A 55,575-nucleotide genomic window follows, 5' to 3' on the forward strand; every position below is an offset into this window, starting at 1 on the left:
GAAGACCTGAATTATAGGGCGTAAAAAAGCCCTCTCAGGAAGTTCATCACAATTTCATCAAATTCTCTGCTTCTGAAGTCTCTTCAGGCCACAGAGTTCACGTGGAATTGCTGCAAAGCTATGCTCATGAATGATTGAACAGTGGGCCGCCAAGTGGTTGCTGCACGCTACATTGATGTATGACTGTACGTACTATTTTGAAGATGGGCGATCCCCGGTTGCTGAGGGTAGCCAAACAGGTGACTGAGTTTGATACGGATGTGCTGCATCTGCTGCTCAAGGATTTGTTGGACACCATGCATGTGGCCAACGGCGCTGGACTGGCTGCTCCGCAGATTGGCGAAGATTTGCAGGTGGTAGTGTTTGGCTCGGGTGAGCCCAATCCTCGATATCCGGATGCACCGATAGTGCCCCGCACTGTGCTGATCAACCCTGTTATCACTCCTATCGGTGAAGAAGAGCAGCTGGATTGGGAGGGGTGTCTGTCTGTTCCTGGGCTACGAGCCATGGTGCCGCGCTGGAGCAAGGTGCGCTATACCGGCTTTGATATCTACGGTGATCCAATAGATCGAACAGTCGAGGGCTTTCATGCGCGAGTGGTGCAGCATGAGTGCGATCACCTCTGGGGTAAGTTGTATCCAATGAGGGTACGTGATTTCAGTCGTTTTGGATTTACCGATGTGCTGTTTCCCGGGATTGCGCAGACTGAGGAAGACTAAACGTCAAGGGGGCACACTCCAGGCCTCTTTCTTTAATGAATAAAAGATACGAGCGAAAGGCGTGCGTCTGCACGCCTTTCGCATTTGTGCCGAGCAAGACTACTTTGATGCGTGTATGCCTCGCTCAGTACTTGATCCTCGTTTGTGAGTGTGTTTGAGTACTTTTGAAAGGTTCTGGTCAGCACTTTGTATACAAAACTGTAGACAATTTTAGTGTCCCGGCAACTTACAGTCTGATTTCATGCCCTGTCGGGTATGGCCTTGATCGCGTAATGGAGCAGGCCACTTGGCTGATGAAAAGCAGTTCAAGGATGTTGTGCAGGCTGTAGCACAAGACAGTGCAATAGCAGTGTTCGGGAACAACCCAACCTAAGAGCGACAGTGAGTCGACCGGACAGAGCAAAAGGCCTCTAGAGCCTTGGCGAGTAGGTAATTTAGGAGACAAAGATGAACGATCAGACTGGAGCATCCAGGGATGCGGCCGTCACGCGCCCCGAAGATGAAAATCTTGGCGTTACAGCCAACCTTATGTATGGCTTGCAGCATGTATTGACCATGTATGGCGGCATCGTCGCGGTGCCTCTGATCGTCGCTGAGGCGGCAGGAATGTCGGCCGCCGATGCGGGACTGTTGGTGACAGCCTGTCTGTTCATGGGAGGTGTTGCCACGCTGTTGCAGACACTGGGCATTCCCTTCTTTGGCTGTCGTTTGCCTTTGGTGCAGGGTGTCTCTTTTGCAGGTGTTGCCACCATGGTCAGCATTTTGCATACCGGAGGCGGTATGTCAGGGGTGCTGGGAGCGGTGATGTACTCATCCATCCTGGGGCTGATCATTGCGCCAGTTTTCTCGCGCATCACCAAGTTTTTCCCCCCATTAGTCAATGGCTGTGTGATTACGGTGATTGGCATGTCGCTGATGCCCGTGGCTGCGCATTGGGCCATGGGCGGTAACGCCAAGGCTGCGGACTATGGCAGCGTGGGAAATATCGGTCTGGCGGGCTTGTCGCTGTTTATGGTGTTGCTGTTCAGCAAGCTGGGCAACGCCATGCTGTCGCGCCTGTCGATTCTGGTGGCCATTGTGGTGGGTACCGTGACCGCTGTGTTCATTGGCAAGGCCGACTTTTCGCAAGTATTCAGCGGGCCCATTTTTGCTGTGCCAACGCCGCTGCATTTTGGCTGGCCTACCTTTGACATCGCCGCCACGATCTCCATGTTCATCGTGATTCTGGTGATCCTGGTGGAAACCTCGGCTGACGTTCTGGCCGTGGGTGAAATCGTGGACAGTCCGGTGGATGGTCGTCGTCTGGGCGATGGCTTGCGTGCCGACATGCTCTCCAGCATCGTGGCTCCCATCTTCGGTGGCTTCACGCAGAGTGCTTTTGCGCAGAATGTGGGCCTGGTGGCCGTGACGGGTATCAAGAGCCGCTATGTCGTGGCTTTTTCGGGCCTGATCCTGATCATATTTGGCGTGCTGCCTGTGATGGGCCGTATTGTTGCCTGCGTGCCTCCCTCCGTGCTGGGCGGGGCGGGTCTGGTGTTGTTTGGTACTGTGGCTGCCAGCGGCATTCGTACGCTGGCCAAGGTGGAATACAACAACAATATGAACCTGATCATCGTGGCGACTTCGGTGAGCGCGGGCCTGCTGCCTGTGGTTGCTCCCAAGTTCTACGATCAGTTCCCCGAATGGTTTGCCACCATCTTCCACTCTGGTATCAGCGCTACAGCCTTGGTCGCTGTGACTTTGAACCTGCTCTACAACCACTTCAAGCAAGGCAATTCCGACCAGCCTTCCGTCTTTGAGGCGGGCTACGGCCGAGCCTTGAGCCAGCATGTGCTGGAGTCCCTGGCTGACGGTGACCGCGTTGAAGGTGGCAAGGTCTATGACAAGGAGGGCAAGGAAGTGCCCATTATTCCGGTCAAGGCTGCACACGGACATTGAGCTGAGCAAGGTGCGCGCGGCGGGGTACAAAGCCCTGTCGTGATTGATGCCGCTATGCCTGATGAAAGGCGTAGCGGCTTTTTTATATTTGCGTGCCTTGTCTTGACGAGGAAGAGACGGACAAAAGGAACCCGCTCTCGGAAGCTATTGTCAGTGCGACACACCCAGAATGGCGTGCAGGCGAGCACTGGTGGTCGTGTACTCCAGCAGTGGCTTGCTGCCTTGCAGGTATTCGGCTGCGGCGAATGCTGCCATGGTGGCTTCGTGGAAGGCGCAGAGAATCAGCCGCTTCTTACCTGCATAGCTGACGATGTCACCAATCGCATAAATGCCAGCGGAGCTGGTGGCGAGAGTGGCTGGATCGACGAGCAGTTGCTTGCGCTCCAGTGCCAGGCCCCAATCGGTCAGCGGCCCCAGTTTTGGGGAAATGCCCTGATAGACCAGCAATTGCTCAACGGGCTGCATATGCTCGCTGCCTTCGCTGTCCATCCATTGCACGCTTTGCAGCCGACCTTGATGGTGCTGGGCCTCGGTGATCTGGCCAATCAAGACTTTGATAGCGCCGGATTCACGCAATTGTTGCAGTTGTTCCAGCTGAGCAGGCTCGGCATTGAAGCTGTCGCGGCGGTACATGAGAACAGTTTGGGCTGCGGTGGATGCGCAGGCAATGGCTGCGGCCACGGCCTCTTCATCACCGCCATAGATCAGTGTCTGCTGGCCTGCCGCCATATCCGGCTGCTGTGGGTGGTAGTGCAACTGGGCGCTGCTGAGCGCATCCACGCCTGGCGCCTTGAGGGCTTTGGGCACAAAGGCCCCGACACCGGCGGCGATGAAGATGGTACGGGTGTGAAAGACTTGGCCTGCGGTGGTGCTGACTTGCCAGCGGCCATCGCTCATGGCAGCCACGGTTTCCACTTGCTGACCCAGGTGGCGGGACACCTTCATGGGGGCGAGCTGCTTGTCCAGCAGCTGAACCAGCTCCTGGCCCGTGCAGACAGGAATGCCGGGGATGTCGTAGATGGGTTTGTGTGCGTAGAGCTGGCTGCACTGGCCGCCGATATGGGGCAGGGCATCAATCAACTGGGCGTGAATGCCCTGAAGGCCTAGCTGGAAGGCCTGAAACAAACCCGCCGGACCGGCACCAATGATGATGGCGTCGGTCTCCACGGCGGGTTGTTGAGAGAGGGAGGCGTTGGGCGTTGCGTTGGACAGGCTCATGCAGCCAAGCGTAGCGCAGTCCGCGCCCGTGCTGGCTTAGCGCTCTAGCAAATCCACTTTGTTTGGCTTGCCATTCCACTCGTCGGCGTCGGGCAGCGATGCCTTGCGCTTGGTGATGCTCTTCCAGCTCTTGAGCTGGGACAGATCGACGTTGAGCTTGATGAAAGCCAGTTGATCGGCGGGCACATCCTCTTCGGCAAAGATGGCGTTGGCGGGGCATTCGGGGATGCAGACGGCGCAGTCAATGCACTCGTCGGGATCGATCACCAGGAAGTTCGGGCCCTCACGGAAGCAGTCCACGGGGCAAACATCCACGCAATCGGTGTATTTGCACTTGATGCAATTTTCGGTAACGACGTGAGTCATTGGGATTCTTCTTGTACGGTGGGATTGGTAAACCCGGTGATTTTAGGTTTTTTCCCGAGCAGCGCCAGCGCGCTGCCGGATAAGGCCGCACGGCGATCTGGTTTGGCGGCCTAGATCGCGGCTACGGCCTTGGCTTTACGGGGGCTAGTTCACCAGGGCTGCGCCGGCGGTGGCATGGCTTGCTGTGTCCACCAGAATGAGCGAGCCCAACTGGCGTGCACGCCCAAAGGGGGCAGCAGGAATGGCTTCCTGCAGTTGCAGGTTGACCAGGCCAATAGCATTGGCTTCCAGTTGCTCTACCTCTTCCTTGGCCAGGGTGTGGATGTTCAGGCGGTGCGCCACGCGGCGTACCTTGGCCTTGACCCAGCGGTGGCCGTGCAGCGCCCAGTACACGCGGCCGGGCACCAGGGGCTCGTTGTCCATCCAGGCCACGGTGGCTGTGATCTCGCGGGTGCTGGGCCAGGGGCTCATAGCGGCGGGGGCGTCAAAGTCGTCCTCTGCCGTGATGCCCGCCACAGGGGCAGCCACCATCCAGTCGCCGCGCGAGACATCGACCTCGCGGTCCAGGGTGATGCCGGCGGACAGACCCGCCTCTACCTGTTTGGGCGTGCGGGCATGGTCGATGACCTGTGCCACGCTCGCCAGCTGGCCGCTGGGCAGAATCTGCACTTGCGCGCCTACTTTGGCTACGCCAGCGGCCACACGGCCCCAGAACACGCGGCGCCCCTGGCTGGTGTCTGCAGATGAAGAGAATTTCTCGACCCATTGCACGGGGAAGGCCAGCTCCAGATGGCTGTCTGCAGGCGTGTTGGGTAACCGTTCCAGCAGCTGCAGCAGGCTGGGGCCTTGGTAGCCGGCCCAGCCGTCAGTGCTGCTGACCACGTTGTAGCCCTTGAGCGCGGACACGGGCACAGTGGCTGTGACCTTGATGCCGGCAGTGGCTGTGAACTTCTGCAGCGCAGCGCTGATATGGGCGAAGGCTAGGGCCGGGTCTTGCACGGCATCGAGCTTGTTGACCGCAAAAATCAGCGAATTCACGCGCAGCAGATGCACCAGCAGACTGTGGCGGCGCGTCTGGGGCAGCAGCTCCAGGTCGACGTTCTGCCAATCGAGCTTGGTGGCGTCGACCAGCACCACGGCGGCATCGGCACTGGATGCCGCCGTCACCATATTGCGGGTGTACTGCTCGTGCCCAGGGGCATCGCCAATGATGAATTTGCGTGCCTCGGTGTTGAAGTAGCGGTACGCCACGTCGATGGTGATGCCTTGCTCGCGCTCGGCAGCCAGGCCGTCGGTCAGCTGGGCCAGGTCGACGGTGTCCCCGTTTTGGCCTGACTTGGTCACGCCCGCCAGCTGATCCTGCAGCACGGCACGGGTGTCCACCAGCAAACGACCGATCAGCGTGCTCTTGCCATCATCGACCGAGCCGCAGGTGATAAAGCGCAGCGCGCTGCTGTATTGAGCATCAAATTGGCCTGTAGCGCTTGCTGGAATTGTGCTAGCAGCTACGGAATTAATAGTTTTAGTCATCGCATTTGTCTCAGTGATTCAGGCACGCACACCGCGCCAATCAAACACATCCCAACCTAACCCAGAGACGCCAAGCAAGAGCCGCCTCGCGGCGATGGCGTCGTCCCCTTCCCGCAAGCGCAGCGAAGCGAGAGAGGGGGAAGCGGCGTAGCCGCTCAGGGGGAGCCTTCAGAAATACCCGTCTTTTTTGCGTTTTTCCATGGACGCTTCACTGGTCTTGTCATCCATGCGCGTCGCGCCGCGTTCGCTGACATCGGCGGCCAGGGTTTCGAGCACGATGTCGGCAGCGGTGGCGGCGGTACTTTCCACGGGGCAAGTGCAGGTGATGTCGCCCAGGGTGCGAAAGCGCACATCGCGCTCGACGACTTGCTCGCCATCTCTGGGCGGCGTCAGCTCGGTAACAGGCACTAGCAGGCCCTTGCGCTCAACGATGTTGCGCTTGTGGCTGTAGTAGAGGCTGGGCAGGGCAATTTGCTCACGCTCTATGTACTGCCACACATCCAGCTCGGTCCAGTTACTGATGGGGAAGACGCGGAAATGCTCGCCCGGGGCGATGCGGGTGTTGAACAGCGTCCACAGCTCGGGCCGCTGGGCCTTGGGCTGCCATTGGCCAAAGCTGTCGCGATGGCTGAAGATGCGCTCCTTGGCACGGGCTTTTTCCTCATCGCGGCGGGCACCGCCAATCAGCGCGTCAAAGCGGAATTCTTCAATCGCTTCCAGCAGCGTGACCGACTGGTGCGCATTGCGGGGCTCTTCGGCGTGGGCTAGGCGCACCGTGCCGCGGGCCATGGAGTCCTCGACGCTGCGCACAATCAGCTCGGCGCCCAGCTCCTGGGCGCGCAGGTCGCGGAAATCGGTCACCTCGGGGAAGTTGTGACCGGTGTCAATCATCAGCAGCGGATAGGGAATGCGGCCCACGCCAAAAGCCTTCTCGGCGCAGCGCAGCATGACCAGCGAATCCTTGCCGCCAGAAAACAGCAGGGCGGGGCGCTCAAACGCGGCAGCCACTTCACGCAGGATGAAGATGGTTTCTTCTTCCAGCGCGTCCAGATGGCGGTTGCTGAGCTGGCTCAGCACGGAGGTATCCACACGGGCGTTCATTGCTTTTCCAATCAAATCGGGCTGTAGCGCTTATTGGTATTGCGCAAGCAGCTATCTTTTTTATAAATTCGCAACCTATAAAACTGACCAACCCCATCTCAGGGGCACCGCGCAAGGGCCGCCCCGCCGCGCTGGTGCCGTCCCCCTCCCGTAGTGCGAAGCACGTAGAGAGAGGGGGAAGATGCGAAGCGGCTCAGGGGGTGTCCCACTTTCAGTGGGACAAGTGAAGTCCGCACTCGCGGTTGTCTTCACCCTTGGTCGGGTCCACGTAGTCAAAGTTGTTGGGCAGGCCGTGCTTTTCGCAGTACTCGTACAAGTCCTTGGACGACCAGTGCAGCAGCGGCGCGACTTTGATCAGCCCATCCGGGTTGATGCTCACAGGCTCCATCGCCGCACGCACGGCGGTGTCGGTGGCGCGCAGGGCGGTGAACCAGACCTTGGGCGCGGTCTCGCGCAGGGCGCGGGCAAAAGGCTCCAGCTTCACCTCTTCGGTGAATGCCGCGTGGCGAGGGTCATCCAGAGCAGGTGTGGCACCTTCCACGGCTTCGCGGTGGGCGCGGCTGCGCAGAGGCAGGTAAATCTTCAGGTTCAGGCCCAACTGCTTGGTGACGGCATCGGCAAACTGGTAGGTGGCTGGCGTGTTGTAGCCGTTATCCATCCAGACCACGGGCACGTTGGGGTTCGCGCGGGTGACCATGTGCAGTATCACGGCCTCAAAGGGACGAAAGTTGGTGGTGACGATGGTGGGCTGACCCAGGCTCACGGCCCAGTTCACCAGCGCCTGAGCGTCGCGACCCAGTTCGGCGTTGACGGCAGACAGGTTCAGCTCGCTCATGCTGCCTCCTGCGCAAAGTGGGGATGGTGCTCCACGGCATCGGCCTGGTAGTAGCCACTAAAGCGCTCGAATTGACGCTGCGCATCGGTGGCGTCCACGCCTTCGCGCAGCACGGCAGAGGTAAAGCCGGTGCGCTGCATCTGCACCAGTTGGTCGATCAGTACATCGCCGGTCGCGCGGATATCGCCCTTGTAGCCACGGCGGCGGCGTAGCAGATAGGCCTGAGTGAAGGCCCGGCCATCGGTGAAGTTGGGAAAGTGCAGATCGACTTGCGTGATGCCGTCGAGATTGGCTTCGAGGGCGTTTACATCATTGGCCAAGACCAGCACGGTGGCTGTGCTCTCGGCCGGTGCCTGGTATTCGTGGTTTGCCAGAATTTTCATGACTCGGTCCTTGTTCCTGTCTTGTTCTTGTATTTCAGGCCAGCGCTTCTTCTTCAGCTTCTTCGGCTTCGACGGGGTGACGTGCCGCCTTACCAGCTTCCTTGAACGGGTCCAGGCCGATGCGGCGCACGGCATCGATGAAGTGCTCGCCAGGCTGACGCAGGTCGCGGTAGGTGGTCAGCACAGCTTCGATCACATCAGGCACTTCAGCGGCGCTGAAAGATGGGCCAATGACCTTGCCGGCTACGGCGTTGCCCGACAGCGTGGAGCCGTCTGAGCCGCCCAGCGTGACCTGGTACCACTCCTTGCCGTCCTTATCCACGCCCAGAATGCCGATATGGCCGCTGTGGTGATGGCCGCAGGAGTTGATGCAGCCGCTGATGTGCAGATCGATCTCCCCGATATCGTCCAGTTCGTCCAGATCCTGGTAGCGGGCGGTGATGGCGTCGGCAATCGGCAGGCTGCGGGCATTGGCCAGCGCGCAGAAGTCGCCGCCAGGGCAGGCAATCATGTCGGTGAGCAGCGCCACATTGGTGCTGGCCAGGCCCAACTCCTTCGCCTTTTGCCACAGGGCATACAGCTCGCTGGCATGCACCCAGGGCAGCATCACGTTCTGGTCATGGGTCACGCGGGCTTCGCCGGCGGAGAACACATCGACCAGATCGGCCAGGGCATCGAGCTGCTCGCCCGTTGCATCACCAGGGGCCTGGCCCACGCGCTTGAATGACAGAGTCACGGCCCGCAGGGCGGGGTTGGCATGGGCGTGTACATTGCGCTGGACCCAGCGGGCAAAGGCGGGCGATGCTGCCACGCGCTCTTGCAGCTCGGCATTGGCTTGCTCGGCAGAAATCTGGGGATGCGCGCTCAGCTCGGGCTGCTGGAACATGGCGGCCACGCGGTCAAACTCGGCCTGAGGCACGGTGTGGGGGCCGCCGTCCACTTCGACGATCTGGCGGAATTCTTCTTCCACAGCATCGATATAGGCCTGGCCTTCGGCCTTGACCAAGATCTTGATGCGGGCCTTGTACTTGTTGTCGCGGCGGCCCAGCTCGTTGTAGACGCGGACGATGGCCTCGATGTAATTCATGATCTGGTTCCAGGGAAGGAACTCACGGATCACGGTGCCGATCACGGGCGTGCGGCCCATGCCGCCGCCCACAAAGACCTTGAAGCCGATCTCGCCGGCCTCGTTCTTGAGCAGGTGCAGGCCTACGTCATGCCAGCCCGTGGCAGCGCGGTCTTCGCTGGCGCCGGTGATGGCGATCTTGAACTTGCGAGGCAGAAAGGCGAACTCGGGGTGCAGCGTCGTCCACTGGCGCAGGATTTCCGCGTAGGGGCGAGGGTCAACGATTTCATCGGGGGCAATACCGGCCAGCGCATCGGTGGTGGTGTTGCGAATGCAGTTGCCGCTGGTCTGAATGCCGTGCAGGTTCACGGTGGCCAGCAAGTCCATTACATCGGCAGCCTTGGCCAGCGGAATCCAGTTGAACTGCACGTTGGTGCGGGTGGTGAAGTGGGCGCAGTTCTTGGGCAGGTAAGTGGTGCCCATCTTGCCCTGGCCGTCCAGCGCAGCCTGGAAGACATCAGCCTCGGGCTCGTCGTACTCGCGCGCTATTTGGGCCAGCACGCGGATCTGGGCCGAGTTGATTTCACCGTAGGGCACGGCCACACGCAGCATGGGCGCATAACGCTGCACATACCAGCCGTTTTGCAGGCGCAGCGGACGGAAGTCGTCTTCCGTGAGCTTGCCGGCTTGCCAGCGCTCAAGCTGGTCACGGAACTGGTCGGCGCGTTGCTTGACGAACGCTTTGTCGAAATCGGTGTATTGGTACATGTCTACAGGTCTTTCGTGGAGCAGATGCCTTGCGGCGCAGGCATGGCACTTGGATCGCTGAGGCGGACTGTAGAGAGGCTTTATATAAAAACAAACGATTATTTAGTGGTTCATATATATCTAAATGAATATGTGAGGCAAAAAATGCTTCAAAACAGGCGCTTTTGCGAATCTCCTTTAGAGACGCTTGCATTTGGCGGGCGAGTGGTCGCTGCGCATTCCCTAGAATTAGGGCTTGTTCAATATTGAGGCGCCTGGATTGAAAGCGGGTGCCCGACTATGGAAATAGCCATACTTTTCGCCCTGATCTGTCTGAACGGCGTGTTCGCCATGTCGGAAATTGCGCTGGTCACCGCCCGCAAAAGCCGCATGCAAAAACTGGTGGATGAGGGCGACAGCGGCGCGATTGCTGCTATCAAATTGGGAGAGGATCCAACGCGTTTCCTCTCCACCATTCAAATCGGTATTACTTCGATCGGCGTGCTCAACGGTATCGTTGGTGAAGCCGCTCTGGCCGGCCCGCTGGCTCAGTGGCTCATCAGTGCAGGCCTGGACGTCAAGACCGCAGGCTATGTCGCTACCGGTCTAGTGGTGGTGTTGATCACGTACTTCTCCATCGTGGTGGGCGAACTGGTTCCCAAGCGGCTGGGACAGTCCAACCCCGAGGCGCTGGCGCGCCTGATCTCGCGGCCTATCAACTTTCTGGCGCTGGCTACCAAGCCTTTTGTCTGGTTGCTGTCGGCATCGACACGTGGCTTGCTCAAGCTGCTGGGCGTCAAGGAAAGCAATGGCAGTGTGGTGACCGAAGAGGAAATTCAGGCCATTTTGGTGGAAGGCCAGACTGCAGGCGTGATTGAGGCGCAAGAGCACACCATGGTGCGCAATGTGTTTCGCCTGGATGAGCGCCAGATCGGCTCGCTGATGGTGCCGCGCAGCGATGTGGTGTTCCTCGATATCAATGACAGTCTGGAAGCCAATCTGGCCCGTGTCGAGCAGGCCAACCATGCGCGCTATCCCGTGGTGAAGGGGGATATGGGCGATATCGTGGGCGTGCTCAATGCCCGCCAGTGGCTGGCCCAGACGGTGCGCAACAAGGGCGAGCAAAAGCTCAAGGATCAGCCCCTGCAGGCGGCGCTTTATGTGCCCGAGACGATTACGGGCATGGAGCTGCTGGACAACTTCCGCACCTCAGATCTGCAGATGGCGTTTGTTATCGACGAATACGGCGAAGTGCAAGGCATTGTCACGCTGCAGGATTTGATCGAGGCCATTACCGGCGAGTTTTTGCCCGATGACCCCGAAGAGAGCTGGGCGGTGCAGCGCGAAGACGGCAGCTGGCTGCTGGATGGCCATATTCCCGTGCCCGAACTCAAGGACTGCCTGGGCCTGCATACCGTGCCCGAAGAAGAGCGCGGTCGCTATCACACGCTGAGCGGCATGATCATGCTGCTGCTGGGCCGAGTCCCCAGCGAGGCCGATGTGGTGGAGTGGGAAGACTGGCGCTTTGAAGTCGTGGACATGGACGGCAAGACGCTGGACAAGGTGTTGGCAAGCAAGTTGGAGCCTTTGGTCACCGTGGTGACGAGCAGCAACGAATAAAAGGTTCAAGCATCAAAATAGCGGCTAGTGCTTATGTGATAAGCGCTAGCCGCTATTTTTTTTGAGAGTTGAATGCGTGTTTGGAGTGGCTCTTACCGCGCTTGCTCGGCGCTGCGGCCCCACAGCCGCTGCGTGCCCAGCGCCTGCGCCAGCTTGGCATCGATGGGCAGTGGCTCGCCATGCAGGCTCGCGGCCAGCAACTCGCCGCAGAGCATGGACAGCGTCAGCCCGCGTGAGCCCAATCCTGTCAGCACCCACAGGCCTGCTTGCTCCTCGGGCGTTTGCCCGGTTGGCCCGGCCAGCGGCAGACGGTCATAAGCGGCACAGCGCACGCGGGCCCAGGTGGCGGGCTGCTGCGGTGCATCGAAAAATGATTGCAGTGCCTGCCGGCACGCGGGCAGCAGGGCGGCCAGCTTTTCGCCATTGCTGGCATGGGCGGCTTGCTGATCGGCGGGCGAGGGCGGCAGCTCGGTGACATCGCGCTCGAAGGTGGAGCCCATGATCCATTGGTGTGCATCGGCAGGGGCAGCGCCGGGAAAATCCGGCACCAGATTGCCGTGGCCGTTGACGGGAAAGGGCGGCATGGCTGCCTGCGTCTGGGCCGAGTGCACGGCCACGCTGACCTGGCCGCGTATGGCTTGCAGCTCCCAGTCGCCGGCGCTCAGGCCGCTGGCTTGCAGCAGGGCCTTGCTGTCTGGGCCCAGCGCCAGCACCAGCATGGGGGCTTGTGCCAGTCGCTGATCTTGACTGTCCAGCACCTGCCACTGCTCACTGGCCGCATCGCGCTGCAGTCGTGCGGCAGGGGCGTTGCCTTGCCAGTGGATGCGTGGATGGCTGAGCAGCGCCCGCACCAGTTGAGCGGGCCTGACCCAGCCGGCCTGCGCATGCCACAGGGCATGGCTACCTTTTGGCAAATGCGCAGCGGCAAGCTGCCCGTCGCTGGCAGGACTGCTCCACTGCTGGCCCCAGCGATGCTCGTCATGGTCAGGGTTCAGCCATTGCGCTGGCAAATGGGCGGGCTCGTTCAGGTCATGCTCCAGCACACCACCATGCGCCCAGTCTTGGCCGCTCTGCAACTGATCGGTCGCACTGAGTTGCTGCAAAGTTTGTAGCGTGGTGCGCACGCCGGATCTGGATAGACGCGATAAAACACTGTCATCGGGCGAGACATGGGGACAGAACAGTCCCGCAGGCAGGCCCGAGGCACCGGCTGCAGGCTGGGCAGCCTTGTCCAGCACAGTGACTTGCCAGCCGCGCCGCGCCAGACTGGCGGCGGCTGCTGCCCCAGCCAGACCTGCGCCCAGCACCAGACAGTGACCCGGCTGGCCGAGCGGTGCGGGAAAGCCATCGGGGCGATGGCGCGGCTCCCACGCCGGGTTGTAGCGGGCCTGCAGGCCAGTTGTTGCTGCTTGCTGCAGCAGCTCGAAACCCAGCTTGCCCAAAGCCGTTGCCAGCGCCGTACCGGGTGCTGTCAGCAGCGTGCCGCGGCGGCAATGGCGGGCCAGATTCTTGAGGGCATCGCCATTCCAGTCGGCAGGGTCTGCATTGCTCAGGCAGATATGGTCGGCGGCCAGCGGCGGCTGGCGGCGCAGCAGATTCTGCGTATCGCCGATATACAGCGTCAGCAGCACCTGCCCTTGCTCAAACGACAGCCGGTGTATGCCGGGCAGCAGTCCCCACCATTGCTGACACAACTGCTCGCCCAACTGGCTCAGCGGGCCATTGGTTGGCAAGGTTTGGCACAGAGTTTCAAGCGAGGGGGCCTGGCTGAGCAAACCCACAAAATGCAGCATGCGGCTGCGCTGTGGTTGCGCCCGCCATGCCGCCCAAGTCTGCAAAAAGCGCAGACCGCAAGCAAAGTCGGTCTCCAGCACACGCCATTGCTGGGCGTTAGGGTCCATACCTTCAAGCAGGTGGTGAACAGTTTCAGGCATCAAAAAACATCAATTCAACAGAGCAGAGCGCTAAAAACCGGCGCTGCCCCAGTCAAGAGACATCCAGCAAGCGCCGCCGCGCAGCGAAGATGTCGTCCCCCTCCGGGGGAAGGCGCGAAAGCGCCTCAGGGGGCTTGCCAGTTATTCCCAGCGTTGCTGATAAGAAAACACCGGCAGCCGCCACTTGAAGCGAATGGCCGCCAGACGAAAGGCCAGCCCCCCCACAAAGCACACCACGGTGCTGATGTTGGAGCTGACCTCCAGATAGCGCAGGCCCAGGAACATCAGACACACGGCCAGCGACACGCTGGCATACAGCTCGCGGCGGAAGACCACCGGCACCTGGTTGCACAGCACGTCGCGCAAGATGCCGCCGCTGATGCCGGTAATCATGCCCGCCATGATGACAACGATGGTGGGGTAGCCCAGCTCCAGCGCCGTATTGCAGCCGATCAGCGAGAAGGCGATCAGCCCCATGGCGTCCAGCAGCAGAAACACCTGCTTGAGCTTGACCATGTGGCGCGCAATCACCGTGGTCAGCAGGCCAAAGCTGATGACCAGATACACATACTCGGGATGCTGCGTCCAGCCAATCGGGTAGTGGCCCAGCACCATGTCGCGGATGGTGCCGCCGCCCAAAGCGGTGACAAAGGCGATGACGACCACGCCAAAAATGTCCATATTGCGCCGGCCTGCGGCCAGGGCGCCGGACATGGCTTCCGCCGTGATGGCCACCAGATAGATGACCAGCATGACGGTGAAATTGGAGGTCTGGAACGAATCCAGCAAAGAGACAGAAGGCAGCATGAAGGCACTTGAAATAGACCAGCCACTCACATCAGCGAGGAGTGTCCGGCTTGCCTCTCCCGCTGTCCTTTTACCTGAGAGTTGCGCACAAGCACCTTCGCGGCGGTCATGCTTGCCCCTTCGGTGAGCCCAGCGAACTTGTGGTTGCGGGCTGCTCTCCAGTTGGCGATATCCGGGCCTTTTCTGGCCCACCTGCGGTACTGATTGCCTGAGCGATTATGGGAGTTTGCGCCTTCGGCGGGAACTGTGACAGGTTCCGCTCTCCCGCAGGATGGGCGCGATTTTAGTCAGTTTCCGGGACTTTGTTCGGGTTAGTACGGGTTTGCGTGCGGTTGTGCTGCGTGTGGCGCTTGTTCCAGTGGCTGTTGAAGGTGGTTTTGATAGCTGCTTGCGCTTGCTGTGATTGGCGTTGAGCTTGGTTTGGCTCTTGGTTTTGTTTTGATGCCATGCCTTTGCCAAGGACTGAGGGCGGGTCTCGGCTCGCCTTGCCGACCTACTTTCTGTGGCCAGAAAGTAGGCAAAGATCCGGCCCCTGCTGCCCACGACCCCTTCGCTTCGCTGCGGGGCGTCCTGCGCCGTCAAGCTCTTGGGGCTGTGCGGCAAAACTCACTGCGCGTCTTCGACGTTCCGTTCAAACAGGTTGCCCCGGATTGGATGACGATGCAGTTGCACTCTGCGGTGCAACTGCCAGCCCCAAGAACTTTCAGTCACAGGCGTGGGCAAAAGGGGCGATACCGAATGCAGGATGGCTTCTTTGGGTGTTTGATGGCTGTATTTGAGATGGCAGTCAGCGACCCTAAGCAGTCTGCCGAAAATAAGAAAAGCTGCTGCTGAGTTTTCAGTCAAAAGTGTGGTGTCAGCCCGCCCGTATCGCTCAAATACTGCGTTGGTTGACCCGTTTGGACAGTTCTTCGGCACTTTCACGGCGCTCGCTATAGCGATCCACCAGATAGTTCGTACAGTCTCGCGTCAGCAGCGTGAACTTGACCAGCTCTTCCATCACGTCTACCACCCGCTCGTAATATGAAGAGGGCTTCATCCGGCCTGCCTCATCGAACTCTGCAAATGCCTTCGCAACGGAGGATTGATTGGGGATGGTGATCATGCGCATCCAGCGACCCAGCACACGCATTTGATTGACTGCATTGAAGGACTGGGAGCCTCCCGAGACTTGCATTACCGCCAGCGTCTTGCCTTGCGTTGGTCGCACCGCGCCAACGGACAAAGGAATCCAGTCAATCTGCGCTTTGAGAATGCTGCTCATCGCACCATGGCGCTCAGGAGATGTCCAGACCATGCCCTCGGCCCATAGAGCCAGCTCACGCAGCTCTTTAACCTTTGGGTGGTCATCAGGGGCGCCATCCGGCTGCGGCAGGCCGCGCGGGTCGAAGACTCTTGTCTCGGCCCCCATCTTGCGCAGAAGGCGCGCAGCCTCTTCGGTCAGCAGTCGACTGTAGGAGCGGTCACGAACCGAGCCATACAACAGCAGAATGCGCGGCGCGTGGGTTGCACGTTTTTGAGGCAACAAGCCTTCGAGGCTAGGTTTTTCAAATACCTGTTCATCGATGTTGGGGAGGTCAGAGCTTGCCAATTCGTTGGCCTTTCGAGTCAATGACGGTTTCACCGTCTTCTTTGGAAAATGCAGCTTGTTGGGGCTGAGGGAGGATCTCCAGTACGGCCTCCGAGGGACGGCACAGCCGGGTTCCCATAGGGGTGACCACTATCGGACGATTGATCAGGATGGGGTGTTGGAGCATGAAATCAATCAATTGCTCATCCGTCCATTTGGGCTCGCCCAGGCCCAGATCGTCATACGGCGTACCTTTTTGGCGCAACACATCGCGCACGGGCATGCCCATGGCTTGGATCAGGCCCACCAGGGTGGCGCGATCAGGAGGTGTCTTGAGGTACTCAATGACCTTGGGCTCTTCCCCGCTGTTGCGGATCAGGGCCAGAACATTGCGGGAGGTACCGCAAGCAGGGTTGTAGTAGATCGTGATGTCGCTCATAGCGCTAGATTCCCGTTGCAAAGGTTCATGACGCCACGCTGAGCCGCAAAGCCAGCGCTGCGAGGGTAATGAGCAGCACGGGCATGGTCAGCACCGCACCGACTTTGAAGTAGTAGCCCCAGCCAATCGTTGTGCCTTTCTTGGCGAGCACATGCAGCCAAAGGAGCGTGGCCAGGCTGCCAATCGGCGTGATCTTGGGACCCAGATCGCAGCCAATCACATTGGCGTACACCATGGCTTCCTTGACTGCCCCTGTGGCCGTGGATGCATCGATGGACAAGGCTCCGATCAGGACCGTGGGCATGTTGTTCATGATGGAAGACAGCACCGCAGACAGCACGCCTGTGCCCAGTGAAGCGGTCCACACGCCACCGGCTGCAAACTGGTTCAGCAACATGGCGATGTAATCCGTAAGGCCCGCGTTGCGCAGCCCATAGACCACCAGATACATCCCCAGCGAGAACACCACGATCTGCCACGGAGCATCATGAAGTACTTTCCTGGTGCTGATGACATGACCACGCGCAGCCACAGCCAGCAAGATCGCAGCCCCCACGGCGGCCACTGCGCTGACAGGGACGCCCAGGGGCTCCAGCGCGAAGAAGCCGACCAGCAGCAAGACCAACACGACCCAGCCAGCCTGAAAGGTGGCCAGATCCTTGATTGCAGCCGATGGCGACTTGAGCTGAGCTACGTCGTAAGTGGCAGGAATATCGCGTCGGAAAAACAGCAGCAATACACCCAAGCTCGCCAGGACCGAGGCGATGTTGACGGGAACCATCACCGATGCGTAGTCATTGAAGCCGATCTTGAAAAAGTCGGCGGAGACGATATTCACCAGGTTGGAGACGATCAGAGGCAAGCTCGCTGTGTCTGCAATAAACCCGGCGGCCATGACAAACGCCAGCGTTGCAGCCGGAGAAAAGCCCAACGCCACCAGCATGGCCATCACGATGGGCGTGAGAATCAGGGCCGCGCCATCATTGGCGAACAGGGCTGACACGGCAGCACCCAGCAGCACGATGAAAGCAAACAGTTTGACTCCGCTGCCTCCACCCCAGCGTGCAAAGTGCAACGAGGCCCACTCGAAGAAACCAGCTTCATCCAGCAAAAGGCTGATGATGATGACGGCGACAAAGGTTGCCGTGGCATTCCAGACGATGTTCCAGACCACCGGAATATCAGCCCAATGCACAACCCCCAGCAACAGCGCGATAGCGGCTCCAATCGAGGCGCTCCAGCCAATACCCAGGCCACGCGGTTGCCAGATGACCAGCGTCAAAGTGAAGATGAAAATCAGGATGGCGCTCAACATGCCGAACTACTCCTTGTTCAGCACTGACAAACGGCTGGGGCGTCTGTACAAGCTGCACCCTGGCAGCAGTTCTCTACGAGGTATGAGAGCAGGCCATTCATGGCCGGAATCGCAGCTCGATAAAGCACATTACGCCCCTGTCTCTCCTGAGTCACAAGTTCAGCATGAGAGAGTTCCTTGAGGTGAAACGACAGCGCATTGGGTGCGATCCCCAGCTGCTCAGCCAATGCGCTGGGTGTAAGGCCTTCCAGTCCTGCAACAACCAACGCACGAAAAACGCGCAGGCGTGCCTCATGGGCCAAGGCTGAAAGGGAACGGATAACTTGGGCTTCTTGCATGAATTAATAATACAACTATTGTTGAATCATTAAGTTCAGTAGAGGAATTGAATGACAGCTTTACGGCGTAACATTCAATGGCTTCTTCTGGCCGAAAGCGATCCCTCATCTGAAAAGCATCTTACAAATCTGAGATTGAGATAAAAGCCCAGTTCGTCACAAATCTCGCAGGCCGTCCGTACCCGCATCCACCCGTGTGTCAGCGCCTGCGGCACGCTGTTCGGGCTGCGGGCAACGCTGCCGCAGGACAGCGTTGCTTCGTGATCTGACTTGCGGCAACGTGTTTGAGCGGCGCGCGCAGCGCAAAGCGAGTTTTGCCGCACCGCAGACTGAATGGCGTGACGCAGGTTTGCCCGAAGCGAAGTGAAACGCAGCGCAGGGACGCGGACAGTCGGGTCGCCTTTTCTTTGGGTACTTATCTTTTGGCGAAGCAAAAGAAAGTACCTCGGCTGACGGGCCGAGACCCGTCCTCTGTCGTGTACGACAAAGCAAACGCAGTTTTGATAGCTGCTTACGCTTTCTGTGATTGGGCTGGAGGCTAATTTGGCTTGAAATTACAGGGTTGGTGACTGCTGTGCTCGATGCAAGCGATATGCCTGATTGGCTTGCAGAGGGCGGGTCTCGGCCCGCCTTGCCGACCTACTTTCTGGTGCCAGAAAGTAGGCAAAGAGCCGGCCCCTGCTACCCACGTCCCTCCGCTTCGCTGCGGGCAACCTGCGCCGTCAAGCTCTTGGAGTTGGGCGGCACCGCAGCCTGAATGGCGTGACGCAGGTTTGCCCGGAGCGCAGCGCAGGGACGCGGACAGTCGGGTCGCATTCTTTGGGTTACGTTTCTTGTGCGAGCAAGAAAGGTAACTCGCCAGCCGGGGCGAGACCCGGCCTCTGTCGCTGGCGAAAAAATGATGTTGTTTTGATAGCTGCTACCGCAATCCAGATAAGCGTTAGAGGCCGATTTCTTCATAAATAACGCGGGCCACAGCCAGCAACAAAAAAGCCCCAAGGCCGAAACCTAGGGGCTTTTTTGTTCGAGTCAGCAGAGCTTATTCAGCGCTGGGTGGCACATAGCCCTGAGCTGCGTCGGCACCACCACCAAAGAAGTGGTTTTCCATCTGGCGGGCCAGGTACTGGCGGGCGCGGGCGTCGGCCAGGTTCAGGCGGTTTTCATTGATCAGCATGGTCTGGTGCTTGAGCCAGTCGGCCCAGGCCTGCTTGCTCACGCTTTCATAAATGCGCTTGCCCAGTTCGCCGGGAGCAGGAGGGAAGTCCAGGCCTTCTGCGTCTTGACCAAGCTTGATGCAGTGAACGGTACGTGCCATGTGTAGGGTCCTCTTGGTTGATTTCAGATGTTTGGGTAATAACAAACTGAAATCTTAGTAGTTTGAGTTTTAAGAATGTAGCTCAAGAATGCACAGCAACGGGGGAATAAGCCCGTTATCCATTCACTCCAAGAACACAGTCCAATGAAAAATCGTCGCAACTTTATCAAGTTTCCTCTGGCTGCCGGTCTGATTGGGGGCTTGACCCTCTCGGCTCTGCCCACATTGCCTGCGTTTGCGCAATCTGGGGTACAGCTGCTCAACGTCTCTTACGACCCGACCCGTGAGCTGTATGTGAACTACAACCAGGCGTTTGCCAAGCACTGGAAGGCGACGCAGAACCAGGATGTGACGATCAAGCAGTCGCATGGTGGCTCGGGCAAGCAGGCACGCTCCATCATCGACGGCATTGAGGCCGATGTGGCCACGCTGGCGCTGGCGGGCGATATTGATGCACTGGTCAAGAATGGCAGTGTCAAGGCCGACTGGCAAAAGCGCCTGCCGCACAACAGTGCGCCCTACAGCTCGACCATTGTGTTTTTGGTCAAAAAGGGCAACCCCAAGGGCATCAAGGATTGGGACGATCTGATCAAGCCCGGCATCCAGGTGATCACGCCCAACCCCAAGACCTCGGGCGGTGCGCGCTGGAACTATCTGGCGGCCTGGGAGTTTGCCAAGCGCAAATACGGGGGAGCAGACGGCGGCGATGCGCAGGCCAAGGATTTCATCACCAAGCTCTACAAGAATGTGCCCGTGCTGGATACCGGCGCACGCGGCTCCACCGTGACTTTTGTGCAGCGTGGTCTGGGCGATGTGCTGCTGGCCTGGGAGAACGAGGCCTATCTGGCACTCAAGGAGTTCGGCCCGGAGAAGTTCCAGATCGTCGCGCCTTCGCTGTCCATTCTGGCCGAGCCCTCGGTGGCCGTGGTCGACAAGGTGGTGGACAAAAAAGGTACGCGCAAGGTCGCCGAGGCTTATTTGCAGTACCTCTATTCGGAAGAAGCCCAGCGCATCGCCGGCAAGAACTTCTACCGCCCCACCGATGCCAAGGTGGCGGCCGAGTTTGCCAGTCAGTTCCCCAAGCTGGAGCTGTTCACCATCGACAAGGCCTTTGGCGGCTGGGCAGCGGCTGACAAGGCGCACTTTGCCGACGGTGGCAGCTTTGATCAGATTTATGCCAAAAAGTAAGTCCGGCTTAGATGTGGAGAGCACAAGGTGCTCTCATTTTTGAGATGACGAGCAGGCCGTACCGGGCAGGCTCGTGCGCGAGAGATGTGAATCAACGACAGGAGTTTGTGATGCGCAATGTATGGACACAGGCATGGAGCTGGGTGAGCGGAGCATTGCTTGGTGCAGGGGCGCTGAATGCTCGCCAGCCCTTGGTCGCCTGGGAGGCCGCGTGGGATGAGGCGGAAGCCTTGCAGGCCAGCGGTCAGTTGTGGAATGCCTCCAAGGAGGAGGGGGCAGAAAAGCCGCATCTGGCTGCCTCTGGGGCGGAGCGGCAGCCCCAGTCATGCGCATATTCCCGATCTGAGAACTGAATGGGCGGGACTTGCGCAGTTCTGCGATTTGCTGAGCTGTGTCTTCGTTGCGTTTCTGTTGTGACTCGTACTCAGCCCAGCATCATCAGGGCGGTGTTTCCACCAGCGGCGGCGGTGTTGTGGGACAGGGCGCGTTCATGCCACAAGCGCTCCAGCCTTATCGGCTGACCGGCTTGGCAGCGTGTGGGCAGAATCAGCGGGCCAGGGCGGTGTGCCAAGGCCCCGGCCCATTGCAAAAACAGGGCGTCATCGCATTCCAGCAACGCGGCGTCCATGACTTCCGTCTCTGCGATCTCTTCAAGGCTCAACTCGGCAGGCAATCGTTGTAGATGGTGCTGAAGCGTTGCTGGCAGACGCTGGTGCAGCGCTGTGCTGATGGAGTCGGCCAGCCATAAAGCCTTTGCGCCGCAAGCCAATACGGCGGCCAGTTGCGCCAACAGCATGGCGGGATTTTGTGCAACACAGAGAACGCGAGCCTTGCCCGACAGATGATAGAGATTGCGCTCGCCGGTGGGGCCGGGCAGAAGATAGGCAGCATGCAGATCAGGCAGGGCCGATAGCAGTTGTTCGCAGTGGTTGCCAAGGGCCGCTTCATGATGCTGGCTGGCCCAGTGCTGTAGTTGCTGCAAGGCGGCGGTCGCAGCGCGGATGACATGCGCGGACTGTGGCCGATTTTGCTGCACTCCGGATTGATGCAGACCCAAGCGGAGCAGGTTTAGCGGCGATCTGCTTGCGTGCTGCAGGCGCGGCAGATACAGCGGCCCGCCAGCCTTGGGGCCGGTGCCTGACAGGCCTTCGCCGCCAAAAGGTTGCACGCCGACCACGGCTCCCACCATATTGCGGTTGACATACAGATTGCCGACATGGGCGCTTTGGGCAATGTGCTGCACGGTCTCGTCAATGCGGGTGTGCAGGCCCATGGTCAGACCAAAGCCCAGAGCGTTGATGCGCTTTATCAGCAGTGGCAAGTCAGAGCGCTGGTAGCGCAGAACATGCAAGACCGGGCCGAAGATTTCGCGCTTGAGGGGCTTGAGATCGGGCAGCTCTATCAGCGTAGGCGCGACAAAATGGCCTTGTGCGGCGATCTCTGCGCTTAGCGGGGATTCATAGATGTGCATTCCTTGGGCTTTGAGCTTGGCGATGTGCTTTTCAATGCCCGCCTTGGCAGGGGCATCGATCACGGGGCCTATGTCGGTGGCCAGCTCGGCGGGGTTGCCGCAGCGCAGCTCCTGCATGGCGCCGCGCAGCATGCTCAGCAGGCGATCGGCGCAGTCGCTTTGCACGCACAGCAGGCGCAGGGCCGAGCAGCGCTGACCCGCGCTGTCAAAGGCCGAGGAGATGATGTCTTGCACCGCCTGCTCGACCAGGGCGGATGAGTCCACAATCATGGCGTTCTGGCCGCCGGTCTCGGCCACCAGAACCACGGGCTGGCCGTCCTCACGCAGTCTTGAAGATGTTTGCAGGTTCAGCAGCCTGGCCACCTCGGTAGAGCCAGTGAAGAGCACGCCGGCCACACGAGCATCGGCCACCAGCGCGGCACCCACGGTTTCGCCACGGCCGGGCAGCAGTTGCAGGACCTCGGGGGCAATGCCTGACTGATGCAGCAGATGCACCGCCTGCAGGGCAATCAGCGGTGTTTGTTCAGCAGGCTTGGCCAGCACGACGTTGCCTGCGGCCAGCGCCGCGGCCACTTGGCCGGTGAAGATGGCGAGCGGAAAGTTCCAGGGGCTGATGCAGACCACTGGGCCTATGCCGGGGGTGAGTAGGTGGGCTTGGGCTTGCTGGCGAATCTGGGCGGCGTAGTAGCGCAGGAAGTCAATGGCTTCGCGCACTTCAGAGGCCGCGTTGGCTGCGGTCTTGCCCGCTTCGCGCATCAGCAAGGCCATTAGCGTCAGCATGTGGGCCTGATAGCTCTCGGCAGCCGTATCCAGCAGGCGCGCGCGCAGCTCTGCCGGGCAGTTATTCCAGGTGGGCTGGGCATGTGTGGCAGTTTTCAAGGCCTGTGCTATTTGCACAGGCGTGGCATCAAAGACATGGCCTAGCAGCTCCTGATGCCGGGCCGGGTTGGTGATGGCGCCGCCCGAAGCTTCTGTGGCCCGAATCGCCTGGGCTTCTTGTGCAATGTGCTCCGGCTGGGTTTGAGCAAGTATTTGCGCCAAGGCGCCGAGCACGCGCTCATCGCTGAGATCTATCCCGGCGGAGTTGGCGCGTTGCGATCCAAACAGCTGGCGCGGCAAGGCAATCAGCGGATGGGGAAGGCCGAGTAGGGTGGAGTCAGAAGACTTTGAGTCTTTTTGGCCTTCAGCCAAGGTCTGCTCTGCGGGGGCAGCTATCAAATCTGATATGGGCCAGTCAGGGTCTGCAATGCGGTGCACAAAGGAGGAGTTGGCCCCGTTTTCCAACAGGCGGCGCACCAGATAAGCCAGCAGCGTCTCGTGTGTTCCCACGGGGGCGTAGATGCGGCAGGGGCGGCGTGCGGTTTTGTCGTGTGCTTCGACCACATGCTGGTACAGCGGCTCTCCCATGCCGTGAAGACATTGAAATTCATAGCTGCCCGCGCTGTATGGGCGAGCACTTGCCAGTGATTCGATGCTGGCCACGGTCTGTGCATTGTGGGTGGCGAACTGGGGGTAGATGGCACCGGGCGCATCCAGCAGCTTGCGGGCGCAGGCGATGTAGGCCACGTCGGTGTGGTGCTTGCGGGTGTAGACCGGGTAGTCGGCAAGTCCTTCGATCTGGGCACGCTTGATTTCGCTGTCCCAGTAAGCGCCTTTGACCAGGCGCACCATCAGCCGCCGCTGGCTGCGGCGGGCCAGGTCGATCAGGTAATCGATCACATAGGGACAGCGCTTTTGATAGGCCTGAATCACAAAGCCCAGGCCATTCCAGCCCGCAAGGCTGGGGGCGTGAGCCAGTTGCTCCAGCAGGTCCAGCGATAGCTCCAGCCGGTCGGCTTCTTCGGCGTCGATATTGAGGCCTATGTCGTGGCTGCGTGCCAGCTCGCACAGGTGCAAAACACGGGGTAGCAGCTCCGTCATCACACGCTGGCGCTGTGCACGACTGTAGCGCGGGTGTAGGGCGCTGAGCTTGATGGAGATGCCGGGGCCTTCATAGACGCCTTTGTGTCCGCCAGCTTTGCCAATGGCGTGAATAGCATCTCTATAGGACTGCAGATAGCGCTGGGCATCTTCGGCGGTGAGGGCGGCCTCGCCCAGCATGTCGTAGGAGTAGCGAAAGCCACGGGCCTCCAGCGCGCGGGCACGCTCCAGCGCCTTGGCAATGGTTTCACCCATCACAAACTGCTCTCCCATCAAGCGCATGGCCATGTCCACGCCCTTGCGCACCAGTGGCTCGCCACCCTTGGCGGTGATGCGTTTGAGGGAGGCCAGCAGGCCCGACTCGCTGTGCGTATCGACCAGCTTGCCGGTGACCACCAGGCCCCATGCTGCGGCATTGACAAACAGCGAGGGGCTTTTACCCAGGTGGGCCTGCCAGTCGCCGCCCCGCAGCTTGTCGCGGATGAGCGCATCGCGTGTGGCGGCATCAGGTATGCGCAGCAAAGCTTCGGCCAGGCACATCAGTGCCACGCCCTCTTGTGAGGACAGAGAGAACTCCTGCAACAAGCCTTGCACCAGTCCTTGGCGGCCCGCGCTGGCAGGTTGCGCCCGCAACTGCTCTATCAACTTCTGGGCGTGAGCTGCGACCTGGGCTGCCTGGGCGGGCGGCAGCGTGGCTGCAGGCAGCAAGCGGGCCATGGCATCGGGCTCGGCCATGCGGGTGGCGGCGGTGATGGCGCGCCGCAGCTCGTGGGCGGGACGGGAAGGGTCTGGCAGCACAGTGAAAGACAGCATGGCAGGGTCCAGAGTGGCTGAGTCAGGGCGCGGGTAGGTGCGCGGCCTTCACCATGTTCACAGCTGTATTGCACGCGGCCCGGCTACAGCTGTCTACATAGGGGAAATCATTGCTGGTTTGATGAAAAATGAATCACTATATTTCGTGATTTTGAAAGAGTAATTCACCAATAAAAGGCGCTTTAAGTGTGGATTTGGACAGAATTGATCGCAAGATACTGGCGCTTTTGCAAGTTGATGGCCGCATCTCCAATTTGCGCCTGGCCGAGCAGGTGGCGCTCTCGCCCACGGCCGTGCAGGCACGCGTTGCCAGGCTCACACGCGATGGCTATATCCTGGGTTATGAGGCGCGCTTGAATCCGCAAAAGCTGGGCGTGGGCATGACGGTGTTTGTTGAGGTGCTGCTCGACCGCACCGCTGCCCATGTCTTTGACGAGTTCAAGGCCGCCGTGCAGGCTTGCCCCGCCATCATGGAGTGCCATATGGTGGCGGGCGGCTTTGACTATCTGCTCAAGACCCGCATGGCGGATATGGCTGCCTATCGAGACTTTGCAGCCCGTGTGCTCTGGCAACTGCCTGGTGTGCGTGAGACCAGAACTTATGCCGTGATGGAGGAGGTCAAGGAGGGCGCGCGCTTGCCGCTCTAGGTTGGGTTAATACGAGAGATGCTGGACGGGCCAGGCAGGCAGTCCTGTAGCGCGTATTGGTGCGATGTACTTCAGCCCCACAGTGGCGGCTTGTTCACCATCAGATAGTAGGTGACCGCCATGGCCGCGAAGGCGGGGTAGCCCAGAGCTTCCCAGCGCAGTTGATAGCGCTTGAACAAGGAGGGCAGCGGCTGGTTGTGTTGATAAGCGTGATTGGCCATGGCAGCCATGCGAATCTGCAACCAGACGACTGGCAGCCAGCAAACACCTGCCAGCACGTACAGGCCCAGTGACAGCGCAATCCATGGTGTGGTCAACGGCCAGCCTGCCATATAGGCCATGGCAAGGCCGGTGATGGGCTGGATAAAGATGCAAGGGGTGGTGAACCACCAGTCAGCCCGTACCACGAGTCGGCTGACCACGGCCTGTGCTGCCGCTGAGTCGCTTCGGTTGGCAAAGAACATATAAAACGCCGACCCCAGCCCGGTGCCCACCAGCAGCACGCTGGAGAGGATGTGGGTCATCTTGAGCAGTAAATAGATATTCATGGCGCTTCTTTCACAGAGTCAGCGAGGCTGTGCTGTAGCAAAAACCACAGCATGGCGGCAATTGGCAGATTTTTGAGCAGCGGCCCCAGCGGGTGTAGCCACAGTGCAGGTTGAAGCACGGTGCCAATGGCGGTCATGACCACCATCAGCAACAGCGCCGTGAGGTAGCTGCTTCGGCCAGGGCGCAGCAGCAGAGCCACGCCTATCAACAGGTCGGCCAGCAGGCCTGACCAGATAAGCAGCGCCTGCCAGCGTGCATCAGCAATGCCGCCGCTGGCGAGCAGGCGTGCGCCTTCGTGGTTGAGGCTGGAAAGACCCAGATAGTCTAGCGCGCTGACAAGCGCTGTACCTAGCCATACGACGACCAGACTGAGGTGCATGAGGAGGGTGGATGGCTGGGAATGCTGTGTGCACTGGGCCTTGGTGGCGGCAGAGCGCATGGGTGTGTTATCTGGCATGTGCGCCTCCTTGTCTCAGGGTGGCCAGCATGTCTTGGATAGGCGTGGGTGGGCGCCCCAGCAGATCTTTCAGTGTCTGCGGGTTGCTGATGTTGTCCTGCTCCAGCAGGGCCGCTGCCTCGCTGCACCAGGGCATCCAGGGCAGGCGGTCACCCAGGCGGGCACTGGCTTTGCTGAGCCAATCCGGTAGTAAGCCCACCGTGGCGGGCTGGTGCCCCATTTGTGTGCGCAGGCTGGCGATAAAGTGCTCGATGGAAATGGGCTCCGGCCCACCGATTTCGATGACGCAGCAGGCGGAGGTTGACGTTGGCGTTGACGTGGCTAGGTTGGCGACAACTTCCGCAAGATCGCGCACAGCCACGGGCTGAATTTGCGCGCTGCGCATGATGGCGGGCAAGGTCAGCATGGGCAGGCCCGCCAGCTGTAAAAACAGCTTGCTGCTGGCCCCGCCGCTGCCAAAGATGATGCTGGGCCGCACCACGACAGGGTTGAGCTGCCCACTTGCACCAAGAGCTAGCAAATAGTCATCTGCAGCACGCTTGGTCGTGGCATACCGGGTCTGACTCTGGTTCACGCCCAAGGCCGAAATTTGCACCACTCGCTTGATGCCTGCCTGAGCACAGGCGTCGAACAAGGCGGCAGGTGCTGCTGTGTGCAGGTCCTGCAGGCTTTGGCCGGGCTGGTCTCGCAGCGCTCCCACGGCATTGATGACGGCGTCGATGCCCAGCAAATGTTCCCGCCACGAGTCGGGCGTGGTGCAGCGCGAAAAGTCCAGCGCCGGGCGGGAGTGGCGGCTGCGCACCACCGGGTCATGGCCCAACTGGGCGATGGCGTTGACAATGTATCTGCCCAGAAAGCCTGAGCCACCGCAGATCAGAACTCGCATAAATGTCTCCTTTTCTGTCAATACAGAAACTCAAGAGCATGAAGGTCAGGCCTTGTTGCCGTCTTTTTCGGAGCCTCTGACAAACCGCTGGACGCTGGCGCCAAGTCTCAGAATCTTGTCGAGCGTGGCGGGGGACAGGCGCAGCATTTCATCGGTCCAGATACCCAGTGAATCCATGAGCCGCAATGTCTCGTGAACGCGGTCCTGGGTGTCGGGCGTTTCCTGCTCGAACTCGGGTTGCGCAATCAGCTCGCGCAGCAGGGTGCTGGTGGGGTCAAACTCGCGCTGCTTGCGCTCTCGCACAATGGTGCGCAGCAGCTCCCATACGTCGGCCGAGGTTTCAAAATACTCACGCCGATCGCCGTTTTTGCGGCTGCTGCGAATCAGGTTCCAGTTCAGCAGCTCTTTCAGGCTGGTGCTGACATTGGAGCGCGCCGCGCCCAGGGTTTCACAGATTTCATCGGCATTGAGGGGCCTGCCGTGGAAGAACAGCAGGGCATGAATTTGTGCCACGGTGCGGTTGACGCCCCAGGCATTGCCCATGTCTCCCCAGTGGTGCACAAAGCGTTCAGCGATAGGACTTAGTTGCATGTATGGCAGTGTGGGGTGGCTTTGAATTTCTGTCAATACAGAAATTTCATTCACCAAGAATAGAAAAATGATGAGTGAGTAGGTAAAAATAAAAATCGAATTAGAGCTGGAGGCGCTTAAAGTGATTTCTGTCATTAAAGAAAAAAATGCAGAAGAGCGTTGCTGCTGCTTCTCATTGGGCTCGCATCTAAAATGGCGCTCAGATTAGGAGCAAGCCGCTCTGAGAGAAGGGAGACTTCATGACCGCTTTATCTGCAATGCGTGCCGCACTGATGCTGTCGGCCTGCGCTCTGACACAGGCTGCATCGGCTGCCTGCTACTTTGTCTATGCGCCTAATAACGAGCTGATCTACCGCTCTAACGTGGCGCCGGTCGATCTTTCGCTGCCGCTGCATCTAACGGTGCCTCAACTCTCGCCGGGGGCGCGCATGTTTTTTTCGCTGGATGAGTACAACTGCGCCACGGAAGTCAATCTGATTGCTGAGCGCGCCCAGATCGCCCAGGCACGGCAAAGCCGTGAGCGCCGCCTGCGTGAAGATTCACGCTTCTGATTCAATAGCTGCAAGCGCTTTACTTATAAGCGTTTCATGCGTTTTTCATTGATATTCTGGAGCTGGCCTTTGGCTTTCGGTGAGCGCTTTTTGCCGTGGCAGGCTCTCGGGTATGGGACGGCCTGAGACAATCGGGTCACCATGAGTGAATCCCGCGACAACAAAATTCCCGAAAACTTGCCCGAAGTTCCGTCTGATGCCCCAGCGCAGCCCGAGGGCTGGCTGGAAGTGCTGTCCATGGACATGGACGCTCAAGGCGTGGCGCGCAAGCCTGATGGCAAGGTGGTCTTCATCGACGGTGCACTGACAGGCGAGATCGTTAGCGCCAAGACCCATCGTCAAAAAAATAACTGGGAAGCGGCCACGCTGACCGAAATCCACCGCGAGTCTTCGCAGCGTGTGACTCCCGGTTGCCCCAACTTTGGCTTGCATGTCGGTGCATGCGGCGGCTGCAAGATGCAGCATCTGCATGTGGCGGCCCAGGTCGCCATCAAGCAACGGGTGCTGGAAGATAACCTTTGGCATCTGGCCAAGGTCAAGCCCGAGACTTTGCTGCGTCCTATCGAGGGGCCCGCTTGGGGCTATCGCTTCCGCTCGCGCCTGTCGGTGCGTTATGTGATCAAGAAGGGCAAAGCACTGGTAGGCTTCCACGAGCGCAAGAGCCGCTATATCGCCGACATGGAGACTTGCAAGATTCTGCCTCCCCATGTGGATGCCATGCTCATGCCCATGCGGGCGCTGATTGCCAGCATGGATGCGCGTGAGACCTGCCCACAGATCGAAGTGGCCTGCGGCGACCATGTGACGGCGCTGGTGCTGCGCCATCTGGAGCCTTTGACCGAAGGCGACAAGCAGCGCCTGCGCGACTTCGCCGCCAAGCACGATGTGCAGTGGTGGCTGCAGCCCAAGGGGCCGGACACGGTGCATCTGATGGAAGAGGGCGGCACTCAGCTGTCCTATGGCCTGCCGGACTTCGGCATCACCATGCCCTTCAAGCCTACCGACTTCACACAGGTCAATCCGCACATCAACCGGGTACTGGTTTCGCGTGCGCTGCGTCTGCTGGATGCACAAAAGACAGATCGTGTGATTGACTGGTTCTGCGGCCTGGGCAATTTCACTTTGCCAATCGCCACCATGGCGCGTGAAGTGCTGGGTATTGAAGGTTCGGAAACCTTGGTCAAGCGCTCACACGAAAACTACGCGGCCAATAATGCTGCGCGCAGTGAGGATGACAAGCTGGCTCCCACAAGCTTTGTGGCGCGAAATTTGTTCGATATGACGCCGGCCATGTTGATTGCAGATGGCCATGCCGACAAGTGGCTGGTTGATCCTCCTCGCGAGGGCGCATTTGCCCTGGCCAAGGCCATGGCCGATATTCACCAGATCCGCATCGGAGCCAAGCAGACCGGCGTAGCCACAGAGGAAGAGCCCGATCTCCTCCCGCCCTTGCCTGAGGGGCAGGAAAGCTGGCAGTTCCCTCAGCGCATCGTGTATGTGAGCTGCAACCCCGCCACATTGGCACGTGACGCTGGCCTGCTTGTGCATCAGGCCGGTTATCGCTGCGTGGCCGCAGGAGTGGTGAATATGTTCCCTCACACCGCGCACGTGGAGTCGATGGCCGTTTTTGAGCGCGACTGATTGGAATTGATGAAGCGCTGAAGAGTGCCCTCAGCAAGCCCGACTTTCATGTCGGGCTTTTTTGTGTCTGTCTTGTGCCTGATGTGTTGGTGGAGCAGAACTTTCACCAGCGGGAAAGCAATGCCAGCAGCCCGCCCAGGCAGATCAGCAAACCCAGTGCGGTTTTGGGGCGCAGGCTCAGGATCTGGGCATGGCTGTGCGATTCGATAGAGCTGTTCCTCATGCAATCTCCTTCTTGCCCGGTACGGGGTGGGCGGGTTTATCTTCCATGCCGCTGCGCATCTGCACCACATGCAGGGCGTTGCTGGAGGCGTCCAGCAGCACGCAGGGCTTGCCTGTGCGTTTGCAGTGGTCTTGCACGCGCCAGAAAGCGCCATCGCTGATGCAGCCGGTCTGGCAGATCACCAGGTCTGCCACCTGAAGGCTGTGCTCCAGCAACTGCTGTTCATGCGCATCGTCTGGAGCGCTTGCGAATTCCGCACTGCGATGCAGCAAGGAAACTGGTTTCAGCTCTGTCGATGGAGGTGTCTGCCAGGCGATCAGCTGCTGCATGACCAGGGTTTGGCGCAGCTCTCGTTCCCAGGCCAGAGCGCTGTCGCTTGCAATCAACTGGGCGCGGCAGCGAATCAGCTGCTGGCTCACCGCCTCTACTTTCCTGGTCAGTGACTGGATTTGGGCGCTGCAGCGCTGCTGAACTTCGCAATAGCTCAGCATCAGGGCCAAGTGCTCCTGGCGCAGTTGCTCAATTTCGTCAGCGGTCACGGCATATCCCTCCAGAACTGGGCAGAGCAGAAGAGTTGGTCTCCTGCATCTTGCACGCTCTAGATGGTATTTTAATTGAGAATCATTATCAATAAATAGCCTGAGGATTGAGCGTGTATTGGGCATGGATTGCAGAGGAGCAAGACAAAGAAAAAGGCCGCAACGGGTGGCTGCGGCCTTGGGGAGTGTGGCTTGGGCTTGTCTAGCTGCGATTGCGGCTGGCGCTGCTGCTATCGGCTTCTGGGGCGCGCTTTTCCGGAGCGCTCTGGCCCAGCACGGAGGGTACGCCCTCGATCTTGTTGGAGCGCATGTATTCGTCCATGTCCTTCCAGCCTGCAAAAACCAGGGCTTTGGGAGACTTAGGGTTGAGTGTGTAGCAGTCCTCCAGACCACGCATGGCATGGCGGCAGGCGCCGCCCACGGCCTTGGCCTCGGACTCGCGCGCAATGGTGCGCGGATCTGGACCCAGACCCGGAATGTCTTCAATCTTGCAGCCTGCCAGTACCAGAGGTAGCAGTGCAATCGCAAGTACACGGGGAAGGTGGTTTGGCTTCATCTTGGCTGTTTATCGGCGCTTTGGCCTGAAAGTTTAGCGGGGACGCACAAATAAAAAGGAGCACACGGGGTGCTCCTTTTTTGCAGCTCAAGCACAAGGCTTAATCGCGCTCACCGCCCATGATGCCCAGCAGGGCCAGCAGGCTCTGGAACACGTTGAACAGGTCCAGGTACAGCGACAGGGTGGCGCTGATGTAGTTGGTTTCGCCGCCATCGATGATCTGCTTGAGGTCATACAGCATATAGGCGGAGAAGATGCCGATGGCAGCCATCGAGATGGCCATCATGCCGGCAGTGGAGCCCACAAAGATGTTGATGATGGAGCCCACCAGCAGCACCAGAACGCCGACGAACAGGAACTTGCCCATGCCCGACAGGTCGCGCTTGATCACCGTGGCCAGCATGGCCATGACGAAGAACACGCCAGCAGTGCCGGCGAAGGCAGTCATGATCAGCTGTGTGCCATTGGAGAAGCCCAGGATCATGCCGATCATGCGCGAGAGCATCAAGCCCATGAAGAAGGTGAAGGCCAGCAGCACAGGCACGCCAGCAGCGCTGTGCTTGGTCTTCTGGATGGCATACATAAAGCCAAAGGCGCCAGCCATGAAGACGATCAGACCCAGGCCGCCACTCAGGGAGCGAGTGATGCCAGTGGCTACGCCCAGCCAAGCGCCCAGCACGGTGGGGACTAGGCTGAGTGCCAGCAGCCAGTAGGTATTGCGCAAGACACGGTTGCGCTCTTGCTGCGAGACACCGTAGCCCGCAGAGCCCAGTGTGGTGACTTGTTCGTTCATGTAGCCATTCCTCCTTCGGGAATTGTGTGTGGAAACATTGCTATTTTAGGTGGGGGTGTTGAGAGCCTTTTGCAATACCCCGTTGCACTGCGGCAGTTTTGGGATGGAATGTTTTGCGTATGACGAGCACTTTTGCCTCTGCAGTACCGAATATGCTTGATGCATTGAATAATCCAACGGAGCTTTTGACCTGTATGAAGACCAAGCACGAACTCGAACTGGCCGACGTGAAAGCGATTGCTGCTGCTGCTGAAGCGGAAGCCCTGAAGAACAACTGGCCTGTGACCATCGCGATTGCGGACGATGGCGGACACCTGCTGTGGCTGCAGCGCATGGATGGTGCAGCGCCTATCTCGTCCCATATCGCTCCTGCCAAGGCGCGCTCTGCCGCCGTGGGCCGCAAGGACACCAAGGCTTTTGAGGACATGATCAACAATGGACGTGCTGCTTTCCTGAGCGCTCCTTTTGTGGACGGTCTGCTCGAAGGTGGTGTGGCCATCGTCAAGGATGGCCAGGTGCTAGGCGCCGTGGGTGTGTCGGGCGTGAAGGCCAATGAAGATGCACAGGTTGCCAAGGCAGGTATCGCTGCCTTGGGTCTGTAACTTTTCTTGCCTCTGCCGCTTTGGCGGCAGCGAGCCCAAAACAAAACCCCTGCACGCATCAAGCGGCAGGGGTTTTGTTTTGGATGTGACAAGGAAAAAACGCGTGGCTACCGGTGGTGCGAGCGCAAGAGAGGGCTTGTGCTCTGCAGCCGCTGTGGCTGGCGAATACGACACTTGCGGTGTCGCCCCACGATGAAACTAATGAGGTTGGCTAACCTTATTTGGTCAGTATGAGCTTGCCGAGCTTGGTGGCCTGCAGGCGATAGGGAGTGCCATTGTGCAAGATGGTGACGGCTTTCTGGCCGTTGAGCAGTTGGGCGCTATCCAGGCCCAGACTGGCATTGGGCACGGTCGAAGGGGTTGCAGCAGCGATAGAAGAAGTGCTGCGGACGTCGGGCTGTGAGGACGCAAGAAGCGGTGCAGACATTCCGGGGTTCCTTAAAATCAAATTTTCGTAATGATAACAATTCTCAATTAAAGTGCAAGTGATACTTAGTCTCATTTGCAAATAAATCATGTTTATTTTTGGGTAAAAAAGTCAGCGGCTTTGAGAACGGGTCTTTTTGCTTCTGATTAAGGAGCTGTCTGCGCTTATCCATCAAGCGATAGAGACGGATTTGAGCATGATTCATGAAACAAAAAGCGGCCCTGAAGAGGGCCGCTGATGAGGTATTGCTGCTGATGTTTATTGAGCAGGATCGGTCACAAAACCGATCTTCTTGACACCTGCGCGCTGGGCTGCAGCCATGGCCTGAGCCACGCGCTCGTAGCGCACTTCCTTGTCACCTCGGATATGCAGATCGGGTTGAGGCTCCTTGGCGGCCTCGGCTTGCAGGTTGGCTTCCAGTTCTGCGTCGCTGACTTCTTTGTCGCCCCAGAAGTACTTGCCGTCTGCAGCAATTCCCAGCTGCACGGTGGCGGGCTTGGTGTCCTCGGGCTGGTTGGTGGCGCGAGGAAGGTCCACGTTGACCGAGTGCTTCATCACGGGCACGGTGATGATGAAGATGATGAGCAGCACCAGCATGACGTCCACCAAGGGCGTCATATTGATCTCGTTCATCACCTCATCGCTGTCCCCATCGTCCATGGTTCCAAAAGACATGGCTTAGGCACCTTTCTTCAGCGGCAGCACATTGCCGGAGGCCTGGCCGTCCACGGTGACGCGGGCGCCGGTCACGAAATAAGCATGCACGTCGTGGGCAAAGCTGTTCAGGGCGTTCAGGATGCCCTTGTTGCCGCGCGACAGGGCGTTGTAGCCCAGCACGGCAGGGATGGCCACGGCCAGACCCAGGGCGGTCATGATCAGCGCTTCGCCGATAGGGCCTGCCACCTTGTCGATGGAGGACTGGCCCGATATGCCGATGGCGACCAAGGCGTGGTAGATGCCCCAGACCGTGCCAAACAGGCCGATGAAGGGGGCGGTGGAGCCGACGGAGGCCAGGATGGCTAGGCCGGACTGCAGGCGAGCCGTGAACTCATTGATGCCGTTGCGCAGGCAGCGGGTCACCCAGTCGCTGATGTCCAGCGTGTCATGCAGGTGGGCGCTGGTCTTGCGGTGGTGGGCAGAGGCTTCGCGGCCTTCGAGCACCATGAAGCGGAAGGGGTTCTGTTTGTCGTGGCCCAGCTTTTCCAGACCCGTCGCCAGGTCGGGGCTGTGCCAGAAGTCTTGCGCCGCAGTGGCGTACTTCTTGAACTTCACAATGTCCAGCGCTTTGAGAATGATGACCAGCCACGACGCTACGGACATGACCAGCAAGATGATGGCCACGGCCTTGGTCACGAAGTCGCCCTGTGTCCAGACGTGGGCAATGCCGAATTGGGATTCCATGGGTACTCCTGAGAACTGCAGATTTATTTGAGAACAAAGTTGATGGGCACGATGTGCCACATGGGCTCGGCCACACCGTTGCGCTTGCCGGGGACAAACTTCCACTGGCGCACGGTAGCCATGGCGGCATCGTCAAGGCGGTCAAAGCCGCTGGACTGCTTGATTTCGATTTTTTCGGGCTGGCCCTGCTCGTTGATATAGACACGCAGCAGCACCTTGCCTTGTTCACCCATGCGCTTGCTCACCGACGGATAGGAGGGCGCAGGGTTGTTCAGGTAGGCCGCATTGCTCGATGGTTGCTCGATTTTGGCAGGAGCCGGAGGTGCGGGTGGAGCAGGCGGCGCTGGCGGAGCCGGTGGGGCTGGAGGCGAAGGTGGTGCCGGTGGATTCTTGTCAGGCTTGCTCTCACTCTCTTCCAATGCACCCTGTGGAGCCGCCGGTGCAGGCGTCGGGTCCTTGATGGCCTTGGGCAGAGGGGCTTTTTTGATTTCCGGCTTGGGCTGTTTGGGCTGTGGCTTGGGAGCCGGTGCCGGAGCCGGGGGCTTGGGCGGAGGAGGCGCAGGCGGCGTTGGCTCGGGAGCAGGCGGAGCGACAAACTGGGCGATCACGCTGGCGGGAATCACCACTTCGGGTGGCTTTTGCTGGGCGAGACCGTGTTGCATGGCCCACAAAGCTGCAGCATGGACTGCAACTACAGCACCTGCCACTGCCAGATTACGGCTTTTGCCACTGGCTGGTGCAAATCGATCAGATGGGGACATAAAGAAAGCGGCAGGAGAGGTGCCAGCGCGCAGTGGGAAGTCAGAAAACGCAGGCGCTGGTTAAGGAGAGAGGTGGAGGCAAGGGTCTTATTGATAAGGAGATTACTTATACAAAGCTTACTTATGCAAAATCCACCAGGTGCAGGCCAGCACCAGAATCAGACTGCCGAAGAGGGCTGAGAAGATTGAGAAGTGGGCCATGCTTTGCTCTCCAGAATGTTGGTGGCAAGCTGAACTGTCTGGGCCGGTGCGCAAGCATGGGCTTCGTTGTGAATGGCTGCGATGGGGTGGCTGGCGCTGCACTGAGCCACAACATCGCGGGCACAGCCTTCGCAGCGCCCACATTGCATGGCGACGCCCAGTTCGAACTGGATTTCGTCAAAGCTCATACCCGCATGCGCGTGGCGTGCTATTTCTCGGTCAGAGACCCGGCGGCATACACAGACGATCATGGCTACAGGCAGTTGTTGCTGGCTATTGATGTGATAGCTGGAGTATAAATGAGAATCCATCGCATTTGCAATGCATGCTCTCCAATTACTCACATTCAGCAGGTGGTTAAGCGCTCGGAGCTGATCTCTTCCAGGCGTGCGCAGCCGGTCTGGGCCATGGCCAACTCCAGTTCGGCGCGCAGCAAATACAGCATGTGCGCCACGCCCAGCATGCCGGCTGTGGCCAGGGCATGCATTTGTGGGCGACCCACCATGACGGCGCTGGCCCCGAGGGCGATGGCTTTGAGTACATCCGTGCCTTGGCGTATTCCGCTGTCCATCAGCACCGGAATATGTGCCGGTATGGCAGCGCGTATGGCGGGCAGCATTTCCAGTGGCGACACTGCACCATCCAGCACACGCCCACCGTGGTTGGAAACCACGACAGCATCCGCTCCCAGCTCAACGGCTTTGGTGGCGGTTTGGGCCGAGAGCACGCCTTTGACAATCAGTGGCAGCCGGGTCTGCTCGCGCAGCCAGACCAGATCGTCCCAGCTGGGTGCGGTCTGAGCCAGCTCGGTGCCAAACAGAATGTGCTCGCTCATCAGGTCGCTGCTCTGGTGCAGCTGCGGCATGCCGCGCAGATTGGCGGCCTCCACCCCGGCTGGCAGCGGGTAGCTGGAGCGCTTGATATGAGCGTCTACCGTCCAGACCAAGGCCTGATAACCCGCCGCTTCGGCGCGGCGAATCAGCTGCAGCGTGTGCTCGCGCGATGGTTGCTGGTAGAGCTGAAACCACAGCGGGCCGCTGCGCCCCAGCTCCTGATGGCTTGCCTGAGCGGCCTGCGAAATCTCTTCCAGCGAGTAGCTGGACAAGGTGCTGACCACCATGCCTGTGCGCATGGCCATGGCAGCCCGGGCGGTCGCCAGCTCGCCTTCCGGGTGGGCGAGCCTTTGATAGGCCACAGGCGCCAGCAGCACAGGCCACTCCAGATCCTGACCCAGCAGGTGTTGTCGCGTATGCGCGCCAGACAGGTCGGCCAGCGGTTCGGGGCAGAGGCGGATGCGGTCGAAGACTTGGCGGTTGTGAGCCAGCGTCAACCCTTGATCGGCGCCGCTTTCAATATGTGCCCAGGCATGGGCTTCCAGATGTTCGCGGGCCAGCCGGGCGTAGTCGGCCAGCGAGCCGATCTGGGCCGGAATCTGCGTCAGTGCCGCTTTGACGGGCTGGCCTGCGGCATTCAAAGAAGTGTTAGACATTCGCAAGATGAGCGTTGATGGCAAAACGGGCGCGACTTACGCGAAAGAGAAGCGAGAGGCAGCTTGCAAGGGGCGCCCCGTAGCAAAGGCTGTCGACCCATTGTTTCCCTTTTTCAGGGAGAAGCGGCAAAGCCGCTCAGGGAACTTAACTCTCAGACCACATGCGAAGAAGGTTGTGATAGGTGCCAGACAGCGTGGCGACGCGTGGATGCTCGGGCTGCTCTTGCGTGAGTTGCTGAATGCTCTGGTCCAGATCAAAAAGCAGGCGGCGTTGCTCGGCGGATTTGATGAGGCTTTGCGTCCAGAAAAACGAGGCATAGCGGGTGCCATGAGTGACGGGGTTGACGCGGTGCAGGCTGGTGCCGGGGTAGACGATGGCATCGCCCGCCGCCAGCTTGACGCTTTGCTGGCCGAAGGTGTCCTCCACAACCAGCTCGCCACCTGCGTACTCCTCGGGGTCGCTGAAAAAGACGGTGGTGGAAATATCGGTTCTGACCTTGATGGCGGTGCCCGGAATGCTGAAGAAGGCGTTGTCGATATGGTTTCCGTAGGTGCCACCGCCTTCATACCGGTTAAAGCGCGGAGGCAAGACCTTGAGCGGCAGGGCCGCCGACATGAATAGCGGGTTGCGGCCCAGCCGATCCAGCAGCAGGTCGCCAATTTGCTGGCCGGTTTGGCTGTCCAGCGGCAGTTGCAGATTGCTTTTGACCTGTGCCGCCACATGACCGGCCGTGGTGCGACCGTCCTGCCAGGCGGCCGCTTCCAGTGCCAGGCGGCAGTGGCGAACTTCTTCGGGGGTGAGCAGGGCGGGGATGCGTAGCAGCATGGCGGTTGGATTGGCTCAATCGGTTGAAATTTTGGAGCTGTAATAAACATAGCTGCTTGCGCTTGTCTTGTATGGGTTTCAGGCTGTTATTGCATTGAAATCCTTGAAGCAAAGGCGCACTTAGCTATGGTTTTAAAGCGTCAGTACAAGCTGTAAAAGAAATTCCGGCGTCGCAAAGAGGCAAGTGTGCATGTAAAAAGCCCCGCTGGCATCAGGAGCCTGCGGGGCTTCAGGGCATGGTTTTCAGCCAGGCTGCGCTATATCAAGCGCAGGCGAGACTGTCATGACGCCTGTGAGTCCATGAATCAGTACATGAACTTGAGCGAAGCCACGGCCGAGCGGCCAGCGCCCATGTTGGCGTAGTGGGGCGAGCGTACGCCGGTGTAGTAGACCTTGTTGCCCAGGTTGTAGACGTTCAGCTGGAAGCTCAGGTTCTTGTCGATCTGATAGGCCATCATCGCGTCGTAGCGGGCATAGCCGGAGGCGCCCTTGGTCACGATGCCGCCATCGCTGCCCACGGCATAGCTGGCGTTCACGCTGCTTTGTGCTGTCACTCCCAGGCCCAGGGTGAGCTTGGGCATGGGCCTGTAGCTGGTCCACAGGCTGAAGCTGTGCTTGGGAGTGTTGGTGAAGGGCTGGCCGTTGGCCACAGCGCCGATGCCCACGTTCTTTTGCTCGCTGTCCATGAAGGTGTAGCCGCCGAACACGCTCAGGTTGGACAGGATCTGGCCGGTGAAGCCCAGCTCCAGGCCATTGACCACCTTGTCGCCACCCATATAGGTGCCAGTGGCGTCGGAGATGCGGACATTGCTCACTTCATTGCGGAAGACGGCTGCAGTCAGGTTCATGCGCTTGTCCAGCAGATCCCATTTGGTGCCCAGCTCGATGGACTTGGTCTTCTCGGGCTTGAGGTCAGCCAGCGCTGCGGTGGTAGTGGTCAGGTCTTCGCTGCCATTGCCCAGAGTCGAGCCGCCGGGGCGTGAAGAAGTGCCGATGCTGGCGTAGATGCTGCCATTGGCTGCAGGCTTGTAGATCACGCCCAACTGGTAGTTGAACAGGGTGTCGCTGCGGCTCAGGTTATAGGCGTCGTACTTGTTGGCACCACGACCGCCGGCAGGGCCGGAGGCGCTCAGCTTGTAGTGATCAACGCGCAGCCCGGCGTTCACCAGCCACTGCTCGTTGAGTTTCAGCGTGTCAAAGCCGTACAGGGCCACGGTGTCGATCTTGTTGATGGTTGCCTGAGCGGGCAGGGTCACAGGGACGTTCCAGGCGGCATTGGCGCCGCTGGGGTTGCTCAAGGTGGTGCACCAGGGGTCAGACACCGCAGTGCAGCTGCCGCCGCTCTGGATGGCACCGGAACGCACATCAGCCTTTTCTTTGGACAGCTCCAGGCCAAAAGCGTAGGAGTGACCGATGGAGCCAGTCTGCTCCTTGCCGGTGAACTCTGTCACGTTCTGCAGCGTAGTGGTGTCGGATACACGTGCGTTGCCACGGCGCCAGACAAAGCCGTTGATCGCGTTGCCTTTGGAGTCGTCAGGCTGGGTCCAGACATAGTCCTGCTTGGTTTTGCTGTAGCGCAGGCTGTTGCGGATCTTGTTGGTGTCGGTGAACTTGTGCGTGACCGAGGCGGTGAACAGATCGCTCTTTTCCTTCTCGAAGTCACGGTTGTGCAGGCCGTACCAGTTGGCGCGGTCATTGCCATAAGTGGGGCGCACGGTGCTGCCGCCAGGCAGCTTGGCCATGGCCCCATTGCTGTACAGGTAAGGCACGCCGCCATCGGGCGTGTTGTCGGTCTGCAGATGCTGCCAGGCCAGTGTCACTTCGGTGGCGGTGCCCATGCCGAAGGTCACGGTGGGGGCAATACCCCAGCGCTTGTTGTCGGGGCCGTTGCGACCGGGAACGTCAGCGCTGTGGCCCATGGCGTTCAGGCGAATGCCGGTGGTCTCGTTGATCTTGCGGTTGATGTCCAGCGTGCCGCGGAAATATTTGTCGGTGCCCAGACCCACATCGCCCGAGATGAAGTTCTCGTTCTTGGCCTTCTTGGTCGTCAGGTTGATGGAGCCGCCAGCACCACCACGGCCTGCATAGGCCGAGTCCGCACCCTTGATGACTTCCACCGATTCCAGATTGAACACTTCACGCGTGCCAGCGGCGATGTCGCGCATGCCGTCCACAAAAGTGCTGGACTGGGCGTCCATGCCGCGGATGAAGGGCTGGTCACCGGAGGGGTTGCCGCCTTCGCCGTTGCCGAAGGTGATACCGGGGGTGGACTTCAGGGCTTCTTGCAGGCTGGTGGCACCCGTTTGCTTGATCAGCTCTTCATTGATGATCTGAACGGTCTTGGGAGTGTCCAGGAGAGGGGCGGTGAACTTGCCCTGGCTGCTGGATTCTGCCTTGAAGGCATTTTCGGCAGCCGCTTCCACGTTGACGGTGGAAAGAGTTGTTTCCTGCTGAGCCATCGCGCTGGCGCCAATCAGGCACAGGCCTGCGGCAATCACGATTTGCTTGAGCTCGCAGTGCAAGCCGTTGGAGTCGGTCGGAGTCAGTTGGATGTTGGACATGCTTTTGATGATGAGTCAGTTTTTTGAAAAAGCGTGCGGATTCTAGGTGATATTGATAATAATTCTCGATACGATTCAATAATTGAAAGATTGAACTTCATGTTTGTTGCTCCTTGGCAACAATTTGAGTGCCGCAGTGGCCAAGGCATATGAGGGCAAGAAGGCGATGAAGGCCACAACGGGCTTGAGGCGAATGAGGCTGCTTTGTTTACGCCATGTAAAGTAAATAAAAGTGATATGCATTTAGAATTCTGCGCTACTAGAATGCCGCCTTGCTGTGCAGGCATGGCTGGGCTCTGTAGCACCATGCGGCACTGGCCGGCTTGGCCCGGTAGCGATGCAATCCCCGAAAGTTTTGAATGACCGCGGCTTCCTCGAGCGCTCCACAGCGGGCGTATTGGCTCAAAAAATTACATGAATGGCACTGGATCAGCTCCGCCATCTGCCTGATCGGCATGCTGCTGTTTGCTCTGACGGGTTTCACCTTGAATCACGCAGGGCAGATCGAGTCCAAGCCCAAAGTGGAAACACGCGATGCGCAGCTGCCCGAAGATTTGTTGAAGAAACTGCAGGAAGCCCAGGCCCAGAGCGCGGAGGCAGCTAGCAATACTGTAGTGAGCGTGCCTGCCGAAGTGGATGGCTGGCTGGCGCAGCAGATCAATGTCAGCGCCAAGGGCTTTGCGGTGGAGTGGAGCGAGGATGAGGCCTATGTGCCCATGCCGCGCCCCGGTGGCGATGCATGGCTGCGTGTGGATTTGAAGGAGGGCGCTGTCGAGTACGAGAAGACAGACAGGGGCTGGATCTCGTACCTCAACGATTTGCACAAGGGGCGCAACACAGGCGCAGCCTGGAGTCTGTTCATCGACATCTTTGCCATTGGCTGCCTGGTGTTCTGCATCACGGGCCTGCTGATCTTGAAGATGCATGCGCAGCGCCGGCCCATGACGTGGCCCATGGTGGGGCTGGGTTTGGTGTTGCCCGTACTCCTGGTATTACTGCTCGTGCACTGAGCCCAGAAATTTTTGAAGGAAGAAGAAATGGCGAAGCGGATTTTCAAGACCACGGTGGCACTGAGCGCCGTGGTGGGCCTGCCAGCAATCGCAGGCGGCATGAATGTTTCTGTCACGGTGCCCCAGTTGCAGGTGGCCGAATACCACAAGCCCTATGTGGCCGTGTGGCTGGAAAAGGCCGATGGCAGCGTGGCCGCCAATCTGTCCGTCTGGTATGACGCGAAGATGAAGAATGCCGAGGGCACCAAGTGGCTCAAGGACATGCGCCAGTGGTGGCGCCGCACGGGCCGAGAGTTGAGCTTCCCTATCGACGGCGTGACCCAGCCGACGAAGCCTGTGGGTACCCATGCGCTGTCCTTTGCCGAAGGCAAGAACCCGCTGCCCCAGCTGGCTCCCGGTCAGTACAAGCTGATGGTGGAGGCCGCACGTGAAGTGGGTGGCCGTGAGCTGGTGTCCATTCCCTTTGAGTGGCCAGCCAAGGCTGCGACCAGCCTGAGCGCTGCTGGCAAGACGGAGCTGGGTGCGGTTAAGTTGCAGCTCACCCCCTGAGGCGCTTTGCGCCTTCCCCCTCTCTCTCTACGCGCTGCGCGCTAAGGGAGGGGAACGACACCTTCGGTGCGGGGCGGCCCTTCCTCGGTGTCTGCTTTATGGGCCGTGCCGGTTTTCTAGGCCGCGCCTTGCATCCCTGATTTGTCCCCCTTTCTGTTCTCAAGGATCTGATATGAAGTTCAAAACACGTGCTCTCGCTGCTGCCGCTCTGGCTCTGACCGTACTGGGCGCACAGGCGCATGACCTGTGGTTCAAGCCCTCCAGCACCGTGCTGTCCAAGTCGGACTGGGTGACGGTGGATGCGGCGGTGTCCAACGATGTGTTCTTCTTCAACCACCGCCCGCTGGGTCTGGACGCTGTCAAGGTCACGGCTCCCGACGGCGCTGCCGTGGAGATGAAGAATGTGGCCAAGGGCGAGCTTCGCAGCGTGTTTGACTTCAAGCCCGAGAAGACCGGTACCTATCGCGTCACCATGCTGATGACCGGCGTGATGGGTGGCTACAAGGACGCCAACGGCCAGCCCAAGCGCTTGCGCGGCTCGGTGGAAGAAGTGCTCAAGCAGATTCCTGCCGATGCCAAGGAAGTGCGCGTGACCGAGAACCTGCGCCGCATGGAGACTTTTGTGTCTCTGGGCAAGCCTTCCGAGCTGGCGCTGACTGGCAAGGGCCTGGAGCTCAAGCCCGTGACCCATCCCAACGACCTGGTGGCCAGCGAAGAAGCCACGTTTGAATTCCACATCGATGGCAAGCCCGCCGCCGATCTGGAACTGGAACTGGTGGCCGACGGCATTCGTTACCGCGACGGTGTGGATGCCATGAAGCTCAAGACCGATGCCAAGGGACGGGTTTTGATCAAGTTCCCCCGCGCTGGCCTGTTCTGGCTGAATACGGACGCGACAGACAAAAAGACCAGCATCGCCAAGGCCACCGAGCGTCGCCTGAGCTATATCGCAACGCTGGAAGTGCTGCCTTAAGCCTGATGGCTTAATGGGACGAACACGCGCCCTTCTTGGGCGCGTCGTTGTTTTCGCTTTTGCCGATCTTTTGAATCGCTGTCCATGACCTCCACACCACGTGTTCGCTTTGATGAAAGCCTCTGGCAGTTGCCTGTTTTGAAGGGGCAGTCTGTAGCCCGGGCTGCAGTGAACTTTGGCGTGCAGCGCTGGCAGAGCGTCAGCATGCAGCACCAGCAGGACGGACGGATTCATCAGCTCTCGGGCCAGACCATGGGCACGCACTGGTCGCTGCGGCTGGTCAATCCTGATTACCTGCCTATGGCGCCGGTACAGGCCATGCTGCAGCAGGTGTTTGACGAGGTGATTGCCCAGATGAGCAATTGGGAGGCGGATTCGCTGATCACCCGTTTTAATCAATCAAAACCCGGTGTAGTTCTTACCCTGCCTTCAGAGTTTGCTCATGTTCTGGAAGCGGCTTTGCACTGGGCAGCGCTTTCGGGTGGGGCCATGGACCCGAGCATGGGTGCGCTAGTCTCGCTTTGGGGCTTCGGGCCACGGCAAAACCCTTTGGTGCCGCATCTAGGGCAGACCCCGGCGGGGGCGGATATCCAGCGCTTGCTGCAGACCAGCGGCTATCGCCAGCTGCACTGGAATGCGCAAACCCGGCAATTGCCGCAGCCTGGCGGTTTGGCGCTGGATTTTTGCGGCATTGCCAAGGGCTTTGCGGTGGACTGGGCCGTGCAAAAACTCCAGGCCGCAGGCTGGACGGCGGGCCTGCTGGAGATCGGCGGAGAGCTGCGAAGCTGGGGCCAGCGGCCCGACGGGCGGCCCTGGCAGGTGCAGTTGGGCACAGGCTCGACCGATGCTGTCCAGCCGCTGGTGGTGCGCATCAAGGAAGGTGCTTTTGCGACCTCGGGCGACTTCTGGCATCAGTTCACCCTGAATGGGCGGCGTTACTCGCACACGCTGGACCCGCGCACGGGCTGGCCTGTGAGCCATGACCTGGCCAGCGTCACCGTGTTTCATTCGGAATGCATGCATGCCGATGCTCTGGCGACCGTGCTCACCGTGCTGGGGCCGAAGGAGGGCATGGACTTTGCCCGCCAGCACGACATTGCGGCGGTGCTGATATCGCACGCCACCGAGGGTGCGAAAGAGCCCCCTAGGCCGGTGCTGAAGACGCCAGCCTGGATCAACCAATTTGAGGCATGACTGTGGAATGGATTTTGACGCCCGAGCGCATTGCAGGTGCTATTGGTTTGGTAGCTGCTTACGCAGGCATGTGTTGGGGTATAGCCGCAAAAGTGCGCAAACAGCGCCTGCTGCAAGATGCGAAGAGTAGTGTCTCTCAGGGAGATGCGGCCGCGCCCGCTGTGCTGGTGGTCTATGCCAGTCAGACGGGGCAGGCTGAAGCGCTGGCTCGCGTCACGGCCCAGAGCTTGGTGGATGGCGGTTTGCAGGTGCGGCTGCTGCCCGTGGAAAAACTGACGACTGAGTTGCTGCAGCAACATGCGCACAGCCTGTGGATGCTGTCCACCACGGGCGAGGGCGATGCGCCAGATCATGCGTTGGGTTTTGTGCAGCAGCTTATGGCCACGCAGCCAGCGCTGGCCGGGCATCAAGGTCTGGTGCTGGCGCTGGGTGATCGCGAGTATCAGCAGTTCTGCGCCTTTGGTGTGCAGGTGCATGATTGGCTCAAGGGCTGCGGAGCTGGCTGTGATCTGGTCTGCGTAGACAACATGGATCAGCCCAGCCTGCAGAGCTGGCAGGCGCAGGTAGGGCAGATGCACCAGAGTCTGCTGGGTGAATCTGCAACGGCGCAGGCGCTGGCTTCCGACTGGTTGCAAGCCCCGGTGGGCCAGCCTTTTGTGCTGAGCCGCAGGCGCCTGCTCAACCCGGGCAGTCAGGGCGGGGCGCTGTATCAGCTGGACTGGGTGCCAGAGACTGGTGAGCTGCCGGCCTGGGAGTCGGGTGATCTGGTGTCGCTGTGCGTGCCAGCAGACCCACAGCGGGCACGCGAATACTCAATTGCCTCCATCGTGCAGGACGGCTGCCTGCAGCTGCTGGTGCGCCAGAGCACGCGTGCTGATGGGTCGCCGGGGCTGGCATCCGACTGGCTGTGCCGTGGCATGGCTGAGGGCGATGTGCTGGCGCTGACGCTGCGCGAGCACCGGGGCTTCAGACTGGGTGATAACGCCCAGCGGCCCCTGATTTTGATTGGTAATGGCTCAGGGTTGGCCGGCCTTCTCAGCCACATCAAGGCGCGAATTCAGCAGGGGCAAAGCGAACAATGGCTGCTGTTTGGGGAGCGAAGTCCGGAGCATGATGCGCTGTGTGCCGATCAGCTGGGGCAGTGGCTGGCACACGGCCAGCTGGCGCGGCTGGATCAAGCCTGGTCGCGCAACGGCAAGGATTCCCGCTATGTGCAGGACTTGTTGCGTGAGCATGCGCAGACACTCAGGCAATGGGTGGGGCGCGGCGCAGCCATCTATGTTTGCGGCAGTCTGAACGGTATGGGGCAGGGCGTGCACCTGACCCTGCAGGCTATTCTGGGCGAGGCCAAGGTGGCTGAAATGCTGGGCACGGGTCGCTATCGGCGCGATGTGTATTGAGCGGTGGGGGAAACAGACCGCCCAGAAACGCGAAAAGCTGGCTTTAGCCAGCTTTTTTGTCATGCAAGCGCAGTGCTTACTTGACGTGCTTACCGATCAGACCGGCCATCTCGAACATGGAGACTTGGGGCTTGCCGAAGACTTCCTTGAGCTTGGCGTCGGCGTTGATCATGCGCTTGTTAGCAGCGTCTTGCAGATTGTTGGCCTTGATGTAGACCCACAGCTTGCTGATGATTTCAGTGCGGGGCAGGGGATCTTTGCCAACCACCGCAGCCAGAGCAGCGCTGGGAGTCAGGGGTTTCATGAAGGCAGCGTTGGGAGTGCGCTTCTTAGCGGCGGGAGCTGCTGCGGGTGCTGCAGCGGGTGCCTTCTTTGCAGTTGCCATATTGCTTATTCCTAATTGGTAGTGGACTTATCACCAGCGAAATACAGCTGCAATCCACTGGCTGAGTCTGATGCTAATGGCAAAAAATCGCTCTTCCAAGCTAGTGAGCTGTTTTTTTGCCTCGATTTGTTGCTCAGAGGCTCTTTAGCGCCTGTTTCCCTGGGTTTTCCCCTCAGAGTGTTGCGAAAAAGATGCTCGCTGAGTGAGCCAGCTTTCACTTGTGCTGGTTGGGTAGTGACTGTCCGGTGCAAAGTACTGAAGATTGCCTACTTCGAATGGAGACACCCATGAGCTTTTCCCTTGAAACCCCAGGCTTCAGCACCTGTGATCTGTGCGACGCTCACATCGGCGATCACAGCGGTGACTTTCGTGTGCTGCCGCCGTTGTTTCGCAGCTACGGAGGTAAGGCTTGCTTTGCAGGTGAGGTGAGTACCGTGCAATGCCTGGATGACAACAGCCTGGTACGCGCGGCGTTGGCTGAGGCAGGAAAGGGGCGGGTGCTGGTTGTGGATGGCGGTGGTTCGCTGCGCAGGGCGCTGGTGGGCGGCAATGTGGCGGCAGCGGCTGCGCAAAATGGCTGGGCCGGAGTGCTGGTCTACGGTTGTGTCAGAGATGCTGCAGAGCTGGTCGCCACGGACGTGGGGCTGTACGCGCTGGCTCTTAACCCAATGCCGACGGTCAAGCAGGCGCAGGGATTGAGGGATGTGGCCGTGCAAATTGCCGGGCAGTGGGTGCGACCCGGTGACTGGCTGTATGCCGATACGGATGGGATTGTTCTCAGCCGCCGAAATCTTCTGCCTGTGGAAAACTGATAGCGACTGTTGCTTGATTGGTAATGCTTCCAGTCCGATTGAATGCTTTTTAAGATGGATGTGCTCTCTTGAAGCGATGCGCGCGGCAGAAGCTTGCGACAAAGCTTCGCTGTGCGGCATCAAGAGCTTTGCCTGAGAGGCTTGGGCCAAGTGGCAATGGCAACGCTGGTCAGGGCGATGCCGAAGGCCAGCATCTGTATACCGTTGATTCGCTCACTCAGAACCAGAGTCCCTTCCAGCGCCGCACTGACGGGAAGCAGTACCGTAAAAACGCCGGCCTGAGCTGCGGGAACGGCGCGCAGCCCTGTCATCCATAGCCAAACAGTCCAGATGCATGCGGCCAGAGCATAGAACAGCAGCAGACCCCATGAGGGAAGCGAGACCGCCGAAAAATCGAATTGCAAGGCTAGATATAGGCCTATGGGGGTGGAGAGGACAAAGCCCTAGAGATTGATCAGGGTTGTGATGCGCTTGGGACTGATGCTGGCGGTGAGCTTTTGACCGATGACTGCATAAGCAGCTCCACAGAGCACCGCTGCAATCAGCAGCAACTGCCCCAGGGCTTGCTGAGGGTGTGAGGCAAGGCTGCTCTCGTCACCCTTGTTCAGGGCGTTGAGGCCTATGCCAGTCACAGCAAAAACAATAGCTGCCCATGTACGTTGATCAAGGGTTTTGCGTAGAAAAGCCAACTCATGATGGCCACGACAGCAGGTATGCGGCCATGGTGACCTGCGGTGATGGCACTGGTGATGGCAACGCCGCTGATCATGCACAAGGTGAACAGAAAGTTCTCAAAGAAAGATTCAAAAACAGCAGTTGCTTGGACTGTCTGGTCAGAGTGGTTTCATGGGGGGAGGCCGCAGCCAAGCCAGCATGGCGATGCCCCCAATACCAAATCGTAACCAGGCAAGCAGCATGACCGGGAAGATGGCTGCCCAAGGTGTGGATAAGGCCACATAGCTGCCCATCAAAGACATGCTGAGTGACAGGCATAGATAGGCAAGGGGGCGGCTGGGCGTGTGCATCGGTAGATCAGGAAAAGGCGATGAAGTGGCGGTTAAGTCCAAGGCTGCGTCACGGGCCTGTTCTCTCACCTGGTTGTGTGCTGCAAGGGCTGCGGACTTGGCGGAGAGCTTTTGTACCGGACAAGAGGAAGGAGCGGTGATTTTTTGCGTACTTCGTTTGAGGGATGCCAGTTCCACGAGTTGAATTTTTATATTTTTCATTAAGCAAGAATTGAATTCCGCATAGTGATAAATGCAAATGTTGCAGTGCCGCAAAATTTCTCGATATGAGAAACTCAATTTCTTATTGTGGAAATTAAAAATAACTCTTTGATTTTGTTGATAATAAATTTAAGTCTTTTATAAGACATAAGAGTGTTTTTTAAAGACTGAAGACGTACAGTGGAACCCAAGGACGAACACTTATTCATCTTGTTTTAACCGCTAAGGAGTGCACCATGCCCCAATCTCTGAACCAGCAACTGAGCCGTGAACAGCAAATCGCCGCCCTCGAAAAGGACTGGGCGCAAAACCCCCGTTGGAAGGGCGTCAAGCGCGGCTATAGCGCTGCTGATGTGGTTCGTCTGCGCGGCAGTCTGCAGCCTGAGCACACACTGGCTCAGCGAGGGGCTGAAAAGCTGTGGGCGAAGATCAATGGCGACGCCAAGAAGGGTTATGTGAATGCTTTCGGCGCCATCTCTGCCGGTCAAGCCATGCAGCAAGCCAAAGCGGGTCTGGAAGCGGTGTACCTGTCGGGTTGGCAGGTCGCTGCTGATGGCAACACCTCCGAGACCATGTACCCCGACCAATCGCTGTACGCCTATGACTCGGTGCCGACCATGGTGCGCCGCATCAACAACACCTTCAAGCGCGCCGACGAAATCCAGTGGGGTCGTGGCATCAATCCTGGTGATGCGGAGTTCATCGACTACTTCCTGCCCATCGTGGCGGATGCTGAAGCCGGTTTTGGCGGTGTGCTCAATGCCTTCGAGCTGATGAAGAACATGATTGCCGCAGGGGCTTCCGGTGTTCACTTTGAAGACCAGTTGGCTGCTGTGAAGAAGTGCGGTCACATGGGTGGCAAGGTGCTGGTGCCTACGCAAGAAGCCTGCGAGAAGCTGATCGCAGCTCGTTTTGCGGCTGATGTGATGGGCGTGCCCACCATTGTTCTGGCGCGTACCGATGCGGAAGCTGCCAACTTGATCACCAGCGATCACGATGCCAACGACAAGCCCTTCCTGACCGGCGAGCGCACCCAAGAAGGCTTCTACCGCGTCAAGAATGGTCTGGAGCAATCCATCAGCCGTGGCGTTGCCTACGCTCCTTACGCTGATCTGGTGTGGTGCGAAACCGGCGTGCCAGACATTGGCTTCGCCCGTGAATTTGCCCAGGCTGTGCACGCTGCCTGCCCTGGCAAGCTGCTGAGCTATAACTGCTCGCCATCGTTCAATTGGAAGAAGAATCTCAACGACAGCCAGATTGCATCTTTCCAGGAAGAGCTCTCGGCACTGGGCTACAAGTTCCAGTTCATCACGCTGGCTGGTATCCATATCAACTGGTACAACAGCTTCCAATTTGCCCATGCATATGCTCGCGGCGAAGGCATGAAGCACTACGTGAACATGGTGCAGGAGCCCGAATTCGCGGCTCGCGATAAGGGCTACACCTTTGTGTCGCACCAGCAGGAAGTGGGAGCCGGTTACTTCGACGATGTGACGACGGTGATCCAGGGTGGTTCGTCCAGCGTGAAGGCGCTGGCAGGCTCCACTGAGGAAGAGCAGTTCCATTGATTCGTGCTGCATCGTGAATCTGTCTAGGTAAAAAAGGGGTTATGCGTCCGGGGCGAAAGTCTCGGGCGCTTTTTTGTTTGCCGGGTTAAAATGACAAGGTATTAATTCACAAGGGCGAGAAAGGCATCAACGGTTATGACACCGCGAACTACATCGGAGATGTATTTCAGCTGCTGAAGGCAGCTGGCGGTTCGCGCCTGCCCGAGATTTCTCGACACCTTTATCAAAGCGCGGACTGGTTCCGCGCTTTTTGCTTTCAGGCAACTCCAAAGCTCTGGCGCTGGCTTTCCCCCACACAAATTTGGTTTGACAAGGAATTTCATGATCAACATCACGCTCCCCGATGGCTCCAAGCGCGAATATCCCGGCCCGGTGACGGTGGCCGAGGTCGCAGCCTCGATTGGCTCTGGTTTGGCCAAGGCCGCACTGGCCGGCAAGATCGAAGGCAAGGTCGTGGACACCAGTTTTGTGATCGAGCAGGACAGCCCTCTGTCCATCATTACTGCCAAGGATGCCGATGGCCTGGATGTGATCCGCCACTCGACGGCCCACTTGCTGGCTTATGCGGTCAAGGAACTGTTCCCCGACGCTCAGGTCACGATCGGCCCTGTGATCGAAAACGGCTTCTACTACGACTTCTCGTACAAGCGCCCCTTTACGCCTGAAGATTTGGCGGCCATCGAAAAGAAGATGACCGAGCTGGCCAACAAGGACGAACAAGTGGTGCGCCGCGTGCTGCCGCGTGATGAGGCGGTTGAGTACTTCAAGGGTCTCGGTGAGGCGTACAAGGCCGAGATCATTGCCTCTATTCCCAGCAATGAAGACGTGAGTCTGTATCGTGAAGGCGCTTTTGAAGACCTGTGCCGTGGCCCTCACGTGCCCAGCACCGGCAAGCTAAAGCACTTCAAGCTGATGAAGGTGGCTGGTGCTTACTGGCGCGGCGATCACCGCAACGAGATGCTGCAGCGTATCTACGGCACTGCCTGGGCAACCAAGGATGAGCTCAAGGACTATCTGTTCCGCTTGGAGGAGGCTGAAAAGCGCGATCACCGTAAGCTGGGGCGTGAGCTGGATTTGTTCCACATCGATGAGCACTCGCCAGGAACCGTGTTCTGGCACCCCAAGGGCTGGTCGGTCTGGCAGCAGGTTGAGCAGTACATGCGCAAGGTTTATCAGGACAACGGCTATCAGGAAGTGAAGGCCCCCCAGATCTTGGACAAGACCCTGTGGGAAAAGACCGGTCACTGGGATAAGTACCGCGAAAACATGTTCACGACCGATTCGGAAAAACGTGAATATGCCTTGAAGCCCATGAACTGCCCGGGCCACATCATCATCTTCAAGCAAGGCATCAAGAGCTACCGCGATCTGCCTTTGCGCTTTGGTGAGTTTGGTAACTGCCACCGCAACGAGCCCACCGGCTCGCTGCACGGCATCATGCGCGTGCGTGCCTTCACGCAGGACGATGGTCACATTTTCTGTACCGAAGATCAGATTCAGGCCGAAGTGACAGCCTTTACCGCGCTGCTGCAGAAGGTGTATGCCGACTTTGGCTTCACCAATATCTTGTATCGCCTGTCGACGCGACCTGAAAAGCGCATCGGTAGCGATGAAGACTGGGACAAAGCTGAGAATGCGCTTGCCGAGGGTCTGCGAGCATCGGGCTGTGAGTTTGAATACCTGCCTGGTGAAGGTGCTTTCTACGGTCCCAAGATTGAGTACACCCTGAAGGATGCTCTGGGTCGTGAATGGCAGTGCGGCACGATTCAGGTGGACCCCAATTTGCCCGAGCGTCTTGATGCGGAATTTGTGGGTGAGGATGGCGAGCGCCATCGCCCCGTCATGCTGCACCGTGCCATTCTGGGGTCGCTGGAGCGTTTCATCGGCATTTTGATCGAGCACCACTCGGGCGCGCTGCCCGCTTGGCTGGCTCCTGTGCAGGCTGCCGTGCTCAATATTACGGACGCTCAGGCGGACTATGCGCAGGAAGTGGCGCAAAAGCTGCAAAAAGCATTGCCGAATCAAAGCCTTAGAGTGGTGACTGATCTGCGCAATGAAAAGATTACGTATAAAATACGGGAGCATTCCATGCAAAAGCTGCCCTACATCCTTGTCGCAGGCGATAAGGAGAAGGCGGCTGGTGCGGTTGCAGTGCGCGCCCGGGGGAATAAAGACCTCGGTGTGATGTCGGTTGATGCGTTCATTGAACTGCTGACCAAGGACATCACGGCAAAGGCCTGAAGCAGATTAAGTTTTGTGGCGGGCCGGCCAGCGCGCAATGCACGCTAGCCGGCTACGCTGTTGTAGCCATTTCAATCCAAGGGTGAAAACCATAGCTACTGAATTTCGCGATCGGCGCCACCGTGAAGAGCGCAAGCATCGACTGAACCGAGAAATCATGGCGCCTGAAGTGCGTCTGTCTGGTCCTGATAACGAGCCTCTGGGCATCGTGCCTCTGCAAGAGGCACTGCGCATGGCCGGCGATTTGGACGTTGACTTGGTAGAGATTGCAGCTACTGCATCTCCTCCTGTCTGCCGTTTGATGGATTACGGCAAGTTCAAGTACCAGGAACAGAAGAAGGCAGCTGAAGCCAAGGCCAAGCAAACCGTCATCGAAATCAAGGAAGTGAAGTTCCGCCCTGGTACGGATGACGGCGACTACAACATCAAGTTGCGCAACATCCGCCGCTTCCTGGCTGATGGCGATAAGTGCAAGATCACGCTGCGTTTTCGCGGTCGTGAAATCACGCACCAGCAACTGGGTCTGAATCTGCTCAATCGTCTGCGTGACGATCTGGCCGATTCCATTCAGGTGGAGCAGTTCCCCAAGCTGGAAGGTCGTCAGATGATCATGATGATCTCCCCAGCTCGTGCGATGAAGAAGCCTGCTGGGGCTGCAAAACCCCAGGCAGATGGCGCTTCTGCTGCACCTGAGGCTGCAGATAAGGCATAATTGCCGTTTGCTTTTGCAAGCAAAGGTGGGCTTGGCCCACTTTTGTTTTGTGGAGCAAAGAAGAATTTGCAGGCTTGCCCTGCAAAGCGCCAGAAGAATGAAAGTTCAGCTGGTGAACAAGTGCCTCGGAGGCTAGCGAAGTGTGTGCAGGTTGCACACCGCCTTGCGAGCACAAATTCAATAGGAGCATTCACATGCCCAAAATGAAGACTAAGAGCAGCGCGAAGAAGCGTTTTCGCGTTCGTCCAGGTGGTACCGTCAAGCGCGGTCAAGCCTTCAAGCGTCACATCTTGACCAAGAAGACCACGAAGAATAAGCGTCACCTGCGTGGCATTACCTCCGTGCATGAAGGCGATATGGGCTCCATCGCAAAGATGCTGCCTTCCGCTGGCCTGTAATTCACTGACGAACTAGGAGAAAACACATGCCTCGCGTCAAACGTGGTGTAACGGCTCGCGCCCGCCATAAAAAAGTTCTGAATCTGGCCAAGGGTTTCCGCGGTCGCCGTGGTAACGTCTTCCGCGTTGCCAAGCAAGCGGTGATGAAGGCTGGTCAGTATGCCTACCGTGACCGTCGCAACAAGAAGCGCGTGTTCCGCCAACTGTGGATCGCTCGTATCAATGCTGCCTCGCGTGAACTGGGTCTGACATACAGCCAATTCGCCAACGGCCTGAAGAAGGCTGCCATCGAAATCGACCGCAAGATGCTGGCCGATATCGCTGTGCACGACAAGGCTGCTTTTGCAGCTATCGTCGACCAAGTCAAGGCCAAGCTGGCTGCCTAAGGTCACGATCGGTAGTTACTCTTGATTTAGTAGCTGCTGGTGCACAAACAGCAAGGGCTAGGGCTTGAAAAGGCACTAGCCCTTGTTTATTTTTAAGATTCGATAAAGAGTCGATATGAACGAGTTGGATTCTCTGGTCGAGAGCGCGCAACAACTGTTTGCGCAGGCCGCCACCCCCGCTGATCTGGAAAACGCCAAGGCGCAGTTTTTGGGCAAGTCGGGCAAGATGACCGAGCTCATGAAGGGCATGGCGCAGCTTTCCGTCGAAGAGAAAAAGTCGCGCGGCGCTGCCATCAACGTAGCCAAGCAGGCCATCGAAGCGGCTTTGACTGCCCGCCGCAAGGCCTTGGCTGATGCCGAGTTGCAAGCCCATCTGAAGGCCGAAGTACTGGATGTGACCCTGCCCGGCCGCCGCCGCGGTACCGGTGGTCTGCACCCCGTGTCGCTGACGCTGGAGCGTATCGAGGGCATTTTTGGCTCCATGGGTTTTGATGTGGCCCAGGGTCCCGAGATCGAATCCGACTGGTTCAACTTCACGGCGCTGAACACGCCCGAAGACCACCCCGCGCGCTCCATGCACGACACCTTCTATGTGGAAGGCGGCACCCAGCACGCGCCCAATTTGTTGCGCACGCACACCAGCCCCATGCAGGTGCGCCATGCCGTGCAGCATGTCAAAAAATATCGCAATGCGCTCGATGCCGGTCAGACCATGCCCGAGATCCGCGTCATTGCTCCCGGCCGCACCTACCGTGTGGACTCGGACGCCACCCACTCGCCCATGTTCCACCAGTGCGAAGGCCTGTGGATTGGCGAGAACGTGAGCTTTAAGGACCTGAAGGTCGTGTTCACCGACTTCTGCAAAACCTTCTTCGAGCAGGATGACCTGGTGCTGCGCTTCCGCCCCAGCTTCTTCCCGTTCACCGAGCCTTCGGCTGAAATCGACATCCAGTTCCAGAGCGGCCCATTGGCTGGCAAGTGGCTGGAAGTGGCGGGCTCCGGCCAAGTGCACCCCAATGTGGTGCGCAATATGGGCCTGGATCCTGAAAAGTACATCGGCTTTGCCTTTGGCATGGGCCCCGACCGCCTGACCATGCTGCGTTATGGCGTGAATGACCTGCGCCTGTTCTTCGACGGCGATATCCGCTTCCTGTCGCAGTTCCAGTAATTAAAAAAGTGAGCTGCTTGCGAGCGTCCATCAAGATTTTCAAGTCAATTTGATATTGAAACCCTTATGCACCGTGCGCTAACAGCTCCTCTTTTGAAAGTACGCATGCCCAGCCAGTTGCAGACCGTCTGCAGTGCAGCTGGCATGAACGCCAAAGAGTCTGACTATGCAATTTCCTGAATCCTGGTTGCGCGAATACTGCAACCCCAACCTGACCACCCAGCAGCTGGCCGATACCCTGACCATGGCCGGTCTGGAAGTGGAAGAGCTGGATCCCGTGGCGCCTCCCTTCACCGGCATCGTGGTTGGTGAAATCAAGGAGGCCGTGCAGCACCCCGACGCCGACCGCCTGCGCATCTGCCAAGTGGATGTGGGCGGCCCCGAGCTGCTGAACATCGTCTGCGGCGCGCCCAATGCACGCGTGGGCATCAAAGTGCCTTGCGCCACGGTGGGTGCAGAGCTGCCACCCGGCCCTGACGGCAAGCCTTTCAAGATCAAAGTGGGCAAGCTGCGCGGCGTGCAGAGCTTTGGCATGCTGTGCTCGGCCAAGGAACTGGGTATCGACGAAGACGCTAGCGGTCTGCTGGAATTTCCCGTCGATGCGCCCCTGGGCCAGAACGTGCGCGAGTACCTGAATCTGGACGACACGCTGTTCACCCTCAAGCTCACGCCCAATCTGGCGCACTGCCTGTCGGTCTATGGCGTGGCACGCGAGTTGTCGGCTCTGACCGGTACGCCTTTGAAGCAACTGTCTTTCCCCGCCGCCACCGTGGTTTCGCAAGACAAGCTGCCCGTCAAGATTGAAGCCACCGATCTGTGCGGCCGTTTCTCGGGCCGTATCGTGCGCAACGTCAACACGCAGGTGAAGACGCCTCAGTGGATGGTGGATCGTCTGGCCCGCTGCGGCCAGCGCTCGGTCAGCCCCCTGGTGGACATCTCCAACTACGTGATGTTCGAGCTGGGTCGCCCCAGCCATATCTTCGATCTGGACAAGATCAGCGGCGGCCTGAATGTGCGCTGGGGCAAGGAGGGCGAAACGCTCAAGCTGCTCAACGGCAACACCATCAAGATCGACGACTTCATCAAGGTCGGCGTGATCGCCGACGACAAGGAAGTTGAATCGCTGGCCGGCATCATGGGTGGCGACGCCACCGCCGTGTCCGACGACACGAAGAACATCTATATCGAAGCCGCGTTCTGGTTCCCCAAGGCGGTGGCT

General features: G+C 59.1%; 53 protein-coding genes, 1 pseudogene and 2 riboswitches (1 of these 56 only partly in view). Of the genes and pseudogenes, 22 read left to right on the top strand and 32 right to left on the bottom strand.

Translation table 11 applies throughout. From position 1 onward, the window contains the following. The first annotated feature begins 179 nt into the window (after positions 1-179). Positions 180-719 (top strand): peptide deformylase, encoded by a 540-nt coding sequence (gene def / locus AC2I9W_RS00005; protein ID WP_486408066.1) that lies wholly within the window; start codon positions 180-182, stop codon positions 717-719. Between the two features lie 447 nt (positions 720-1,166). Beyond that, positions 1,167-2,657: a nucleobase:cation symporter-2 family protein gene (locus AC2I9W_RS00010; protein ID WP_486408067.1), complete on the top strand. Its 1,491-nt coding sequence runs from the start codon at positions 1,167-1,169 to the stop codon at positions 2,655-2,657. Positions 2,658-2,807: 150 nt separating this feature from the next. Here the strand turns inward: AC2I9W_RS00010 and AC2I9W_RS00015 are convergent, their stop codons facing one another. The 7 genes from AC2I9W_RS00015 to AC2I9W_RS00045 all read right to left on the bottom strand — a co-directional run bounded on the left by AC2I9W_RS00015 (position 2,808) and on the right by AC2I9W_RS00045 (position 9,924). Next, on the bottom strand, positions 2,808-3,875 hold the full coding sequence (locus tag AC2I9W_RS00015) for an NAD(P)/FAD-dependent oxidoreductase (protein ID WP_486408068.1): 1,068 nt from the start codon (positions 3,873-3,875) through the stop codon (positions 2,808-2,810). Between the two features lie 36 nt (positions 3,876-3,911). Then, positions 3,912-4,241, bottom strand: coding sequence for a ferredoxin FdxA (gene fdxA, locus AC2I9W_RS00020; protein ID WP_003053491.1), 330 nt, complete (start codon positions 4,239-4,241; stop codon positions 3,912-3,914). A 144-nt stretch (positions 4,242-4,385) separates the two neighbouring features. Next, on the bottom strand, positions 4,386-5,771 hold the full coding sequence (locus tag AC2I9W_RS00025; RefSeq protein ID WP_486408069.1) for a sulfate adenylyltransferase subunit 1: 1,386 nt from the start codon (positions 5,769-5,771) through the stop codon (positions 4,386-4,388). 168 nt (positions 5,772-5,939) lie between these two features. Continuing rightward, on the bottom strand, positions 5,940-6,872 hold the full coding sequence (cysD, locus tag AC2I9W_RS00030; RefSeq protein WP_486408070.1) for a sulfate adenylyltransferase subunit CysD: 933 nt from the start codon (positions 6,870-6,872) through the stop codon (positions 5,940-5,942). Positions 6,873-7,083: 211 nt separating this feature from the next. After that, positions 7,084-7,707 carry a phosphoadenosine phosphosulfate reductase domain-containing protein gene (locus tag AC2I9W_RS00035; RefSeq protein WP_486408071.1) on the bottom strand — a complete coding sequence of 208 codons (624 nt, stop codon included), beginning with the start codon at positions 7,705-7,707 and terminating at the stop codon, positions 7,084-7,086. Further along, positions 7,704-8,090, bottom strand: a complete 387-nt coding sequence (locus AC2I9W_RS00040; protein WP_486408072.1) for a DUF934 domain-containing protein — start codon at positions 8,088-8,090, stop codon at positions 7,704-7,706. The genes AC2I9W_RS00035 and AC2I9W_RS00040 overlap by 4 nt, the downstream gene beginning before the upstream one ends. A gap of 34 nt (positions 8,091-8,124) precedes the next feature. Continuing rightward, positions 8,125-9,924, bottom strand: coding sequence for a nitrite/sulfite reductase (locus AC2I9W_RS00045; RefSeq protein WP_486408073.1), 1,800 nt, complete (start codon positions 9,922-9,924; stop codon positions 8,125-8,127). Positions 9,925-10,203: 279 nt separating this feature from the next. Here AC2I9W_RS00045 and AC2I9W_RS00050 point away from each other — a divergent pair, with 279 nt between their 5' ends. Continuing rightward, complete coding sequence (locus AC2I9W_RS00050) at positions 10,204-11,523, top strand: hemolysin family protein (RefSeq protein WP_486408074.1); 1,320 nt, start codon at positions 10,204-10,206, stop codon at positions 11,521-11,523. A gap of 92 nt (positions 11,524-11,615) precedes the next feature. On the opposite strand, the gene mnmC1 is transcribed toward AC2I9W_RS00050, so the two are convergent. The 7 genes from mnmC1 to AC2I9W_RS00085 form a co-directional block, all read right to left on the bottom strand. Then, a complete protein-coding gene (gene mnmC1 / locus AC2I9W_RS00055) occupies positions 11,616-13,457 on the bottom strand; it encodes an FAD-dependent 5-carboxymethylaminomethyl-2-thiouridine(34) oxidoreductase MnmC1 (protein WP_486408075.1) in 1,842 nt (613 codons plus the stop codon). Between the two features lie 141 nt (positions 13,458-13,598). Then, positions 13,599-14,264: a trimeric intracellular cation channel family protein gene (locus tag AC2I9W_RS00060; RefSeq protein ID WP_486408076.1), complete on the bottom strand. Its 666-nt coding sequence runs from the start codon at positions 14,262-14,264 to the stop codon at positions 13,599-13,601. 52 nt (positions 14,265-14,316) lie between these two features. Continuing rightward, positions 14,317-14,436, bottom strand: a riboswitch (glycine riboswitch). A 13-nt stretch (positions 14,437-14,449) separates the two neighbouring features. Further along, a riboswitch (glycine riboswitch) is annotated at positions 14,450-14,541 on the bottom strand. A 597-nt stretch (positions 14,542-15,138) separates the two neighbouring features. Continuing rightward, on the bottom strand, positions 15,139-15,855 hold the full coding sequence (gene arsH, locus AC2I9W_RS00065) for an arsenical resistance protein ArsH (RefSeq protein ID WP_486408077.1): 717 nt from the start codon (positions 15,853-15,855) through the stop codon (positions 15,139-15,141). Then, complete coding sequence (gene arsC / locus AC2I9W_RS00070; protein ID WP_486408078.1) at positions 15,842-16,273, bottom strand: arsenate reductase (glutaredoxin); 432 nt, start codon at positions 16,271-16,273, stop codon at positions 15,842-15,844. The genes arsH and arsC overlap by 14 nt, the downstream gene beginning before the upstream one ends. A 25-nt stretch (positions 16,274-16,298) precedes the next feature. Next, complete coding sequence (locus AC2I9W_RS00075) at positions 16,299-17,588, bottom strand: arsenic transporter (RefSeq protein ID WP_486408079.1); 1,290 nt, start codon at positions 17,586-17,588, stop codon at positions 16,299-16,301. A gap of 17 nt (positions 17,589-17,605) precedes the next feature. Beyond that, positions 17,606-17,926 carry an ArsR/SmtB family transcription factor gene (locus tag AC2I9W_RS00080; protein WP_486408080.1) on the bottom strand — a complete coding sequence of 107 codons (321 nt, stop codon included), beginning with the start codon at positions 17,924-17,926 and terminating at the stop codon, positions 17,606-17,608. 1,039 nt (positions 17,927-18,965) lie between these two features. Next, positions 18,966-19,241 (bottom strand): oxidative damage protection protein, encoded by a 276-nt coding sequence (locus AC2I9W_RS00085; protein WP_158390939.1) that lies wholly within the window; start codon positions 19,239-19,241, stop codon positions 18,966-18,968. A 144-nt stretch (positions 19,242-19,385) separates the two neighbouring features. Between AC2I9W_RS00085 and AC2I9W_RS00090 the strand changes: the two genes are divergently transcribed. Together AC2I9W_RS00090 and AC2I9W_RS00095 are read left to right on the top strand one after the other, a co-directional pair. Then, positions 19,386-20,429 (top strand): sulfate ABC transporter substrate-binding protein, encoded by a 1,044-nt coding sequence (locus AC2I9W_RS00090; RefSeq protein ID WP_486408081.1) that lies wholly within the window; start codon positions 19,386-19,388, stop codon positions 20,427-20,429. A 110-nt stretch (positions 20,430-20,539) separates the two neighbouring features. Continuing rightward, entirely contained in the window at positions 20,540-20,782 is a 243-nt protein-coding gene (locus tag AC2I9W_RS00095; protein WP_486408082.1) for a hypothetical protein, read from the top strand. 71 nt (positions 20,783-20,853) lie between these two features. On the opposite strand, the gene putA is transcribed toward AC2I9W_RS00095, so the two are convergent. Continuing rightward, complete coding sequence (gene putA / locus AC2I9W_RS00100) at positions 20,854-24,633, bottom strand: trifunctional transcriptional regulator/proline dehydrogenase/L-glutamate gamma-semialdehyde dehydrogenase (protein WP_486408083.1); 3,780 nt, start codon at positions 24,631-24,633, stop codon at positions 20,854-20,856. Between the two features lie 188 nt (positions 24,634-24,821). Here putA and AC2I9W_RS00105 point away from each other — a divergent pair, with 188 nt between their 5' ends. After that, entirely contained in the window at positions 24,822-25,280 is a 459-nt protein-coding gene (locus AC2I9W_RS00105) for an Lrp/AsnC ligand binding domain-containing protein (protein ID WP_486408084.1), read from the top strand. Between the two features lie 71 nt (positions 25,281-25,351). On the opposite strand, the gene AC2I9W_RS00110 is transcribed toward AC2I9W_RS00105, so the two are convergent. From AC2I9W_RS00110 to AC2I9W_RS00125, 4 genes are read right to left on the bottom strand one after another with little or no spacing between them, the layout of a single operon-like run. Then, entirely contained in the window at positions 25,352-25,828 is a 477-nt protein-coding gene (locus AC2I9W_RS00110) for a DUF2269 family protein (protein WP_486408085.1), read from the bottom strand. Next, positions 25,825-26,268 carry a DoxX-like family protein gene (locus AC2I9W_RS00115; protein WP_486408676.1) on the bottom strand — a complete coding sequence of 148 codons (444 nt, stop codon included), beginning with the start codon at positions 26,266-26,268 and terminating at the stop codon, positions 25,825-25,827. The genes AC2I9W_RS00110 and AC2I9W_RS00115 overlap by 4 nt, the downstream gene beginning before the upstream one ends. A gap of 7 nt (positions 26,269-26,275) precedes the next feature. Beyond that, a complete protein-coding gene (locus AC2I9W_RS00120) occupies positions 26,276-27,172 on the bottom strand; it encodes an NAD-dependent epimerase/dehydratase family protein (RefSeq protein ID WP_486408086.1) in 897 nt (298 codons plus the stop codon). A 45-nt stretch (positions 27,173-27,217) separates the two neighbouring features. Further along, positions 27,218-27,763 (bottom strand): GbsR/MarR family transcriptional regulator, encoded by a 546-nt coding sequence (locus AC2I9W_RS00125; RefSeq protein WP_486408087.1) that lies wholly within the window; start codon positions 27,761-27,763, stop codon positions 27,218-27,220. A 239-nt stretch (positions 27,764-28,002) separates the two neighbouring features. On the opposite strand from AC2I9W_RS00125, the gene AC2I9W_RS00130 reads away from it, so the two are divergent. Continuing rightward, entirely contained in the window at positions 28,003-28,314 is a 312-nt protein-coding gene (locus tag AC2I9W_RS00130; RefSeq protein ID WP_486408088.1) for a hypothetical protein, read from the top strand. A 141-nt stretch (positions 28,315-28,455) separates the two neighbouring features. After that, complete coding sequence (gene rlmD, locus AC2I9W_RS00135; RefSeq protein ID WP_486408089.1) at positions 28,456-29,955, top strand: 23S rRNA (uracil(1939)-C(5))-methyltransferase RlmD; 1,500 nt, start codon at positions 28,456-28,458, stop codon at positions 29,953-29,955. Positions 29,956-30,174: 219 nt separating this feature from the next. Here rlmD and AC2I9W_RS00140 read toward each other — a convergent pair whose 3' ends face one another. The 3 genes from AC2I9W_RS00140 to AC2I9W_RS00150 form a co-directional block, all read right to left on the bottom strand. Next, positions 30,175-30,717 carry a DUF2325 domain-containing protein gene (locus AC2I9W_RS00140; protein WP_486408090.1) on the bottom strand — a complete coding sequence of 181 codons (543 nt, stop codon included), beginning with the start codon at positions 30,715-30,717 and terminating at the stop codon, positions 30,175-30,177. Positions 30,718-30,919: 202 nt separating this feature from the next. Then, positions 30,920-31,273, bottom strand: coding sequence for a hypothetical protein (locus AC2I9W_RS00145; protein WP_486408091.1), 354 nt, complete (start codon positions 31,271-31,273; stop codon positions 30,920-30,922). Positions 31,274-31,373: 100 nt separating this feature from the next. Next, positions 31,374-32,066 carry a Bax inhibitor-1 family protein gene (locus AC2I9W_RS00150; protein WP_486408092.1) on the bottom strand — a complete coding sequence of 231 codons (693 nt, stop codon included), beginning with the start codon at positions 32,064-32,066 and terminating at the stop codon, positions 31,374-31,376. Positions 32,067-32,260: 194 nt separating this feature from the next. Here AC2I9W_RS00150 and AC2I9W_RS00155 point away from each other — a divergent pair, with 194 nt between their 5' ends. Beyond that, positions 32,261-32,668, top strand: a complete 408-nt coding sequence (locus tag AC2I9W_RS00155; protein ID WP_486408093.1) for a GlcG/HbpS family heme-binding protein — start codon at positions 32,261-32,263, stop codon at positions 32,666-32,668. Between the two features lie 217 nt (positions 32,669-32,885). Here the strand turns inward: AC2I9W_RS00155 and hemP are convergent, their stop codons facing one another. The 8 genes from hemP to AC2I9W_RS00195 form a co-directional block, all read right to left on the bottom strand. Beyond that, positions 32,886-33,095, bottom strand: coding sequence for a hemin uptake protein HemP (gene hemP, locus AC2I9W_RS00160; protein ID WP_486408094.1), 210 nt, complete (start codon positions 33,093-33,095; stop codon positions 32,886-32,888). Between the two features lie 258 nt (positions 33,096-33,353). Beyond that, positions 33,354-33,770 (bottom strand): ExbD/TolR family protein, encoded by a 417-nt coding sequence (locus AC2I9W_RS00165; RefSeq protein ID WP_486408095.1) that lies wholly within the window; start codon positions 33,768-33,770, stop codon positions 33,354-33,356. Between the two features lie 3 nt (positions 33,771-33,773). Then, positions 33,774-34,496, bottom strand: a complete 723-nt coding sequence (locus AC2I9W_RS00170) for a MotA/TolQ/ExbB proton channel family protein (RefSeq protein WP_486408096.1) — start codon at positions 34,494-34,496, stop codon at positions 33,774-33,776. A gap of 23 nt (positions 34,497-34,519) precedes the next feature. After that, positions 34,520-35,257, bottom strand: coding sequence for an energy transducer TonB (locus AC2I9W_RS00175; protein ID WP_486408097.1), 738 nt, complete (start codon positions 35,255-35,257; stop codon positions 34,520-34,522). 158 nt (positions 35,258-35,415) lie between these two features. Continuing rightward, positions 35,416-35,709 carry a (2Fe-2S)-binding protein gene (locus AC2I9W_RS00180; RefSeq protein ID WP_486408677.1) on the bottom strand — a complete coding sequence of 98 codons (294 nt, stop codon included), beginning with the start codon at positions 35,707-35,709 and terminating at the stop codon, positions 35,416-35,418. A 95-nt stretch (positions 35,710-35,804) separates the two neighbouring features. After that, the gene (locus tag AC2I9W_RS00185; protein ID WP_486408678.1) at positions 35,805-36,932 is read right to left on the bottom strand and encodes an alpha-hydroxy acid oxidase; all 1,128 of its coding nucleotides are present in this window, start codon (positions 36,930-36,932) and stop codon (positions 35,805-35,807) included. A gap of 160 nt (positions 36,933-37,092) precedes the next feature. Then, a complete protein-coding gene (locus AC2I9W_RS00190; RefSeq protein WP_486408098.1) occupies positions 37,093-37,773 on the bottom strand; it encodes a Fe2+-dependent dioxygenase in 681 nt (226 codons plus the stop codon). A gap of 305 nt (positions 37,774-38,078) precedes the next feature. Further along, positions 38,079-40,334 (bottom strand): TonB-dependent receptor, encoded by a 2,256-nt coding sequence (locus AC2I9W_RS00195; RefSeq protein WP_486408099.1) that lies wholly within the window; start codon positions 40,332-40,334, stop codon positions 38,079-38,081. A gap of 359 nt (positions 40,335-40,693) precedes the next feature. Here AC2I9W_RS00195 and AC2I9W_RS00200 point away from each other — a divergent pair, with 359 nt between their 5' ends. The 5 genes from AC2I9W_RS00200 to AC2I9W_RS00220 all read left to right on the top strand — a co-directional run bounded on the left by AC2I9W_RS00200 (position 40,694) and on the right by AC2I9W_RS00220 (position 45,460). Continuing rightward, the gene (locus AC2I9W_RS00200) at positions 40,694-41,344 is read left to right on the top strand and encodes a PepSY-associated TM helix domain-containing protein (RefSeq protein WP_486408100.1); all 651 of its coding nucleotides are present in this window, start codon (positions 40,694-40,696) and stop codon (positions 41,342-41,344) included. A gap of 27 nt (positions 41,345-41,371) precedes the next feature. Continuing rightward, complete coding sequence (locus AC2I9W_RS00205) at positions 41,372-41,893, top strand: DUF2271 domain-containing protein (RefSeq protein WP_486408101.1); 522 nt, start codon at positions 41,372-41,374, stop codon at positions 41,891-41,893. Between the two features lie 172 nt (positions 41,894-42,065). Further along, the gene (locus tag AC2I9W_RS00210) at positions 42,066-42,866 is read left to right on the top strand and encodes a DUF4198 domain-containing protein (protein ID WP_486408102.1); all 801 of its coding nucleotides are present in this window, start codon (positions 42,066-42,068) and stop codon (positions 42,864-42,866) included. Positions 42,867-42,950: 84 nt separating this feature from the next. After that, positions 42,951-44,060 (top strand): FAD:protein FMN transferase, encoded by a 1,110-nt coding sequence (locus tag AC2I9W_RS00215; RefSeq protein ID WP_486408103.1) that lies wholly within the window; start codon positions 42,951-42,953, stop codon positions 44,058-44,060. Beyond that, positions 44,057-45,460, top strand: a complete 1,404-nt coding sequence (locus AC2I9W_RS00220) for a sulfite reductase subunit alpha (protein WP_486408104.1) — start codon at positions 44,057-44,059, stop codon at positions 45,458-45,460. Before AC2I9W_RS00215 ends, AC2I9W_RS00220 begins: the two co-directional genes overlap by 4 nt. Positions 45,461-45,536: 76 nt before the next feature. On the opposite strand, the gene AC2I9W_RS00225 is transcribed toward AC2I9W_RS00220, so the two are convergent. Further along, positions 45,537-45,845, bottom strand: a complete 309-nt coding sequence (locus AC2I9W_RS00225) for an SWIB/MDM2 domain-containing protein (protein WP_003053560.1) — start codon at positions 45,843-45,845, stop codon at positions 45,537-45,539. Between the two features lie 287 nt (positions 45,846-46,132). On the opposite strand from AC2I9W_RS00225, the gene rraA reads away from it, so the two are divergent. Further along, entirely contained in the window at positions 46,133-46,657 is a 525-nt protein-coding gene (gene rraA / locus AC2I9W_RS00230) for a ribonuclease E activity regulator RraA (protein ID WP_486408105.1), read from the top strand. 119 nt (positions 46,658-46,776) lie between these two features. Here the strand turns inward: rraA and AC2I9W_RS00235 are convergent. Then, positions 46,777-47,682 (bottom strand): annotated as a pseudogene (locus AC2I9W_RS00235) (DMT family transporter). 437 nt (positions 47,683-48,119) lie between these two features. Here AC2I9W_RS00235 and aceA point away from each other — a divergent pair. The 7 genes from aceA to pheT all read left to right on the top strand — a co-directional run. Beyond that, positions 48,120-49,451: an isocitrate lyase gene (gene aceA, locus AC2I9W_RS00240; RefSeq protein ID WP_486408106.1), complete on the top strand. Its 1,332-nt coding sequence runs from the start codon at positions 48,120-48,122 to the stop codon at positions 49,449-49,451. A gap of 321 nt (positions 49,452-49,772) precedes the next feature. Further along, positions 49,773-51,692, top strand: a complete 1,920-nt coding sequence (thrS, locus tag AC2I9W_RS00245) for a threonine--tRNA ligase (protein WP_486408107.1) — start codon at positions 49,773-49,775, stop codon at positions 51,690-51,692. A gap of 82 nt (positions 51,693-51,774) precedes the next feature. Beyond that, positions 51,775-52,404: a translation initiation factor IF-3 gene (infC, locus tag AC2I9W_RS00250; protein WP_158390969.1), complete on the top strand. Its 630-nt coding sequence runs from the start codon at positions 51,775-51,777 to the stop codon at positions 52,402-52,404. A 194-nt stretch (positions 52,405-52,598) separates the two neighbouring features. Next, complete coding sequence (rpmI, locus tag AC2I9W_RS00255; RefSeq protein WP_158390970.1) at positions 52,599-52,802, top strand: 50S ribosomal protein L35; 204 nt, start codon at positions 52,599-52,601, stop codon at positions 52,800-52,802. 26 nt (positions 52,803-52,828) lie between these two features. Next, a complete protein-coding gene (gene rplT, locus AC2I9W_RS00260) occupies positions 52,829-53,188 on the top strand; it encodes a 50S ribosomal protein L20 (RefSeq protein ID WP_158390971.1) in 360 nt (119 codons plus the stop codon). Positions 53,189-53,303: 115 nt separating this feature from the next. Next, positions 53,304-54,356, top strand: coding sequence for a phenylalanine--tRNA ligase subunit alpha (pheS, locus tag AC2I9W_RS00265; RefSeq protein ID WP_158390972.1), 1,053 nt, complete (start codon positions 53,304-53,306; stop codon positions 54,354-54,356). A 166-nt stretch (positions 54,357-54,522) separates the two neighbouring features. Next, a protein-coding gene (gene pheT / locus AC2I9W_RS00270; RefSeq protein ID WP_486408108.1) for a phenylalanine--tRNA ligase subunit beta crosses the window boundary here: on the top strand, positions 54,523-55,575 show its beginning. 1,401 nt of this gene lie beyond the right edge of the window; the window shows 1,053 of its 2,454 coding nt (coding positions 1-1,053); its start codon is at positions 54,523-54,525; its stop codon lies beyond the right edge, outside the window.

The organism is Comamonas sp. FUJ_7 (genome assembly GCF_057369555.1).

What these genes read in the sequence shown, in the direction of transcription:
- cysD (WP_486408070.1), bottom strand. Translation starts at nt 6,872, where the DNA reads ATGAACGCCCGTGTGGATACCTCCGTGCTGAGCCAGCTCAGCAACCGC.
- hemP (WP_486408094.1), bottom strand. Translation starts at nt 33,095, where the DNA reads ATGTCTGCACCGCTTCTTGCGTCCTCACAGCCCGACGTCCGCAGCACT.
- putA (WP_486408083.1), bottom strand. Translation starts at nt 24,633, where the DNA reads ATGCTGTCTTTCACTGTGCTGCCAGACCCTTCCCGTCCCGCCCACGAG.
- AC2I9W_RS00080 (WP_486408080.1), bottom strand. Translation starts at nt 17,926, where the DNA reads ATGCAAGAAGCCCAAGTTATCCGTTCCCTTTCAGCCTTGGCCCATGAG.
- AC2I9W_RS00120 (WP_486408086.1), bottom strand. Translation starts at nt 27,172, where the DNA reads ATGCGAGTTCTGATCTGCGGTGGCTCAGGCTTTCTGGGCAGATACATT.
- AC2I9W_RS00015 (WP_486408068.1), bottom strand. Translation starts at nt 3,875, where the DNA reads ATGAGCCTGTCCAACGCAACGCCCAACGCCTCCCTCTCTCAACAACCC.
- mnmC1 (WP_486408075.1), bottom strand. Translation starts at nt 13,457, where the DNA reads ATGCCTGAAACTGTTCACCACCTGCTTGAAGGTATGGACCCTAACGCC.
- AC2I9W_RS00060 (WP_486408076.1), bottom strand. Translation starts at nt 14,264, where the DNA reads ATGCTGCCTTCTGTCTCTTTGCTGGATTCGTTCCAGACCTCCAATTTC.
- AC2I9W_RS00115 (WP_486408676.1), bottom strand. Translation starts at nt 26,268, where the DNA reads ATGCGCTCTGCCGCCACCAAGGCCCAGTGCACACAGCATTCCCAGCCA.
- AC2I9W_RS00150 (WP_486408092.1), bottom strand. Translation starts at nt 32,066, where the DNA reads ATGAACGAACAAGTCACCACACTGGGCTCTGCGGGCTACGGTGTCTCG.
- AC2I9W_RS00025 (WP_486408069.1), bottom strand. Translation starts at nt 5,771, where the DNA reads ATGACTAAAACTATTAATTCCGTAGCTGCTAGCACAATTCCAGCAAGC.
- AC2I9W_RS00190 (WP_486408098.1), bottom strand. Translation starts at nt 37,773, where the DNA reads ATGCTGCTACGCATCCCCGCCCTGCTCACCCCCGAAGAAGTTCGCCAC.
- AC2I9W_RS00090 (WP_486408081.1), top strand. Translation starts at nt 19,386, where the DNA reads ATGAAAAATCGTCGCAACTTTATCAAGTTTCCTCTGGCTGCCGGTCTG.
- AC2I9W_RS00010 (WP_486408067.1), top strand. Translation starts at nt 1,167, where the DNA reads ATGAACGATCAGACTGGAGCATCCAGGGATGCGGCCGTCACGCGCCCC.
- pheS (WP_158390972.1), top strand. Translation starts at nt 53,304, where the DNA reads ATGAACGAGTTGGATTCTCTGGTCGAGAGCGCGCAACAACTGTTTGCG.
- rpmI (WP_158390970.1), top strand. Translation starts at nt 52,599, where the DNA reads ATGCCCAAAATGAAGACTAAGAGCAGCGCGAAGAAGCGTTTTCGCGTT.
- AC2I9W_RS00095 (WP_486408082.1), top strand. Translation starts at nt 20,540, where the DNA reads ATGCGCAATGTATGGACACAGGCATGGAGCTGGGTGAGCGGAGCATTG.
- AC2I9W_RS00195 (WP_486408099.1), bottom strand. Translation starts at nt 40,334, where the DNA reads ATGTCCAACATCCAACTGACTCCGACCGACTCCAACGGCTTGCACTGC.
- AC2I9W_RS00205 (WP_486408101.1), top strand. Translation starts at nt 41,372, where the DNA reads ATGGCGAAGCGGATTTTCAAGACCACGGTGGCACTGAGCGCCGTGGTG.
- AC2I9W_RS00215 (WP_486408103.1), top strand. Translation starts at nt 42,951, where the DNA reads ATGACCTCCACACCACGTGTTCGCTTTGATGAAAGCCTCTGGCAGTTG.
- rraA (WP_486408105.1), top strand. Translation starts at nt 46,133, where the DNA reads ATGAGCTTTTCCCTTGAAACCCCAGGCTTCAGCACCTGTGATCTGTGC.
- rlmD (WP_486408089.1), top strand. Translation starts at nt 28,456, where the DNA reads ATGAGTGAATCCCGCGACAACAAAATTCCCGAAAACTTGCCCGAAGTT.
- AC2I9W_RS00200 (WP_486408100.1), top strand. Translation starts at nt 40,694, where the DNA reads ATGACCGCGGCTTCCTCGAGCGCTCCACAGCGGGCGTATTGGCTCAAA.
- AC2I9W_RS00110 (WP_486408085.1), bottom strand. Translation starts at nt 25,828, where the DNA reads ATGAATATCTATTTACTGCTCAAGATGACCCACATCCTCTCCAGCGTG.
- AC2I9W_RS00085 (WP_158390939.1), bottom strand. Translation starts at nt 19,241, where the DNA reads ATGGCACGTACCGTTCACTGCATCAAGCTTGGTCAAGACGCAGAAGGC.
- aceA (WP_486408106.1), top strand. Translation starts at nt 48,120, where the DNA reads ATGCCCCAATCTCTGAACCAGCAACTGAGCCGTGAACAGCAAATCGCC.
- AC2I9W_RS00210 (WP_486408102.1), top strand. Translation starts at nt 42,066, where the DNA reads ATGAAGTTCAAAACACGTGCTCTCGCTGCTGCCGCTCTGGCTCTGACC.
- fdxA (WP_003053491.1), bottom strand. Translation starts at nt 4,241, where the DNA reads ATGACTCACGTCGTTACCGAAAATTGCATCAAGTGCAAATACACCGAT.
- AC2I9W_RS00075 (WP_486408079.1), bottom strand. Translation starts at nt 17,588, where the DNA reads ATGTTGAGCGCCATCCTGATTTTCATCTTCACTTTGACGCTGGTCATC.
- AC2I9W_RS00125 (WP_486408087.1), bottom strand. Translation starts at nt 27,763, where the DNA reads ATGCAACTAAGTCCTATCGCTGAACGCTTTGTGCACCACTGGGGAGAC.
- def (WP_486408066.1), top strand. Translation starts at nt 180, where the DNA reads ATGACTGTACGTACTATTTTGAAGATGGGCGATCCCCGGTTGCTGAGG.
- rplT (WP_158390971.1), top strand. Translation starts at nt 52,829, where the DNA reads ATGCCTCGCGTCAAACGTGGTGTAACGGCTCGCGCCCGCCATAAAAAA.
- AC2I9W_RS00035 (WP_486408071.1), bottom strand. Translation starts at nt 7,707, where the DNA reads ATGAGCGAGCTGAACCTGTCTGCCGTCAACGCCGAACTGGGTCGCGAC.
- AC2I9W_RS00220 (WP_486408104.1), top strand. Translation starts at nt 44,057, where the DNA reads ATGACTGTGGAATGGATTTTGACGCCCGAGCGCATTGCAGGTGCTATT.
- AC2I9W_RS00045 (WP_486408073.1), bottom strand. Translation starts at nt 9,924, where the DNA reads ATGTACCAATACACCGATTTCGACAAAGCGTTCGTCAAGCAACGCGCC.
- AC2I9W_RS00165 (WP_486408095.1), bottom strand. Translation starts at nt 33,770, where the DNA reads ATGTCTTTTGGAACCATGGACGATGGGGACAGCGATGAGGTGATGAAC.
- AC2I9W_RS00040 (WP_486408072.1), bottom strand. Translation starts at nt 8,090, where the DNA reads ATGAAAATTCTGGCAAACCACGAATACCAGGCACCGGCCGAGAGCACA.
- thrS (WP_486408107.1), top strand. Translation starts at nt 49,773, where the DNA reads ATGATCAACATCACGCTCCCCGATGGCTCCAAGCGCGAATATCCCGGC.
- arsC (WP_486408078.1), bottom strand. Translation starts at nt 16,273, where the DNA reads ATGAGCGACATCACGATCTACTACAACCCTGCTTGCGGTACCTCCCGC.
- AC2I9W_RS00155 (WP_486408093.1), top strand. Translation starts at nt 32,261, where the DNA reads ATGAAGACCAAGCACGAACTCGAACTGGCCGACGTGAAAGCGATTGCT.
- AC2I9W_RS00225 (WP_003053560.1), bottom strand. Translation starts at nt 45,845, where the DNA reads ATGGCAACTGCAAAGAAGGCACCCGCTGCAGCACCCGCAGCAGCTCCC.
- AC2I9W_RS00050 (WP_486408074.1), top strand. Translation starts at nt 10,204, where the DNA reads ATGGAAATAGCCATACTTTTCGCCCTGATCTGTCTGAACGGCGTGTTC.
- AC2I9W_RS00145 (WP_486408091.1), bottom strand. Translation starts at nt 31,273, where the DNA reads ATGAAGCCAAACCACCTTCCCCGTGTACTTGCGATTGCACTGCTACCT.
- AC2I9W_RS00175 (WP_486408097.1), bottom strand. Translation starts at nt 35,257, where the DNA reads ATGTCCCCATCTGATCGATTTGCACCAGCCAGTGGCAAAAGCCGTAAT.
- AC2I9W_RS00130 (WP_486408088.1), top strand. Translation starts at nt 28,003, where the DNA reads ATGACCGCTTTATCTGCAATGCGTGCCGCACTGATGCTGTCGGCCTGC.
- AC2I9W_RS00180 (WP_486408677.1), bottom strand. Translation starts at nt 35,709, where the DNA reads ATGATCGTCTGTGTATGCCGCCGGGTCTCTGACCGAGAAATAGCACGC.
- AC2I9W_RS00170 (WP_486408096.1), bottom strand. Translation starts at nt 34,496, where the DNA reads ATGGAATCCCAATTCGGCATTGCCCACGTCTGGACACAGGGCGACTTC.